We start from the raw sequence: 57450 nt of genomic DNA on the forward strand, positions 1-57450 counted from the left end.
TCCTGGCCACCGGCAGGCCTCCCGAGGGTTCACGGGTCCCGCTCGCCGTGGCCGTACTGCCCGTGACCTGTTCTCTGGATCTCAAGGCCACCGCCGCCGCCCTGGGATGCGGGAGGACCGCACTCGCCCCCGTCGACGTGACGGAGAAGACCACCGGGTACGTCGTCGGAGGAGTGTCCCCCGTCGGCCAGAAGCGGAGCCTGACGACGGTGGTGGACGCCTCGGCGCTGGGCCACCCCACGATCCTGTGCAGCGCGGGGAGGCGCGGATGGGAGATCGAGCTCGCCCCCGCCGATCTGGTCACGCTCACCCGGGCGGTGACCGCCCCCATCACGGCGGGCGGATAGAGCACGGCGAACGGATAGAGCACGGGGTCAGAAGAGCATCCCCTCCACGGGGTCGACCGGCCGCACGAGCTCCGGCCCGTCGTTGCGCACGCTGGAGACCGCCCGCGACACGGGTCTGATCTCCACCGACTCGGCCCACTCGCCCAGGTCACCGCCGGCGCCGTCCACCAGGGCACGCGGGTCGCCCATCACCGCCGGATCGAGCCAGTCCGCGAGTACCCCGGGATGCACCACCAGTGGCATCCGGTCGTGCACCCGGCGCAGCGACCCGAGCGCCTCCGTGGTGAGGATCGTGCACGACAGTTGCGTGACGGTGGCGTCGACCGGGTCACGACGGGCCTCCCACAGCCCGGCCATGAGCAGGCCGCGGTCCCCCGGCATGCTCATGAAGTACGGCTGCTTGGGACCGGCCTTCCCACCGGGGGTCGCCGGTTCGCCGGGCACCCACTCGTACCATCCGTCCATCGGAATCACGCAGTGACGACGGGCGACCGCGGACCGGAACGACGGCTTGGAGTACGCCGTCTCCACCCGGGCGTTGAACAGGTTGGGCAACCGCTGGGTGTCCCGGGCCCACGAGGGGACCAACCCCCACCGCATCCCCCGAAGGACCCGTCGAGGCCCACCCGCATGGGCCGTCTCCCCGGGTCCGGCGGGTTCGTCGAGGCTCTCGGGCCGCGGTACGTCCAGCGCCAGGACCGGGATCGTCGTGGTGGGCGCGATGTTGAACCGCGGTTCCCGGGGCACGACGGCGGGGAACAGCCCGGGGGGCGGGGAGGTCGCCTCGTCGACCGCGTCCAGTTCCACAGCGAGCTGCGCCGGGTCCGAGGAGAGCGAGAACCGTCCACACATGCCGACATCCTCGCACCCGGGTCGGCCGGACGCCGCCCCGATGGGCGACAATGGCCAGGTGAGTCATTGGAACGCACCCGTCGCCTCCGGCCCCGTGAACGCGCACGTCGCCGTCCCCGGGTCCAAGTCGCTGACCAACCGCGCCCTGGTGCTCGCGGCACTGGCCGACGGCCCCTCCCGACTCGTCGGCACCCTGCGCAGCCGGGACACCGACCTCATGATCGGCGCGCTGCAGGCGCTGGGGACACGCATCGAGGGCCCGTCCGGACCGCTCGACCCGGACGACACCGATCTCGTCATCACCGCCGGTGAGCTGCGGGGCGCCGACGTCGAGTGCGGCCTGGCGGGGACCGTGATGCGCTTCGTCCCGCCGGTTGCCGCCCTGGCCACCGGCCGGTCCACCTTCGACGGCGACCCCGCCGCCCGGGTCCGCCCGCAGGCCACCGTGCTCGACGCCCTGCGTGCGCTGGGCGCCGCCGTCACCGGGAACAGACTGCCGTTCACCGTCGACGGCTCCGGTTCGCTGCGGGGCGGCAGCGTCGAGATGGACGCCTCCGCCTCGTCCCAGTTCGTCTCCGGCCTGCTGCTGTCGGCCGCGCGGTTCGACGAGGGCGCCGAGCTGGTCCACACCGGTTCCTCCCCCGTCCCCTCGGGGCCGCACATCGAGATGACGCTGGAGATGCTCCGCGAATCCGGGGTCACCGTCGACCGGCCGACGCCGTCGTCGTGGCGGGTCGCGCCGGGCCCGATCGCGGCGGTCGACAGGGTCGTGGAGCCCGACTTGTCCAACGCCACCCCGTTCCTCGCCGCCGCCGCGGTCACCGGCGGGACCGTCCGCATCCCCCACTGGCCGGTCACCACGACCCAGCCCGGGGACGCCATCCGCGGCATCCTGCAGGACATGGGTGCGTCGGTGACCCTCGAGTCCGCCGACGGTGCGGGCCACGGCACCCTCGTCGTCGTCGGTCCCTCACACCTATCCCCCGTGGACCTGGATCTGTCCGCCATCGGCGAACTCACCCCGACCATCGCCGCGCTGTGCGCGCTCGCCGACGGCCCGTCCCGGCTCACCGGTATCGCGCACCTGCGCGGGCACGAGACCGACCGCCTCGCCGCACTGGCCGCCGAACTCGGCGCCGTGGGCTGCGGCGTCACCGAACTCGACGACGGCCTCGAGATCACCCCGGCGCCGCTGCACGGCGCCCCGTGGCGCGCCTACGCCGACCACCGCATGGCCACCGCGGGTGCCATCGTCGGCCTCGTCGTCCCGGGCGTCGAGGTCGACGACGTCGAGTCCACCGCCAAGACCCTGCCCGGCTTCACCACGATGTGGGCCGACATGCTCGCCGGACAGGGCTGACGGGCGGTCATGCCGAGCGGACGGGGTGCGGGCAGCGCACGAGGGTGGGACGAGTCCGACGTCCGGATCAGGCCCGGGAAGGGCTCACGCCCACGGACCAAACGCCGGCCCAGCCACGACGATGCCGCGGCCGCGATGGTCGTGGCCGTGGACCGCGGGCGCTGGGGCTGCGTGCTGCTCGACGACGGCCCGGACCACACCGCCGGCACCCGCGTCGTCGCCATGCGGGCCCGCGAACTCGGCCGGACCCCGGTGGTGGTGGGCGACCGGGTGGGCGTGGTCGGCGACCTCACCGGCGCGCGCGACACCCTCTCCCGGATCGTCCGCGTGGAGGAGCGCTCGACGGTGCTGCGCCGGACCGCCGACGACTCCGACCCCTACGAGCGGGTGGTGGTCGCCAACGCCGAGCAGCTGCTCATCGTGGTGGCCGTCGCCGACCCCCCGCCGCGCGCCGGGTTCGTCGCACGGGCCCTCGTCGCCGCCTACACCGGCGGCTTGGAACCGGTCCTGTGCCTGACCAAGGGCGACCTCGACGACCCCTCGGTGTTCGCCGCCGAGTTCGCCGAACTCGACGTGCCGGTCCTGCGAGTGGGGGTCGACGACGAGCTGGACGATCTCCACGACCTGATCGACGGCCGGATCTCCGCGATGATCGGACACTCGGGCGTCGGTAAATCGACACTCGTCAACCGCCTGGTCCCCGACGCCTACAGGGCGACGGGCGTGGTCTCCGGCGTCGGCAAGGGCCGGCACACCTCCACCCAGTCGGTCGCACTCGAACTGGCGACGGGCGGCTGGGTGGTGGACACCCCGGGCATCCGCAGTTTCGGGCTCGCCCACGTCTCCCCCGACGATGTCGTGGCCGCCTTCTCCGATCTCGACGAGATCGCCCGCGAGTGCCCGCGCGGATGCACCCACCAGGGCCCGCCCGCGGACCCCGAGTGCGCCTTCGACGCCGTCACCGACCCGGCTGTGCACCGTCGGGCCCTGGCGGTCCGCGAACTGCTGGGCGCGCTGCAGTCCAACGATCCCTGGGCCCTGGGGCTGGACCAGGACTGACCCCGGAGGGCCGGCGCCCCACCCTCCGGTGGGCGCCGGCCGTTCGGTCAGATCTTCAGTTCGACGTCCCCGAGCGCCACCGAGACGCAGGTCTGGATCCGCTCCCCCGGCCCGTGGTCCGTTCCGTTGCGCAGATCCCGCACGTGGCCCTCGTCCAGACCCACCACGCAGGTCTGGCAGATGCCCATGCGGCAGCCGAACGGCATCTGCACACCCACGCTCTCGCCGCCCTCGAGGATCGTGGTGGCACCGTCGAGCTCGACCGTCTTGCCGGTGGAGCCGAACGTCACCGTCCCGCCCGAGGCGCCCGCGTTGCGGTCGACGGTGAAGCGCTCCATGTGGAGGTCGTCCCGCCCGGTGGCCTCGAAGTGCTCGGTCAGCTCGTCGAGCATCGCCGAGGGGCCGCACGCCCACGTCGGACGCTCCGACCAGTCCGGGACGAGAGCCGACATCTGCTCGGAGTTGATCCGGCCGTCCTCGCTGGTCACCCGCAAGTGCAACGTGTACGCCGGCTGGGTGCGCTCGAGCGCGAGCAACTCGTCGTGGAACAGCGCGTCCTCGCGGTCCCGGATCGAGTGGACGTGGACCACGTCGGGGAACCCCTCGTTCGCCGAGCGCCGGTCCAACGACCGCAGCATGCCCATGACCGGGGTGATACCCGAGCCCGCGGTCACGAACATCAGCTTCTCAGGGGTGGGAGAGGGCAGGTGGAAATCACCGGCCGGCGCCTGCAGCCGGACGATGGTCCCCGGCTCGACCGTCCCGACGATGTGATTGCTCAGCAACCCCTCCGGCAGGGCCTTGACGGTCACCGAGTACTCGCCACGGCCACTCGTGGGCGCCGAGGTCAACGAATACGACCGCCAGGTCCACCGGCCGTTGAGCAGGACGCCGATCCCCAGGTACTGGCCGGGGCGGTACTCGGGCGTGGCGCCCCAGCCGGGCTTGATCACGAGGGTCACGGCGTCGTCGGCCTCGCGTCGGACGGAGACGATCTCACCGCGCAGCTCGCGCGAGGACCACAGCGGGTAGATGAGCGACGAGTAGTCGTCCATCCGTAGCGGGTGGGTGAGGCGGTTGAGGAACCTGCGCGCCCCCCGCGGCTCGGGGACCCGCGCGGCCGCCGCACGCAGGACGCGATTGAGTCCACTTCTCGACTCGGACACTGGTGCCTCCTTGAAACCGGATACCCGTGGCCCGTGGGTCGGGCCGACGCTTCCGGACATGAACCTACGGTAGCGTAGGTTAGCGGCCGACGGGATCTTCCGGGAAGACTTTCCGCGTCCCGCTGGCACGGTCCGCCGACGACCCGGACGGGACCGACGTCAGAGCAGCGTGAGCAGGAACGGCAGTTCCACGGCGTCGTACCACGCCAGGTCCACGTCGAGCGCGTCGCCGACGGTCAGCTCGGCGTCCTCGTCCCCCAGGTCCGCACGGTCCACCGCCTCGACAGCGTCCCGCACGAGGTCCACGGCCCCGGCCAGGTCCACGTGGACGGCGGCGATCTCGGCGGTCGACACCGTGGCACCATTCAGCCTGACCACGGCGGTGTCCAGGTCCGGCCGCGGTTGCACCCGGTCATCGGGGACGTCCGCACTCACCACGACCCGCCGGTACGGGTGGGACTCGTGCGCGGCGCCGGAATCGAGCTCCCCACCGAGCAGTCGGAGCGACGCACGGGAGGCCTCGAGGAACGCCACGTGCTCGATCTCCTCGAGGTCACCCTCCGCGTAGGACTCGATGAGCGCGGGAGTCGCGGCGAACGCGGTTCCGCTCCGCACGGGCATCTCCCCCGCCTCGAGAAGGGTCTCGAGCATCGTCAGGGTGGCGGGGACGAACAGGCGCATGGTGGTCTCTCCTCGTACGGGGTGACGGTCAGCAGGCGTGCCGCTCAGCCGGCGGTTCCGGTGAGCTCGTCCAACGCGGACGAGATGAGCTCGCCGATCTCCTCCACGTCCGGGACGGCCTGGCGATCGGAGGTGAATCCGCAGTACACGGTTCCGGCATAGCTGCTCATCGACACGGCCAGCGCCTGCTCGCCCAGCAGGGCGGGGACGGGGTAGACCTCGACGAGTTCACCGTCCCCCCAGTACACCTTGCGCTGGGGGCCGGGTGCGTTGGTCACCACGATGTCGTAGCTCTCCGACGGCAACATGATCGCCGCCCGGGATGCCAGGGCGTGCAGGGTGGGCGGGGCGAACCCGGACAGGCGTGCCAGGGACTTCGCCCCCACCGCCTCCCGCGGATGGCGCTGCGTCGCGGTCTCACGGGCGATCTGCGCCAGTCGCATGCGGGGGTTGGGCTCCCCGACCGGCATGCCGATGAGCGCCGAGGCGATCTCCGCGGAGGTGGCCTCGCTCTGGTTCTCCGACCCTTCGGCCTCGGAGGTCACGGCCATCGGCACGATCGCCCTGAGCGTGTCCGACGTCGACAGCGGGTGGCCGCATGACAGTATCCAGGACCGCAGGGCCCCGCACAGCACCGCGAGGACCACGTCGTTGACCTTGCAGGAGTGTTCGCGGGCGATCTCCCGCGCCTGGGCGAGCGAGAACGACGCCAGCCCCACCCGGCTCCCGCGGGGGCGGGTGGTGCGGAACATCTCCGCCAGGCCGCCGGCGGGGCGCAGCACCGAGAGGTTGGCCGCGCCCACCAGGCCGCGGGTGGCCCGCTCGAGCGCGTGGGCCAGGCGAGCCGAGCGGCGTACCAGCTCCAGGGGATCGGTCGCGATGGTCATGAGCGCGTCGAGCACCAGGACCCCGTCCCCCGGGGACGGCACCGGGGTCCACGTGGCGACCTCGTCGACGTCCGCGGAGGCCCGCTCGTCCGTCACCAGGACCTGGGCCAGGTCCACCGCGTGGGGACCGCCCAGCAGAGCGTGGTGTGTCTTGGTGAGAATCGCCAGGCGTCCGTCCGGCAGCCCCTCGATGAGATAGAGCTCCCACAGCGGGCGGTCCGCCTCCAGTGGCCGGTCGACGAGCCTGGCCACCAGGTCCGCCAGCTGCCGCATCCCGCCGGGGGCCGGCAGCGCCGACCGCCGGACATGGAAACTGAGGTCGAAGTCCGGGTCGTCCACCCAGACAGCCCTGGCAAGGGAGAAGGGGACGTGCCGGATCCGCTGCCGGTACCGCGGCGCGTCGGCCAGCCGGGCGTCCACGAACTCCATCACGCGGTCGATGTCCCACGGCTCGTCCCTGGCGACCAGCGCCAGCGAACACGAGTGCCTGCTTCGGGAACGCGCCGCGTCACCGAGGAGCAGGTCCGCGTCCGCTGTGGCCAGTCTGGTCGCCACGGTGTCAGACCGCCTCGTCCAACCCGAGGAGGCCCCGGATCTCGACGGCGGCCCGATCGAACACCTGATAGAACACGCCGATCATGCCGGTCTGGACGGCACCGAGGATGTTCTCGATCGCGTCGTCGACCATCACGCACTCCCTCGGCTCGAGTTCGAGTCGGCGCGCGGCCTCCAGGAACGCCTCGGGCTCCGGCTTCTCGACCCCGATCACGCCGCTGAGCACCACGTGCTCGATCCCGAGGTCCCGGGCATCCTCGCGGACGCGCTCCGCCCCCGGCCCCTCGGGCTCGTTGCTCAGTATGGCGAGACGGACGTCATTCGCCCTCGCACCGGTCAGGATCGACCGCCAGTTCTCACGGTCCTCGTCCGTGCCGTCCAGCACCCCGAAGTAGTCGACTATCAGTCCACGCATGGGGACAGCCTAGGCAACACCCGGTCACGGTGCAGTAGGCGAGGTGGAACCAGGGTCCTGTTCCGGCGCGTCATGAGGGGTAGAGAACGCCAGACCACACCGGGTCCGGCGCGGGAGGGAGCAGGCCCAGATGTCACCGACACCCGTTTCACCGCCCACGAGCGTGCGGCCTCCCCCCGCGGCCGGCACGGTTCCGGACACCGGCGACGCCGCCGGCCGGGTGCGCCCCCTGCCCTCGGTCGAACCCGTGCCGGGGGCGTCGGGCGACGCGGGTACCGCGGATCAGGGCACCGGCCCCGCCGCCCGTCCCCCGAGGCCGGTGCCCGACCCGGAGGGCGGTGTCCCGGTTCCCGCTCGGAGGGCCGCGCACGCCCTCGTCGTCATGGCGCTGGAGGTCGTCGACCGCAGGCGGGCCCCACAGCACACGAAGGGGGCGTTCCCGCCCCACCTGGTCGAGATGCTTCGCACGCTCGCGCGAGACGGGGTACCCGGCCGGCACCTGGGGCCGGCCAGGATCCATCGGCTGCACATCCACGCGGCCGACCCCGGCCGGACGGATTCCCACGAGGGGCCGGGCCCGGCGGCGGTCGACTACGAGGTGTGCGCCACGTACGCCCGCGGGCCGCGACTGTTCGCCGTCGCGGCCCGCATACAGGTGACCCCCACCGGCGCCCGCTGCGCGGCCCTCAGGCTGGCGTGAGCCGCCCTGCGGGCGTGGGGTACCGCGTCAGTCGCGGCGACCCCTCGTCGCGGCCTTGGCCGCCCTCTCGCGACGCTCGGCGCGCTGCTGGCGCTCCTGCGACCGCCGATCGGCACGATTCGCGGAGGCTCCCTCGTCGACCAGCTCCGGATCGCCGCTCTCCGACGGGCCGGAGAACTGCATCTGGTCCGCGCTCACATCCCGTCCGGTGCCCGCGGCCCGGAGGATCGGGTTCGCGCCGGCCAGGGCCGCCGCCTGCGCCGCGGAGGGACCCGCCATCGCCTTCTGCTGCTGACCGGCCTCGACCTTGACGTTGAACAGGAACGCCACCGTCTCCTCACGGACGCCGTCCATCATGGCGGCGAACATGTCATAGCCCTCACGCTGGTACTCGACGAGTGGATCGCGCTGGGCCATCGCCCGGAGACCGATGCCCTCCTTGAGGTAGTCCATCTCGTACAGGTGTTCACGCCACTTCCGGTCGAGCACCTGCAGCATGACCGACCGCTCGAGCTGACGCATCGCACCCGCGCCGCCGATGCCCTCGATCTCGGCCTCACGCTCGTCGTAGCGGGCGAAGACGTCGTCGAGGACGGCGTCCTTGAGGTTCTTCGCGGACAGGTCTCCGGACGACCCGTACTCGTCGCCGTCGATGATGTCCTGCGCCGTGATCGTCACCGGGTAGAGCTGACGCAGCGCATCCCACAGCTTGTCGAGATCCCAGTCCTCGACGTACCCCTCGGCGGTGGCGCCGTCGACGTAGGCGCTGACGACCTGGTAGATCATCGACTCGACCTGATCGGTGATGTCCTCACCCTCGAGGATCCGCTTGCGCTCGCCGTAGATCACCGTGCGCTGCTGGTTCATGACCTCGTCGTACTTGAGGACGTCCTTGCGGATCTCGAAGTTCTGCGACTCGACCTGCGTCTGCGCGTTCTTCACCGCCCGCGAGACCATGCCGGCCTCGATCGGCACGTCGTCCGGCAGGCTCAGACGGTTCATGATGGCCTCCACGGCGGCACCGTTGAAGCGCCTCATGAGTTCGTCGCCCAGCGAGAGGTAGAAGCGGGACTCGCCCGGGTCGCCCTGACGTCCCGAGCGCCCACGGAGCTGGTTGTCGATACGCCGGGAGTCGTGCCGCTCGGTGCCGAGCACGTAGAGGCCACCGGCCTCACGGACCCGCTCGGCCTCTTCCTTGGTGAGCTTGCGCATCCGATCGATCTCGGCGTCCCATGCCTGCTCGTACTCCTCCGGGGTGTCCACCGGGTTAAGGCCGCGCTCGCGCAGGTTGAGATCGGCGATGATGTCCGGGTTGCCACCGAGCACGATGTCGGTGCCGCGGCCGGCCATGTTCGTGGCGACGGTGACCGCGCCGGGCCTACCCGCCTGCGCGATGATCTGCGCCTCCGAGGCGTGGAACTTGGCGTTGAGGACGTGGTGCTTGATGCCCTTGCGCGTGAGCAGCTTGGACAGGTGCTCGCTGCGCTCCACCGAGGCGGTGCCCACGAGCACCGGCTGCTTCTTCTCGACCCGCTCGGCGATGTCCTCCACGACGGCGGCGAACTTCGCCTCCTCCGTCTTGTAGATGAGGTCGGACTGGTCCTCGCGCGCCATCGGACGGTTGGTCGGGATGGGCATGACCTCGAGCTTGTAGATCGAGTAGAGCTCCGCGGCCTCGGTCTCGGCCGTACCGGTCATGCCGGCCAGCTTCTCGTACAACCGGAAGTAGTTCTGCAGGGTGATGGTGGCGAGCGTCTGGTTCTCGGCCTTGATCTCCACCCGCTCCTTGGCCTCGATGGCCTGGTGCATGCCCTCGTTGTAGCGCCGTCCGTCGAGGACGCGGCCGGTGAACTCGTCGACGATGATCACGTCACCGTCGCGGACGATGTAGTCCTTGTCCTTGGCGAACAGCTCCTTGGCCTTGATGGAGTTGTTCAGGTAGCTGACCAGGGGCGAGTTGGCGGCCTCGTAGAGGTTGTCGATCCCCAGCTGGTCCTCGACGAACTCCACACCCTGCTCGGTCACGCCGATGGTCCGCTTCTTGCGGTCGACCTCGTAGTGGGTCCCCTCCTCGAGCAGCGGGGCGATACGCGCGAACTCGCCGTACCACTTACTGGATCCGTCCGCGGGGCCCGAGATGATGAGCGGGGTACGCGCCTCGTCGATGAGGATCGAGTCGACCTCGTCCACGATCGCGTAGTTGTGGCCGCGCTGGACCAGCTCGGCGGTGTCGTGCGCCATGTTGTCGCGCAGATAGTCGAACCCGAACTCGTTGTTCGTGCCGTAGGTGATGTCCGCGTGGTACGCCTCGCGGCGCTGCGCGGGGGTCATCCCGCCGAGGATCGCTCCCACCGACAGGCCCAGGAAGCGGTGGACACGACCCATCCACTCCGCGTCGCGCTTGGCCAGGTAGTCGTTGACCGTCACCACGTGCACACCGTTGCCGGACAGTGCGTTGAGGTACGCCGGCAACACACAGGTGAGGGTCTTGCCCTCACCCGTCTTCATCTCGGCGACCGATCCGGTGTGCAGCACGATGGCGCCGATGATCTGCACCTTGTAGGGCTTCTGCCCGAGGACGCGGTGCGCAGCTTCGCGGGCCACCGCGAACGCCTCCGGCAGGAGGTCGTCGAGCGATTCCCCCTCGGCCACGCGACGCCGGAACTCGTCGGTCTTCGCCCGGAGTTCGTCGTCGCTCAGCTTCTCCGTCTCGTCGGAGAGCGAGTCCACGTAGTCGGCGAGAGCGGTGTACTTCTTGAGCTTTCGCCCCTCGCCGGCCCGGAGCAGCTTGGAAAGAATCGACACAGTCTCGAACGTCCTCGTGGTCGGGGAAGTGGTCGTGGATACGGCTACCTGCGTGATGACACGCGGGTCCGTCCACATCCTAGGTGCTGCGGGCCGTTGTGACACGCCGAGGCGGTCCGGTCAGGGGCGACCGGACCGCCTCGTGGGTGCGGGTCGGGGCTGTCAGCCCTCGTCGCTCAGGGTGATGAGCCCGTAGTCGAACGCGTGCCGGCGGTAGACGACGGTGGCGCGTCCGGTCTCGGTGTCACGGAACAGGTAGAAGTCGTGACCCACCAGCTCCATCTTCTCGAGCGCCTCGTCGACCGACATCGGGGCGCCGTCGTGCTCCTTGCGACGCACGATCTGCCCGGGCAGCTGCTCGTCGGCCCCGCCGTACTCGGCACCGTCGACCCCGTCCAACGCCTCGGCCGGGGCGGCGTCGGCGGCCAGTTCGGCGGTCGCCTCGGCCACCGACTGCGGGCGGCGGTGGCCGGAGTGGCTGATCTTGCGCCGGGTGCGGGCCTTGCGCATCTGCCGCTCGAGCTTGGCGACCGCCGACTCGAGGGCCGCGTAGAAGGTGTCCTCTGCCGCCTCGGCGCGGGCGACGCCGGGCTTGCCCTTGAGGGTGATCTCGATCCGCTGGCTCACCTTGGACAACCGCGGGTTGTTCTCGTGCAGCAGGATCACGTCGAACCTCTGGATGGCCGGCGAGATCTTCTCGATCTTCGCGAGCTTGGCATTGATTCGGCTCGCGAAGTGCTCGGGGACCTCGACGTTGCGGCCACGGATCGTGACCTGTGCCTCCGGCGTACCGGGATCGTCGGTCGACGGACCGTCGAAGGTGGCGGGATCGAGCAGGACTGCGGGGGTCTTCGCCATCGAAGCTCCTCCTCATCGGGCCTGCGGCGGACCGCTGCGACCGATCCGGTAACCGCCCGGAATCCCGGCCGAAGGGCCACCCACATGGCTGAGTGGTTACTCTCAGGACACGGTCCACCGGAGCCGACGAACGGCGAACGTGCTGGTGAACGCGTCCGAAACCCACCCTACCCCCTCATGTCGGCGCGGACCCCGGGACCGGGAACCTCATCCCGACCAGTCGCCTGCGGACCCGCTCGGGAGGCGGCGTCCGCGGCGTCCGCCCTAGGCCGCGGTGACGGCGAGGACACCCGTGACCCGCAGCCCACCCGCCTCCAGGACCGCGACGCACTGCGCTGCCGTCGCGCCAGTGGTGACGACGTCGTCGACGAGCAGCACCGTCGACGGTGTGGCCAGGAGGGCGGGCACGGTCACCGGCGCTCCCGGCGTCGCGCGCAGCGGGGTGCCCGCCGGGCGGCGACGGATCCGCCCGGAGAGGTTGTCCGCGCGGGCCTGCGCGCCGAGCCCGGCCGCGTCCCTCACCCGACCGCGGACCTCGAGGACCGGGGCCACCACGACCGGCCCGGTCGGCACCGCGCCGGCGAGTTCGGCGGCGAGGACGTCCACCACCTGGCGGACGTGGTCGAACCCCCGCCGTCGACGGGCCCGGGCCGACGCCGGTGCGGGGACGAGCACGGTGGGACGCTCGTCGGCCTCGGCGATCTCCCCGTCCGCCCGGAGCCGGTCGACCGCCGCGGCCAGCGCGGCCCCGAGGGGTCGGGCCAGGTCGGTCCGTCCGCGGTCCTTGTAGGCGGAGACCGCCAGGGCGGCCGGGCCGGTGTGTCGGGACAACGCCCAGACCGGTATCCGCAGGTCGGCCCGGGTCCGCACGGTCAGCGGTACCGCGGACAGTGTCGAGGCGCAGTCCGGGCACCACCGCTGCCGGGGGCGACCGCACCCGGCGCACTCCAGGGGCACGACGAGGTCGGCGAACGCCGCGGCCCAGGACCCACCGCCACGCCACCGGGGTGACGCGTCCCCGTCCCCGGTGGTCACCGGCTCAGCCCGCGACCACCGGGTCGGCGCGGATCGCCGCCAGCCCGGAGATCTCCCGCCAGTACCTGTCCCCGGTCTCGGCCCCGGTGTCGAGCCGCAGCAGGGAGCGTCGGTCGACCACGTAGATCTCGCGCCCGGCCGCGGCGACCGCGGTCACCGGTCCGGAGATGTTGCGTTGCGAGAGCGGTTCGGCGATCGCCCCGTCCACCGAGACGGTCGCGACGGGGGCCTCGGTGGTCTCGCGGCCCACCACGATCGTGGACCTGTCCCGCCACGCCACGGAGGAGGCGGTCTCCCCCAGAGCTCGGCCGACCTGACGGAACGTGCCCGGTAGCGGCTGCCCGGTCTCGGCGGACAACGAGCCGATGAACACCTTGCCGTCGACGACCACGGCCATCTGGGCGCCGGACTGGTCGATGCGCAACCCGGTCACCCGCGACCCCAGGGCGAGGATCGGTCCGGCGTCCATCTCCTGGATGGACGGGGCGTTCTCACCCATCCCGATCCGGAGCAGTCGCGCGTCGTCGACCAGTACCCAGGCCCGACCGGTGACCGGGTGGAACGTCGGGCCGGCCACGGTCCTGGCGGTGAGGGCCTCGACGGGCTCGCCGTCCAGTGCCCCGACCAGGATCCGGCTCGGTCCGTCCCCGGCCTCCGCGGCCACCACCGCCAGGTTCCGCCCGTCATAGGACAGCACCGCGCTGCTACCCCCGCGGACCTCCGACCAGGGCCCCCCGGCCGGTCGCGCGCCGTCGTCCTCGAGTCGGACCAACCCGTCCGCCGCGGTGAGGGCGTTGCGCATCGGCTCCGCCGGCGGGTACGGGTCGAAGTCTCGGACATCCTCGGTGGTCCAGCCGTCCGCGTACCGCTCGTCCAGGGGCGCGCCGTCCCGCTCGAGCCGGAAAGGTCCGGGGACGTCGGCGCGGGCGAGGGTCCACACGACCTGCGCGGCGAACTCCGTCGTGGCCTGGCTGCTGAGGACGGGCAACCCGGTGAAATCGATCGTCGTGCCGGAGGATCCGCCACCCTCCCCGTCCTCTCCCGGACGCACCGAGACCGAGGCGGGGACCCGGGACAGGACCGAGTCGGTCAGCCCGGGCCGGGGGCCCGTGGCGAGGAGGTTGACCAGTGAGTACTCGAGGTCGGTGCGGTCGGCGGCCGTCCAGCGCGGGTCCGGGACGAGCGCGTCGCCGGATCCGGAGAGGAAGAACAGGTCCCGCTGGGCGTAGGTGGAGAAGAACTCCGTGCGTTCGATCACGACCCCGGGTGGCAACTCGTCGATGCGCCACTGGCCGTCCGTGCGGGTCAGGCCGATCGTCACCTCGAGCTGGCCGACGTCCTCCCGGAAGATCCCGCCGGGATCGAGCGTGCCGACCTTCTCCGCTCGCAGCGTGTACTCGGCGCGGTCGGCCGACCGGCCTCCCTCGGCGCTGAGGTCGGCGCGCAGCACGATGACGGTCTCGGCGAGGTCGTCCCAGGTCTCCGCGGCCCGCGGGGTGAGGAACTGGCGGGCGGCGGCGTGCCGCTGGTCGGCCATCGCCGCGGCCTTGAGGAAGTCCCGGACCAGGAGGTCCGGTTCCTGATCCGGGACCGGGGTGGGGACGGACAGCTCGCTGCCCTCCGGCGAGAAGGTGTCGATGACCTGGGGGGACGACGACGAGGGCAGCGTCGCGCATCCGGCGGTCGCCAGCCCGGTCGCGCAGGCCAGTGTCATCGACACGAGCAGGAACCGGGGCCGGGTCACGGCCGGCTCTCCCCGGCCCCCGGGACCCGCTCGAGGGGGGTCGGCGAGCCGGTACGCATGAGCCTGGCCTCGTCCTCGGGTGTGAGCGGGAGCGGGCTCGAGGTGAGGGTGCCGCCGCGGCGCCGCGGGATGGTGAGGCGGAAGCAGGATCCCTCCCCCGGGCTGCCCCAGCAGTCCAGCCGGCCCCCGTGGAGTTTGGCGTCCTCGAGGGCGATCGCCAGACCGAGGCCGGTGCCACCGGAGCGGCGCACGCGCGAGGGGTCGGCACGCCAGAAGCGGTTGAACACCCGTGTCTCCTCGCCGGGTTTGAGCCCCACGCCGTGGTCTCGCACCGAGACGGCGAGCGCGGTCTCCGAGCTGCGCAGGGTCACCTTCACGGGCTTGGACTCACTGTGGTCGAGTGCGTTGGCCACGAGGTTTCGCAGGATCCGCTCGACGCGCCGTGAGTCGACCTCGGCGACGACCGGCTCGTCGGGCATGTCGACCTCGACCTCCACCCCTGCCGCCTCGGCGATGTGCGCCACGGTGCCCACCGCGTCCTTGACCGCGGTGCGCACGTCCATCTCGGCCACCGCGAGTTCTGCCATGCCGGCGTCGTGCCGGGAGACCTCGAGCAGGTCGGTGAGCAGGCTCTCGAACCGGTCGAGCTCGGACTCGAGCAGCTCGACCGCCCGCTTGGTGGGGGCGTCGAGGTCGTCCGCCGAGTCGGAGATGATGTCGGCCGCCATACGGACGGTGGTCAGTGGGGTACGCAGCTCGTGGGAGACATCGGAGGTGAACCGCTTCTGCAGGTCACCGAACTCCTCGAGCTGGGTGATCTGGTCGGACAGACTCTGCGCCATGTCGTTGAACGCCATGGCCAGCCGCGCGACGTCGTCCTCGCCGCGGATGACCATCCGTTCCTTGAGGTGCCCGTTGGCGAAGCGTTGGGCTATCGACGCCGCCTGCCGCACCGGTAGGACCACCTGTCGGGCCACGATCCACGCGATCGCCGCGGACAGGACGATGATCGCGAGTCCCGCCGTGGCGACGATCCCGCGCATGATCCCGAGGGTCTGTTCCTCCGCGATGAGCGGGTAGACCAGGTACAGCTCCAGTCCGGGGATCGAGGAGTCCGTCGGGGTGCCGAGCATGAGCGCCTTGGCCTGCTCGCCGCGGAAGTCGACCGTGACGTACTGGTAGGCGATCCGGCCCCGCTGGACCAGGGACTGCAACTCCGGCGGCACCTGCGCCTCGGCGGGGCTGACCACCTGGCCGCGGCCGGTCTGGTCCGGTACGACGAGGATCGGGTCGAAGGTGCCGGCGTGGACGGAGTCCCCGCCCGAGGCGAGGCCACGGTCGCTGATCGCGCTGCGCGCCTGGTCGAGTCGGGACTGTTCGCTCGTGCCCTCGTCGGTGGCGGCGATCTGTGCCTGCACCGTGAGGCGGAGCCTGCTGGCCTGCTCCATCGCCGCGTCGAGCTTGGTCGACAGCAGCTGGGCCGCCATCTGGCTCTGCAACATGAACGCGATCGTGAGGATCACACCCATCGACAGCGCCAGCGTGGAGGTCACGACCCGCAGCTGCAGCGAGCGCCGCCACAGCCGTGCGATCCGGCCGCCGACGGCGGCGGGGTCCAGATCGGACAACCTCTCCCGGAGGGTCGGTGACGAGTCGGTCACGTCCCGGGTGTCGCGCTCGTCCCCGGTGGACGCCACCGCGCCGTCGGGACGAGCGGTGGTCACGAGACCGGGCCGGCCTTGTAGCCGACGCCGCGGACGGTGAGGACGACCTCCGGATTCTCCGGGTCCTTCTCGATCTTCGCCCTCAGGCGCTGGACGTGGACGTTGACCAACCGGGTGTCGGCCGAGTGCCGGTAGCCCCAGACGTGCTCGAGCAGGACCTCACGGGTGAACACCTGGCGGGGCTTGCGCGCCAGCTCCACGAGGAGGTCGAACTCCAGCGGGGTGAGCGGGATCGGCGTGCCGTCGCGGGTGACCGTGTGCGCGGGGACGTCGATCGAGACGTCACCGATGTGCAGGACCTCGCTGGGCTCGTCCTCACCGCGGCGCAGCCGGGCCCGGATCCGGGCCACCAGCTCCTTCGGCTTGAAGGGCTTCATGATGTAGTCGTCCGCGCCCGACTCCAGCCCGAGGACCACGTCGACGGTGTCGGTCTTGGCGGTGAGCATGACGATCGGCACGCGGGACTCGGCGCGGATCTCACGGCACACGTCGATACCGCTCTTGCCGGGGAGCATGAGGTCCAGCAGCACGAGGTCGGGCTGCACGGCGCGGAACGTCTCGATGGCCTGGACTCCGTCGCCGACGATCTCGGTCTCGAACCCCTCGCCCCGCAGGACGATGGTGAGCATCTCTGCCAGTGCGGCGTCGTCGTCGACGACGAGGATCTTCGGGGTCATGGTCACCACTTGTGTCGGCGTGTCGTGTAGGCGTCGTCAGGCGCACCCCCCGTGGGCACGCACCGCGGGTCGTGTTCCTGCACTCTCAGACCTTACCCGGCAGACCCTCCGGACCGGGGTGCGGCGCGGCGTGCGGAGCGGGGACGACGACGAGGTCGGCCAACTCGTGCACGTCGGGGTCCGCCCCGATCACGCGCCACGGCGAACGCCACGCGGTGGCGGCGAGCCGGTGGTAGGCCCGGCCGGTCGCCGCCTGCAGGTCCGCGTCGCGTTCATAGCGGTCGCGGGTCCGCCCCGGATCGGCGGCCTCCCGGGTGCCGGCGCGCGCGGCGGCCACCTCCACGGGGGTGTCGAGGAGGACCTGCAGGTCGGGGACGGGCACTCCGAACCGGTCGAACTCGAGGGTGCCGATCCACTCGACCACCTCGGCCTCACGGTCCGGTCCGAGCCGGGCTGCCGTGTACGCGGCATTGGAGGCGACGTACCGGTCGAGGAGCACCACGTCGTGCGTCTCGCCCAACTCGAGCAGTTCCTCCCGCGCGGCGTGCCGGTCCATCGCGAACAGCAGCGCCATCGCGTGGGGCGAGTCCGCCAGGCCGGCCTGGCCGCCGTGCAGGGAGTCGGCGGCCAGGTCGGCGTGCAGCGTGCCGTACCGGGGGAAGGCCAGGCGACCCACCGAGAGACCGCGGGCGGTGAGCTCGCCGACGAGCGCCGTCGTCAGTGTGTTCTTGCCCGCACCGTCGAGTCCCTCGACGACCACCAGCCGCGCGGCCATCACCGGTACTGTGATCAGTAGCGGTAGTGGTCGGGCTTGAAGGGGCCCTCGACGTCCACGCCGATGTACTCGGCCTGGTCCTTGGCCAGCGTGGTCAGGGACCCGCCGAGCGCCTCCACGTGCAGGCGGGCGACCTTCTCGTCGAGGATCTTGGGCAGCAGGTGCACCCCGATCGGGTACTGGTCGGCCTTGGTGAACAGCTCGATCTGGGCGATCACCTGGTCGGAGAAGCTGTTGGACATCACGAACGACGGGTGCCCGGTGGCGTTGCCCAGGTTGAGCAGACGCCCCTCGGACAGCACGATGATCGAGCGGCCGTCGTCGTCGAAGACGAACTCGTCGACCTGCGGCTTGATGTTGATCCGGGTGACGCCCTCGGCGGACTCGAGGCCGGCCATGTCGATCTCGTTGTCGAAGTGGCCGATGTTGCCCAGGATGGCCTTGTTCTTCATCCGCGTCATGTGCTCGAACGTGATGATGTCCTTGTTGCCCGTGGCGGTGATGATGATGTCGGCGTCCTCGATGGCCTCGTCGACGGTGACCACGTCGAAGCCGTCCATCAGCGCCTGCAGCGCGTTGATCGGGTCGATCTCGGTGACCTGCACGCGCGCGCCCTGCCCGGCCAGCGCCTCGGCGCAGCCCTTGCCCACGTCGCCGTAGCCACAGACCAGGGCCTTCTTGCCGCCGATGAGGGCATCGGTTCCGCGGTTGATGCCGTCCAGCAGCGAGTGGCGGGTGCCGTACTTGTTGTCGAACTTGCTCTTGGTGACCGCGTCGTTGACGTTCATCGCCGGGAACGGCAGCACGCCCTCGTTGTGGAAGTGGTAGAGGCGGTGCACGCCGGTGGTGGTCTCCTCGGTCACGCCCTGGACCGACTCGGCGATGGCCGTGTACTTGCCCGGGTTGGCCGGAACGGACTCACGCAGCAGCGCGTGGAAGACCTTCTCCTCGGCCGACCAGGCCGAGTCGTCCGACGGCACGGCGCCGGCCTGCTCGAACTCCTTGCCCTTGATCACGAGCATGGTGGCGTCGCCACCGTCGTCGAGGATCATGTTCGGCTCGGTGCCCGGCCAGGTCATGATCTGCTCGGTGCACCACCAGTACTCGGTGAGGGTCTCGCCCTTCCACGCGAACACCGGCACGCCCTGCGGGGCCTCCGGGGTCCCCTCCGGGCCCACCACGACCGCCGCGGCCGCCTCGTCCTGTGTGGAGAAGATGTTGCACGAGGCCCACCGGACCTCCGCGCCCAGCGCGGTCAGGGTCTCGATCAGCACCGCGGTCTGCACCGTCATGTGGATCGAGCCGGCGATCCGGGCACCGGCCAGCGGCTGCTCGGCCGCGTATTCCTCACGCAGCGCCATCAGACCCGGCATCTCGTGCTCGGCCAGACGGATCTGCTTACGGCCCGCCTCCGCCAGCGACAGATCCGCCACCTTGAACTCGACACCATTGACGGACTGAACCTGCAGATCAGCGGACATGTTCTTCGACCAGCTCCTCATTGACTCACGAAAGACTCCGCCCCACACTAGCGGGACGACCTGCCGGGGTGTCGGCCCCGTCACCCGCCGGCGACGCGGGTACGGAACACGGTGGCCCCACCTGTGCCGTGCAGGCGCACCCGGGAGGTCGAGGCGGGCACCCACACGGCCCTCCCCGGCGCGAGGGCCTCACTCGTCCCGTCGGAGTCCACGATCGCCTCGCCGGACGTGCACAGCAGCACCTCGGGCCCCTCCGGTCGCCAGGCTGCCGGGTCGCCGTCGGCTGGCACGTCGATGCGCGACAGGGCGAAGTCGGGCTCCGGCGTGGGGTAGTCGACCTCCCCGGGGATGCCACGATCGGCCTCGACCGCCCGGACCGTGGGATCGGTCAGTGGGCTGAACTCGAGCACCCGCATCAGCTCGGGGACGTCGACGTGCTTGGGGGTCAGGCCGCCGCGCAGGACGTTGTCGGAGTTGGCCATGACCTCCACGCCGACACCGCGCAGGTAGGCATGGAGCTGCCCCGGACCCAGGTAGACGGCCTCACCGGGCTGCAGGATGACCCGGTTGAGCAGCAGCGCGCCCAGGACCCCCGGGTCGGTCGGGTACCGCTCGGCGAGTTCGGTGATCGTGGCGGCCACCGGGGACCACGGGCCCTCGACGCCGTGCTCCGTGAGGTAGGCGACCGCACACGTCACCAGGTCGGGCACGACAGCGGCCAGCACGACGTGCGGCATGGTGACGAACGTGGTGAACACCGCCCGCAGGCCCTCGGCGTCGGGTTGCCCGGCGAGCATGTCCCGGTAGGGCTTCAGCGACGGCACGCCCAACGCGTCGAGCAGGGCCACCGTGCTCTCCACCGGGCGGAAGCCCACGAGGGCGTGGAACTCGGTGAGCGCGACGAGGATCTCGGGCTTGTGGTTGGCGTCCCGGTAGTTGCGGTCCGCCGCGTCGACGGCGATCCCGCGCGCGTCCTCCGCCGCGAAGCCCTCACGCGCCTTCTCCGGAGACGGATGGGCCTGGAGCGACAGAGCCTGTTCGGCGGAGAGCAGCTTGACCAGGAACGGCAGTCCCCCGCCGTGCTCGGCCAGCACCCGCGGGCCCAGCTCGCGCTCGGGGTCGGCGGCGATCCGGGCGTCGAGACCACGACCGTCGGAGCACCGCGAGGACCCGGAGTCGTGCGCGCCGAACCAGTGCTCGGCGACCGGGTGAGGCGCCGGCGAGGTGGTCCCGCACAGCTCGGGGAGCGCGGTCCGGGAGCCCCAGGCGTAGGCCTGGACCACCGGTTCGAGTGCGACCACGGACCTACAGACCTCCGACGAGGAGGTAGGCGGCGGCCAGTTCCGTGCGGGCCATGAGCGCTGCCACCTTTCCGCTCAACGGGGCCGGGGCGTCGCCGGCCGTGTCCCGACCGCGATCGGTGATCCACTCGACATCCGCGAGCGGGCCCGCGGCCAGCCGGACGATCTCCTCGTCCGCGCCCAACACCATACCGACGTACCTCACGGGCAGATCGTCGCGTGGTCCGTCCAGCTCCTCGTCGTGGAACAGGCTCGCCAGCGGATCCGTCGGGGGACGCCCCTGGGCCCGTTCGGCGTGCGCACGCACCGCGTCCGGGACCGAGGACGCCGCCGTGACCCTGCCGGCGTCGCAGAACGCGGCGACCGCACGGTCACAGTAGGCCGCGGACACCGGATCCGAGTGGATCCACACGAGCGGGTCACGGCCCGCCACCGATGTCGCGAGCAGCTTCGCCGGGTTGACCGGCGTGGCCAGTTCCGGGCCGAGCCCCTCGAGCTCGATGTCGACGGCGTCGGCGGCGGCGGCCACGTCCAGGCCCTGGGCGCCCAGCGCGGCGAGCACTGCCATCCCGGCCGCCAGGTGGCGCAGCACGCCACGGTACGGCGGCACGTACGGGAGCGGCTCGAGCCACGTGGCGCGGCCGCGGCCGGACTCGGCCACCGGTCCCTCCCGGGGTACGTCCACGACGACGGTCGCACCGCGGCCGGCGGCGGAGTCGATCGCGGTCACCAGCCGGGGGTCGCCCGCGTCGTCCCCGGAGACGAGGACCACGTCGAGAGCCCCCACCCACGCGGGAAGGGTGCGCGCGAGCACCAGCGGGGGGACGGCCGGGCCGCCGACGATCTCCGCCAGGGCGGCGACCACCCCCGCCGCGTGGCGTGCGCGGTCGGACCGTCCGGACACCCAGACCACCGCGCGCGGACGAAACCGGTCGAGGGCGTCGAGCGCCCCGCCGTCCACCGCGGTGGCCACGGTGCGCAGCTGGGCACCCGCCATCGACGCGTGGAGCAGGGCCCCCGTGGCGTCGGCCGCGCGCAGCGCCTCGGAGTCGTCGAGATCGACCCGTCCCGCCCCGGTGTCGCTGGTCAGGTCAGGCACGGACGATCGCGAGGACCTCGTCGACCACCGCGGCGACGCCCTCCCTGGTCGGCGCCTCGGCGTTGAGGCGCAGCAGCGGCTCGGTGTTCGAGGCGCGGAGGTTGAACCACGACCCGTCACCGAGGTCCACGGTCACACCGTCGAGCCGGTCGATGGACTCGGCCCGGTCCGAGAACGCCGTGAGGACCGCCTCCATGCGCTCGGTCTGCGCCTCGGCGGAATCCAGCGTGGAGTTGATCTCCCCGGAGGCGGCGTACCGGGTGTACTCGGCCATGAGCTCGGACAGGGTTCCGTCCTGCCCACCCAGGGCGGCCAGGACGTGCATCGCGGCGAGCATGCCGGAGTCGGCACCCCAGAAGTCACGGAAGTAGTAGTGCGCGGAGTGCTCGCCGCCGAAGACGGCGCCGGTCTCGGCCATCTGGGCCTTGATGAAGCTGTGGCCCACCCGGGTGCGGACGGCGACACCGCCCTTCTCCTCGACGAGCTCCGGCACGGCGCGGGAGGTGATGAGGTTGTAGATGATCGAGGCACCCGGGTCCTTGGCCAGTTCCCGCTGGGCGACGAGGGCGGTGATGGCCGACGGCGCGACGGGCTCGCCGCGCTCGTCCACGACGAAGCACCGGTCGGCGTCGCCGTCGAACGCCAGGCCGATGTCGGCCCCGCTCTCCTTGACGAGCGCCTGCAGGTCGACGATGTTGGCCGGCTCCAGGGGGTTGGCCTCGTGGTTCGGGAAGTTGCCGTCGAGTTCGAAGTAGAGGGGGACGATCTCGAGCGGGAGGCCGCCCAGGACGGCCGGCACCGTGTGGCCGCCCATCCCGTTACCGGCGTCCACCGCCACCTTGAGCGGACGGATTCCCGAGAGGTCGACCAACCCGCGCAGGTACTCGCCGTAGCCGTCGAGGACATCCTGCTCGGTGGCGGTGCCGGGCTCACCGTCGTGTGCGGGGACCCCCTCGATGACCTCGTCGGCGATGGTCCGCAGACCGGACTCCTGCCCGACCGGCTTGGCACCGGCGCGGCACAGCTTGATCCCGTTGTAGGCGGCGGGATTGTGGCTGGCGGTGAACATGGCGCCGGGGCAGTCGAGTGAACCCGAGGCGAAGTAGAGCTGGTCGGTCGAGGCCAGGCCGATCGTCACCACATCCAGTCCCTGGGCGGTGACCCCGTCCGCGAACGCGGCGGACAGTCCCGGGGAGGAGTCCCGCATGTCGTGGCCGATCACCACGGTGTTCGCACCCTCCGACCGCATGAGGCGGGCGAACGACGCTCCGACCTCGCGGACGAAGTCCTCATCGATCTGCTCACCGACGACACCACGGACGTCGTACGCCTTGATGACTGCTCGGACGGACTCGGCGCTACGTGCCACGTGTTGCTCCAGGGTGTGAGACGGGGTCGGTCGGGATCGTGCCCGACACTACCCGCGCCGCTCACGCGGCGGACCACCCTCGCGGGCCGCGGCTCAGCGGGGGGACGGGCCCGACCCGCGTCGGCCCTCGCCGGACCCACCGGCCTCGGTGTCGGATGCGGGGCCCATGTCGGGGACCACCCGCAGGTGGGGACGTCCGGTCGCACCCGACGAGCCCGCGGCGGATCCGGGTCCGGCCGCGATCCGGGTACGGGCGTCGTCGAGGACCGGACCGGGATCGGAGACACCGAGGCGGCGCAGGCGGTCGGCGTCGACCAGCGCCGCGCCGGTCCTGCGTCCACCCACGGGTCCGCCCGTGACCGCGTCGAGCAACGCGGTGAGGTCCGAGTCCTCGGCCGAGGTGTCGATGTCCGGATGTCGCACCAGGTCCCAGCCACGGGGGGCGGTGATGCGAAGCGCGTGGGCCGCGCACAGATCCCAGGCGTGTGGCTCCCGGACCGCGGGCAGCGGCCCGATGACGGCCGTGGAGTCCGCGTAGACGTAGGTGAGCGTGGCGACCGCGCGGTTGGGACATCCCGGACGGCAGCAACGACGGTTCTCACTCACGAGGCCCCAGGGTAGTCCCGCAGCCGGGACGCGTGGGCCGCGACCCGCCCACGCCGGTACGACGCGCCCGCCGCGGACGGGGCTATTCTCGCGCCATGACCCCCGCCGCCCCGGTACCCGGACGACCGCCCACCGGCACCGCGATCCCCGGCGCGGGCCAGAGTGACGTGTGCGCGGGCAGTCGGATCTCCGTGCGCGACTTCCCCGGGGACCCGGGCCGTCGCGGCCCGAGAGTGGTGACCTCCCGGCGCGCGGACAGACGCGGTCACGGTCCCCGCGGCCCGATCCTGCCCCCGGAGGTTCCGAGGTGGCGCAGCCGGTCCGCCGAGTTCGACGCCGCCGCACTGGAGGCGTTCGCGGAGATCGACCAGCACTGGCATTCGCGACTGGTGCACCTGGATCTCGCCGTGGACATGGTGCCGCGCATGCGGCTGCGTCCCGGTGAGACGTGGCCCGAGGAGGTCGTGGCCGACGGCGACGTCCCGCTCGCGCGTCTGGTGCCGGCGGGCGTCGACCGTTCGGGGCAGCCGACCCGGGCGCGGCTGGTGTTGTTCCGCAAGCCCCTGTCCCGCCGGGCGCCGGACAGCGATGACCTCCGGGATCTCATCTACTCGGTCCTGGTCGAGCTGGTCTCCCAGCACCTGGAGATATCTCCGGACGAGGTCGAGTCCGGCCCCGACGAGAGCTGACCCGCGGGCCCGGGCACGGGGACCCGCAGGCCGGGGCCGGGGCCCGTCGGCTTGCGCACCCTGAATGGTCCATACCCGCAGCGCAACCCGGGCGTCTGCGTACATTCCGCCATCACAGGTCAACGCGGCAGCGTAGCCGCGGGCGGGGCGCCGGGCGGGGCTCCGGGCCGATCGAGGACCCAGCAGACGAGAACTGACCGCCCGGTGCCGGACGGTCAGGCGTGGGAGGGGCGGCGTGTTCGACGGGAGTTCGCCGGGGGCGGTGGATACGAGGGGCGGGAAGCGGGGTGCGGGGTGCGGGCGGAGGAGGAGCCGCCCGGGGGTCACATGACGGCGTCGCGCTTGATGCGTCGCCGCTCGCGCTCGGACAGCCCGCCCCAGATGCCGAACCGTTCGTCGTTGGCCAGCGCGTACTCGAGGCACTCGGCCTTGACCTCGCAGCCGGTGCAGATCTTCTTGGCCTCGCGGGTCGAGCCGCCCTTCTCCGGGAAGAACGCCTCCGGATCGGTCTGCGCGCAGAGAGCCCGTTCCTGCCAGCTCTCCTGCTCGTCCTCGACGAACAGGCCGGAGACACCGAGGTCGACCAGGGCCAGCTCGGGTCCCGCGACGGTGCGTGACTGTCGATCCACGGTCATCCCTTCGTGTTACGTGTTCGTCCGCGATGGTCCGCGGTGGAGGGCCCGTCGCCGACGGGGCTGAGGGAGCCTCGTCGAATCGCGGCCTGTCTGATGTCTGTGCGACATTTACCGTCACCCACCAGGGAATGACACACCTGTGATTACACACATGCAAGACGCTCAGGTCAAGCGAAATCGGTGAGACCTACCATTTTCGTCGCCCGCTATGACCGGTGACACGCCGCTCCGGATGTGGCGTAGGACACGGGCACGCTCCGGTCGGCAGCCCACCGGGACGGCTCCGCACGCACCGTCACTACTCTCGACGGTGTGAAGATCTGTGTTCTGGCCGGCGGCGTCGGTGGCGCCCGTTTCCTGCTCGGCGCCCGCCGGCTACTCGGACTGGACGACGAGTCCGCCCGTGCACGCTCGGAGCATCGTATCGACGCGGTGGTCAACGTCGGCGACGACGCCTGGATGCACGGGGTCCGCATCTGCCCCGACCTCGACACCTGCATGTACACCCTCGGCGGCGGCATCGACCCCGAACGAGGCTGGGGCCACGCCGGTGAGACGTGGAACTGTCGGGACGAGCTCGCGGCCTACGGCGTGCAGCCCGACTGGTTCGGCCTGGGCGACAAGGACCTGGCCACCCACCTCGTGCGGACGCAGATGCTCGGCGCGGGGTACCGCCTCACCGACGTCACCGAGGCGCTGTCCACCCGCTGGTCCCCCGGCGTGCGCCTGCTGCCCGTGACCGACGACCGCTGCGAGACGCACGTCGTGGTGACCGGCAGCACCCCCGACGCGACGGGGAACGGCCCGGAGGCGGACGGGTCCGGCCCGCGGGCGATCCACTTCCAGGAGTGGTGGGTCAAGCACAAGGCCCAACTGCCGGCCTCGGCGTTCGTACAGATCGGGGCCGATGCCGCCGCGCCGACCCCCGAGACCCTCGAGGCCATCTCCACGGCGGACCTCGTCGTCGTCGCCCCCTCCAACCCCGTGGTCTCCGTCGGCGCGATCCTCGCGGTCCCCGGGATCCGCGCCGCGCTGCGGTCCACCCCGGCCCCCGTGGTGGGCATCAGCCCCGTGATCGGCGGGGCGGTGCTGCGCGGCATGGCGGACGCGTGCCTCACGGCGATCGGCGTGGAGACCTCCGCGACGGCCGTGGCGCGCCACTACGGCGCCCGCTCCGGCACCGGCCTGCTGGACGGCTGGCTCGTGGCTCCGGGCGACGCGCCCACCGACGGCTCGGGCGCTGCCGACGGTGTCGCGATCCGGGAGGTCCCGCTGCTCATGACCGATCCCGACGCCACCGCGGACATGGTCGCCGCCGCGATCGACCTGGCCGGCCTCGAGGTCCCCGGCCGGACCGACCGATGACCGACGGCGCGCTCCCCGAGATCCGTCGCTGGACCGTCGAGCACGCCGCGCCCGCGGACGTGGTCATGTGGGCCCCCGACGGACTGCCCGAGTTCCGGCCCGGTGACGACCTGGCGCGGATCCTCGCCGACGCGCTCACCGCCGACCCGCACGGCCTCGTCGACGGCGACGTGGTGGTGTTGACCTCCAAGGTCCTGTCCAAGACCGAGGGGCGGATCGTGCCCGCCCCCACCGACCCGGACGAGCGTGACGCCCTGCGCCGACGGCTCGTGGACGCCGAGTCGGTCCGCGTGGTGGCGCGCGTCAACCGCACGCTCATCACGGAGAACCGGCTGGGGATCGTCCAGGCCGCCGCCGGGGTCGACGGATCCAACGTCGAGGCCCGCGAGCTCGCCCTGCTGCCCGAGGACCCCGACGCCTCCGCCGCCTCCCTCGCCCGCGACCTGCGCCGCCTCACGGGCGCGCGCCTCGCCGTCGTCGTCACCGACACCATGGGACGGGCCTGGCGCACCGGCCAGATCGACATGGCCATCGGCGCCGCCGGGCTGCGGGTGTCGGTGGGCTACGACGGCGCCGTGGACCGCCAGGGCAACGAACTGCTGGTGACCGACGTGGCCGTGGCCGACGAGATCGCCTCGGCCGCGGACCTGGTCAAGGGCAAGCTCGGGGCCCGACCGGTCGCCGTGGTGCGCGGGGTGGCGCACCTGCTGCTGGACGACGATGGCGACGACGACGACGACGACGACGTGAACGTCCCCCGGCGGGCCCGCGACCTGGTCAGGGACGGCTCCGCCGATCTGTTCCGGTTGGGCACCGCCGAAGCCGTGGCGCAGGGGCGGCGGGAGGCCGTGCCCGCCCGCCGCTCGGTGCGACGGTTCTCCGACGAGTCCGTCGACGCGGACCTGCTGGCCGGAGCCGTGGCGGACGCGCTGACCGCCCCCGCGCCGCACCACAGCACGCCGATCCGCTTCGTCCGCGTCTCGGGCGACGCCCGCGCGCGGCTGCTGGACGCCCTCCGCGCGGACTGGGAGCGCGACCTGCGCGCCGACGGGCACTCCGGCGAGATCCTGGGCCGCCGACTCGGGCGCGGCGATCTGCTGCGCACCTGCCCGGAACTGATCCTGCCGTTCGTCGACGACTCCGCCGGCGCGCACGACTACCCGGACGCCCGGCGGGCCGCCTGCGAGGAGACGATGTTCACCGTGGCCGGCGGCGCGGCGGTGCAGTCGCTGCTGGTGGCGCTGGCCGCGCGCGGCCTGGGCTCCTGCTGGGTGGGGTCGACGATCTTCGCCGCCGAGACCACCCGCCGCGAGCTCGGACTGCCGGCCTCGTGGCGACCACTCGGCGCGGTCGCGGTGGGCGTTCCGGCCGACCCGGTCCCGCCGCGGGAGCCGCGGCCGGCCGGGGACGCCTATCTGACGATCGAGTGAGTCGGTAGCCGCACGCCGACCGGTCCCCCGGCCGGATTCGCGCCGCTGGCTGGAACCGTGCCGCCGGCCGGAACGGGCGTGACGCATCGAACTGCGCGCCGGGTGGCAATCGCGCCGGCCGGCATCAGCGCCACCCATCCGATGTCGCGCCACCTGCCGGATTCGATAGGCAGCGCGACATCGGATGGGCGGCGAAGGCCGGCCGGGCCTACATGTCCGTGGAGTAGCGGATCCCGCCGTCGGGGATCTCGACACCCGGCCACACGCGGGCACCACGGAGGAGTTCACAGCGGGCGCCGATGACCGCGCCGTCGCCGATCACGCCGTCCCGGATGAGCGCCCGGTGGCCGATTCTCGCGCCGAACCCGACGATCGAGCGTTCCACGGTCGCCCCCGCCTCGATGCGGGCGCCGTCGAAGACGACCGCGCCGTCCAGCCGGGCGCCGGCCCCGATCTCCGCGCCGCGTCCCACGACGGTGCCACCGACCAGGACGGCACCCGCCCCGATCCCGGCACCCTCGTGGACCAGAGATTCCCCCGCGTGGCCGTCGAGCGCCGGCGACGGGGCGATCCCCCGCACCAGGTCCGCCGAACCGCGTACGAAGTCCTCGGGCGTACCCATGTCCCGCCAGTAGGCGGAGTCCACGAACCCGTAGACCCGCCTGCCCTCGCTCAGCAGCTGGGGGAAGGTCTCACGCTCGACCGAGACCGGCTGCCCATCGGGGATCTGCTCGATGAGCTCGCGGCGGAACACGTAGCAGCCGGCGTTGATCTGGTCGGTCGGCGGATCCTGGGTCTTCTCGAGGAACTCCTGCACCCGGCCGTCGTCGTCGGTGGTGACGCAGCCGAACGCGCGCGGATCGGAGACGCGGACCAGGTGCATCGTCAGGTCGGCGTCCTTCTCACGGTGCAGTGCGAGGATCTCCCGCAGGTCGGTGCCGCCGAGGACGTCGCCGTTGAACACCATGACGGTCGAGGCGGTGAGCTCGGACAGGACGTTGCGGATGCCGCCGCCGGTCCCCAGGGGTTCGGTCTCCACGACATAGGAGATGTCCAGGTCCAGCGCCGAACCGTCCCCGAAGTACTCTTCGAACACCTCGGCCTTGAACGAGGTCCCCAGCACGACCCGACGGATGCCGGCCGCCCGGATCCGGGAGAGCAGGTGGGTCAGGAAGGGCAGGCCCGCGGTGGGCAGCATCGGCTTGGGCGCCGAGATCGTCAGGGGCCTGAGCCGGGTGCCCTTGCCGCCGACCAGAACCACCGCCTCGGTGTCCGCGATGAGGTCGTCGCCGGCGGTGGCGCTGCCGGGGGTCGTCGAGGTCACGATGAACGCTCCTGGGGGTCGTCGGGCCGCGGGCGGGGGCGCGCTCGCGCTGCTCCGGGGGCGGGTGGGATGGACTCTGTCGTGGGTGCCGGGCTCAACCCGCGGCGCGCCGGGCGGTGCGGACCGCCAGACGACACCGCAGCTCCAGGCCCACTCTCAGGGCCCAGCGTATCGGTGCCTGCCAGGCCTGCGGGTGCCTGTCCGCCTGGAACAGGTAGGCACTGCGGTGGTGCGCGCGGAGGGTGAACTCCGGCACCGTCCTCGCCGCGTGCCCCTGGTCATGGCGGATGACCGAGGTGGGGACATAGACGTTCTGCCACCCGGCCCTGCCGAGACGGTCGCCCAGGTCGATGTCCTCGAGGTACATGAAGTACCGCTCGTCGAACCCGCCCAGGGCGTCGAACGCCTCGCGGCGCAGCAGCAGACACGAGCCCGACAGCCACCCGGCCGTCCGCTCCGTCCCCATGTCCGCGTCGTCGAGGTACCCCGCCGTCCACGGGTTGCGTGGCCACACCTGGCCGAGCAGGGCGTGTCCGATGCCCGCACCCAGGCGGGGCACGGCCCGGGCGGACGGGTACACCGACCCGTCGGCCTCGGCGATCCGCGGACCGAACGCGGCGGCCCGTGGCCAGCGTTCGGCGGCGGCGAGGAGCTCGTCCACCGAGCCGGGCTCGAACGTCACATCCGGGTTGACCACCAGGACGAACTCCTGGTCGAACTCCCCCGGACGACCCGCGATCTCCGTCACGGCGCGGTTGATGGCGGTTCCGTAGCCCAGGTTCCCGCCGGTCGGGAAGAACTCGGCAAATCCGTACTCCGCCGCGACCGCCTCCGGGACCCCGTCGGTCGACCCGTTGTCCGCCATGACCAGCCCGACCGGCCGGGCCGTGGCCGCGGGGAGGGTCTCGACGAAGCTGCGGAGGTGGTCGCCCGGTGAATACGTCACCGTCACGACGGGTAGTCGGGTCGTCACGCGCAACACCCTACGACGCACCCCGTGGATTCCGACGCCCGGCGCGCGGCGCGGTACCGTTGAACATCATCGGCGGCCTCGAGCGGCCCTACTCGACGACAAGGACGGTGGATGAGCGCCGAGCTGCCAGCGACTCCCCGTCGCGCCCCCGGTCGGGCGCGGGGCAGGCGTCACGCTACTCCTGCCCGCCCGATCGCGTCCCGGATCGGACGCGTCGTGACGGCTCTGGTCTCCGCGCTGTGCCTCCTGGTCACCGGCGTCGGATGGACCCTTTTCAACGGGCTCGCCTCGGACCTGACCTCCGCGGGCGGTCTCGACGTGGGCGATGGTGGCCTCGACGGCGCCGTGGACATCCTGCTCGTGGGCACCGACAACCGGACCGACGCCCAGGGCAATCCGCTCAGCCAGGAGGAGCTCGCCACGATCCGGACCGGCGAGGAGGAGGGCGAGAACACCGATACGATCCTGCTCATCAGGATCCCCGAGGACGGCAGTTCCGCCACCGCCGTCTCCATCCCCCGCGACGTGTACGTGGAGACCAGCTCGGTCGGTGGGAGCAAGATCAACGGCGTCTACGCGGCCAACAAGGAGGCCTACCTCGAGCGCGCCGCGGCCGACGCCCCGGACGGCGGACTCACCGAGGAGGACCAACGCGCGGCGGTCAAGGCCGGACGCAACGGGCTCATCGGCGCCGTCCAGGAACTCACCGGAGTGCAGGCCGACCACTACGCGGAGATCGGGCTCCTGGGTTTCGTCCTGCTCACCGATGCGGTCGGCGGCGTCCCCGTCTGCCTCAACGAGGCCGTGGACGAGCCGCTGTCGGGCGCGAACTTCCGGGCCGGGGTCCAGACGGTTTCCGGGTCCGACGCGCTGAGCTTCGTGCGCCAGCGCCATGATCTGCCCGCGGGCGACCTCGATCGCATCGTGCGCCAGCAGGCGTTCATGTCCCAGCTCGTCAAGAAGATCCTCTCCGCCGGCACGCTGGCGGACCCCTCGAAGCTCGGTGCGCTGGTCGACGCGGCCAAGCGGTCCTTCGTGATCGACGAGAACTGGGACTTCGTCGACTTCGCCATGAAGCTCCAGGACATCAGCGGCGGCAACGTGCGGTTCGAGACCATCCCGGTCACCAGCATCGACTCGTTCACGGAGTGGGGCGAGTCCATCGTGACCGCCGACCCCGAACAGGTCACGGAGTTCGTGGCCGGTTTCGCCAGCACCGAGGGCGACGACGCCGCGGCCGACGCGCCGGAACAGACCCCCACCGGCGAACCGGTCCTCGACCCCGCAGCGGTGACGGTGTCCGTGGTCAACACCACTGCCATCGACGGCCTGGCCGCCCAGGTCTCCGGTGCCCTCACCGAGCTCGGCTACACGGCGGGCGACCTGCTCACCGACCCGGCCGCCGCGTACACCTCACACGTGGCCGCGGGTTCCGCCGACGACGAGGCCGCCTTCGCCGTGTCGGACGCCCTCGGCGGGCTGCCGGTGCAGGTCGACCCCGCGTTGCCCGCCGGCACCGTCCGCGTCGTCCTGGCCGAGGACTACAGCGGCCCCACCAGTGAGGCCGCGGGTGTCGAGTCCGCCTCCCCCGCCACCACCACCTACGCGCCGTTGCCGCCGTCCATCGCGGAACGCCCGACCTTCGACGCGGGCGGCTCGGACGTACCCTGCGTCAACTGACCGAGCACGTCGACCGACCACTCCATCGGAGGCCCAGAGTGAACACCGCAGCCGACACCGTCCTCCAGCCGCTCCTCGCGCTCGACCCGGGGTCCCCCATGGTCACCCACTACGACCAGGCCGCCCCGTCGCGTGTCGAGTTGTCGGTGACCTCGACCGCGAACTGGGCCGCGAAGATCGCCGGACTCCTGCGCGACGAACTCGGGGTGATGCCGGGGGACGTGATCGTGTGCGACCTGCCCGCCCACTGGCTCACCGCGGGCGTCCTGCTGGGCGCCTGGTGGGCGGGCGCGGAGGTGTGCACGGGGGCCGCGGACGACGCCGTCGTCGTCGTCACCGTCCCCGAACGCCTCGACCGCCACTCCACCGACGTCGAGACCCTCCTCATGACCACGGACCCGATGGGCCGCCCCCTGGCGGCCTCCGGCGTCGAGATCCCCCCGGGCGTCACCGACCTCGCCGAGGCCTGCCGCATCCACCCGGACGCCTTCGCACCCTCGGGCCGGGGCCCGCTCGCCCTGGACGGCGCACCACTGGCCGACCTGGCGGACCCGGCGTTGGCCGGCCGTGCTCTCGTGGCGGGCACCGAGCGGGACGACGTGGTGCAGGTCCTGGCCCGGGTGTTCGCCTCCGGGGGAACGGCGGTCCTCGTCACCGGGGCCGAGGCGGACGATCCCTCGGTCGCCGACGTCGCGGCCACCGAGCGCACCACGCTCACCCTCTGAGACACGAAATCCGCTACCCTCCCTCCCGATCCGCTATGCCTAATGGGATAGCGGATCCGGATTCGGAGTAGCGGATTCCGGGATCGAACGGCGAGGCCGCCTCACGGCGGGCCCGGCTCGGCCCGCCGCGGCTCAGCTCAGCTCAGCTCAGGCCAGGATCTGACGCGCCATGACCATGCGGTTGATCTGGTTGGTGCCCTCGTAGATCTGCGTGATCTTGGCGTCGCGCATCATGCGCTCGACCGGGAAGTCACGCGTGTACCCGGCGCCACCGAAGAGCTGCACCGCGTTGGTGGTGACCTCCATGGCCACGTCCGAGGCGAAGGTCTTGGACGCGGCGGCCATGAAGCCCAGCTTCTCCCCGCCGGGCGCGCTCCCGCGCTCGGCGTTGGCGGCGGCCGTGTAGACCATCAGACGCGCGGCCTGCACCTTCATGGCCATGTCGGCCAGCATGAACTGCGTGTTCTGGAAGTCGGAGATCGCGCGGCCGAACTGCTTGCGCTCCTTGGTGTAGGCGACAGCCGCGTCCAGGGCGCCCTGCGCCATCCCCACGGCCTGCGCGCCGATGGTGGGGCGGGTGTGGTCGAGGGTCTGCAGGGCCGTCTTGAACCCGGTGCCCGGCTCGCCGATGATCCGGTCGCCCGGGATGCGGACGTTCTCGAAGTACAGCTCCGCGGTGGGCGAGCCCTTGATGCCGAGCTTCTTCTCGGTCTTGGAGACACCGAAGCCCTCGTCGTCGGCGTGGACCATGAACGCGGAGATCCCGTTGGCGCCCTTCTCGGGGTCCGTCACGGCCATGACGGTGTACCAGGTGGACTTGCCGCCGTTGGTGATCCACGCCTTGCTGCCGTTGAGGATCCAGTCGTCGCCGTCAGCCTTGGCGCGGGTGCGCATGGCCGCCGCATCGGAACCGGCCTCTCGCTCGGACAGCGCGTAGGAGGCCATCTTGCCCTCGGCGATCTCGCGCAGGACCTTCTGCTTGAGCTCCTCGCCACCGGCCAGGATGAGGCCCATGGTGCCGAGCTTGTTGACGGCGGGGATCAGCGAGGACGAGCCGCAGACGCGGGCGACCTCCTCGATCACGATGCAGGCCGCCACGGAGTCCGCGCCCTGCCCGCCGTATTCCTCGGGCACGTGGACCGCGTTGAAGCCCGAGGCGTTGAGCGCGTCGAGCGCCTCCTGAGGGAACCGCTCGTCCTCGTCGACGGCCGCGGCGTGGGGCTCGATCTCCTTCTCCGACAGCGCTCGGATCGCGGCCCGGAGCTCTTCGTGCTCCTCCGCCGGGCGGTACAGGTCGAAGTCGGGGTTACCGGACATGTGCGGGCCTCCATGAGGGATTCGTCGGTGGTGATCGCGCGGCGGGCGCGGGCCAGGTTCTCGCGGAGGGGCCACTGACGCTCGTCGGCCGCCCTTATCGCCGCGGGAGACGCGAGGCCGCGTCCGGTCCTTCAAATTACCAGTCGGAGGACGGCCCCCGTCGCCGCCGTCGCCGCCGTCGGCCGCCCCCGGCCCCGTCAGCCGAGCAACTGCCGACGCAGGGCCTCGTCCTTGCGCTCTACCATCGCCTCCAGCTCGGCCTGGAACGCCTCCATCCGCTCGCGCAGGGCGGGGTCGGAGGCGGCGAGGATCCGCACTGCCAGCAGACCCGCGTTCCGCGCCCCGCCGATCGACACGGTGGCCACGGGGACGCCGGCGGGCATCTGCACGATCGACAGCAGCGAATCCATGCCGTCGAGGTGCTTGAGCGGCACGGGGACACCGATGACCGGCAGCGGCGTCGCCGAGGCGACCATCCCGGGCAGGTGGGCGGCACCCCCGGCGCCGGCGATCACCACGCGGATCCCCCGACCCGCAGCCGAGCGCGCGTAGTCGAGCATCTTCTGCGGTGTGCGGTGGGCCGAGACCACCCCGACCTCGAAGGGGATGCCGAACTCGGCGAGCGCCTCCGCGGCGGCCTCCATGGTGGGCCAGTCGGAATCGCTGCCCATGATCAGACCGACCTGAGGCCCGTCCTGTCGATCGGTCATCGGTGTCGCCTTTCGTAGAGGTTGTTCGCTCAGCGTTCGAAGTCCCCGGCGGGAGCCCCCGTGTGGGGGTCCCAGCCGTCGGCCCACTGCGCGTGGGAGAGCCAGTGGGCCGCGAGTTCGGCGACCGCGCGGACGGTGGACACCTGGTCCGCGTCGTCCGGGTCGACGCCCGGGTCGGCGAGCACGTTGACGTGTCCGATCTTGCGGCCGTGCCGTTCGGACTTGCCGTACAGGTGCACCTTGGCGTGCGGGAACCTGGCGGCGAGATGGTGGACCCGCTCGTCCATGCTCATCCCGGGCGTCTCGGGGGCTCCGAGCACGTTGGCCATGACGGTGAGGGGCGCGGTGGGGACGGTGGAGCCGAGCGGGTAGTCGAGCACGGCCCGGAGGTGCTGCTCGAACTGGCTGGTGGTGGCCCCGTCCATGGTCCAGTGGCCGGAGTTGTGGGGCCGCATCGCCAGTTCGTTGACCAGGACCCCCGGGCGGCCGTCCGAGCCGATGACCTCGAACAGCTCCACGGCCATCACGCCGGTCACGTCGAGGTGCTCGGCCAGTCGCAGCGCGGTGGCCTGTACGGCGGAGCGGAGCTCGTCCGGCAGGCCGGGGGCGGGCGCGATCGCCACGGAGCAGATCCCGTCACGCTGGACGGTCTCGACGACCGGCCACACGGCGCCCTGCCCGAACGGCGAGCGGGCCACCATCGCGGACAGCTCCCGCGTCCACGGGACGCGGGCCTCGGCCATCATCGGCACGCCGGCCGCGAGCTGGGAGTCGGCGATCCGCTCGGCCTCCTCGAGGGAGTCCGGCATCCACACCCCGCGTCCGTCGTACCCGCCGCGCGCGGCCTTGAGGACGATGTTCCCGTCCTGCTCGGCGTGGAAGCGACGGACGTCCTCGAGCGAGTCGACGCCGGTGAACGGCGGGACGGGGGCACCGATCTCCGCCAGCGCCCGACGCATGACCAGCTTGTCCTGCGCGTGGATGAGTGCGGACGCGCGGGGCCGCACCGCGACGCCGGCCGCCTCGAGGTCGAGCAGGATCTGCGGGGGCACGTGCTCGTGGTCGAAGGTCATCACGTCGGCGCCCTCCGCGGCGGCACGGACGGCCTCGGGGTCATCGTGGGCACCCATGACCACGTCCGGCGTGACCTGGGCGGCCGGGTCCTGCGGGTCGGCGGCGAGCACGCGCAGCGTCTGGCCGAGGGCGACGGCCGCCTGGTGGGTCATGCGGGCGAGTTGTCCCCCGCCGATCATCGCCACGACGGGCGTGCCGAGGGGATTGCGGCGGATGCGCGAGTCGTCGTTCACGTCGCCCATCGTCTCACGTGGGGCGAGCCGGTCACCGACGCCCCGGGAGCCCCCATCGGAACCGCGGCCCCGCGACGGCGGGAGTCGGCGGGGGCGGGGGCGGCAGTCGCATGAGCTCGTCATAGACGGCCGCGTGGACGCGGGCCACCTCCGGGACGTGGTCGATCTCCACCGGTGGCAGGTGACCGAGTTCGAGGATGAGGCAACCCGTGCCCAGGGCGCGGTCGGTGAGGGTGTGGCGGAACCTGACGGCGCTGATCCTGCGCAGCGGCACGTCCACGCACCGTCGCGAGGACCCGGCCGGTCGGTAGAGCACCCTCTCGTCGGTGACCACCAGGTCGGTCCGCGCCCACCGGATCAACGGCCACAGCCCCAACCGGAGGACGATCAGCGCGTACAGCACCGCCACCATGGCCCAGGTCGCCGTGCGGTCGGCTGCGTGGACCACCTGCACCTCGATGAAGCCGCCGGCGATACCCGCGAGGCCGGCCCCGATGACCGTCACCAGCGCGGGGCGCGCGAGGGCGCGCCAGTGCGGGTGGGTGTGGACGATGAGCGTCTCCCCCGGCGCGAGGACCGATCGGATGAAACCCACGGGTCAGCCGCCCCACCGACCGCCGGCGCCGCGGACGTGGGTGACGTCGCCGGCGGCGACGGCGAACTCACCGTCGGGGTCGACGACGACGAGACGACCGTCATGATCGACCCTGTCCGCCCGCCCGGTCCGCACGACGTCCCCGGGCAGCTCGACCCTCACCTCGGCGCCGATGGTGGAGCAGGCTTCGGTGTAGGTCGTCATGAGCAGGTCGGAGACGGTCGATCCGCTCCCGCGCTCGCACTCGCGCCACTGGCGGTGACGCAGGGCCAGCGCCTCGAGGACCGCGCGGGCCACGGCGTCCCGGTCGCCCGACCCCCCGGCGAGGGCGAGGGAGGTGGCGTGGGGAACGGGTAGCTGCTCACGGGTGAGCGAGACGTTGATCCCCACCCCCACCACGACGGCCGGCAGGCGGACCGGGAAGTCCCCGCCGCCCGGCACGGTGGTCATCTCGGCGAGGATCCCGGCGATCTTGCGCCCGTCCACCAGGACGTCGTTGGGCCACTTGAGGGTCGCGTCGACGCCACCGGCCTCGCGCAGCCCGTCCCGCACCGCGAGACCGGTGACGAGGGGCAGCCACCCGAACAGGGTCGGGGAGACGGCCCCGGGGCGGAGCAGGACGCTGACCGCGACCTGTGTGCGGGGCGGGGCGGTCCACACCCGACCGAGACGACCGCGTCCGGACGCCTGGTGTTCGGCCAGCAATACGCTGCGATCGGGCGCACCCCCGGTCGCCCGGGCGATCAACTCCGCGTTCGTCGACCCGATGTCGTCGACCACCTCGAGCGAGGAATACGGCGCGTCCGGGCCCTGGACAAGAACACGACGGAGCGCGTCGGCGTCCAACCTGGGCTGGGTCTCGGGACCGGAATCTGCGTGCACGACCCCCAGCGTATGCGGCCGGCCCGACATCGGGCGGGGTCGACGCCGGGGGATGTACGCCGGGTCACGTCGCCACGCGAGCCGGTCACTGGTTAGAGTCTTGCAACATGACGACTGCCTCAGAACCGGACGTGAACTCGGCTCTGTCTAACGACGTACCGACGGCATCCGCGACCCCCGACATCCACACGACCGCCGGGAAGCTGTCCGAGCTGCGTCGGCGCCTCGACGAGGCCCGGGCCCCGATGGGGCAGGCCGCGGTGGACAAGACCCACGAGAAGGGCCTGATGACGGCCCGCGAACGGATCGAGAACCTCCTCGACCCGGGTTCGTTCGTGGAGATCGACGCCCTGGCCCGCCACCGCGCCACCACCTTCGGCCTCGCCGAGCGTCGCCCGCTGGGCGACGGTGTCATCACCGGGTACGGGACCATCGACGGCCGCAGCGTCTGTGTCTTCTCGCAGGACGCCACCGTCTTCGGCGGATCACTGGGCGAGGTCTACGGCGAGAAGATCGTCAAGGTCATGGACCTGGCCCTGAAGACCGGCCGCCCGATGATCGGCATCAACCACGGTGCCGGCGCCCGTATCCAGGAGGGCGTCGTCTCGCTCGGCCTGTACGGCGAGATCTTCCACCGCAACGTGCTCGCCTCGGGGGTCATCCCGCAGGTCTCCCTCATCATGGGCCCCTCGGCCGGCGGGCACGTCTACTCCCCCGCCCTCACGGACTTCACCGTGATGGTCGACAAGACCTCGCAGATGTTCGTCACCGGCCCCGACGTCATCAAGACCGTCACCGGCGAGGAGGTCTCGCAGGAGGAACTGGGCGGCGCCACCACGCACATGACCAAGTCGGGCGTGTCCCACTACACCGCCAGTGACGAGCAGGACGCCCTCGACTTCGTCAAGGACCTGCTCTCCTACCTGCCGAGCAACAACCGGGCCGAGGCCCCCCGGTTCCCGTTCCCGGTCGCCGAGGGTGCGATCGAGGACAACCTCACGCTCGAGGACCAGGATCTCGACACGATCATCCCGGACTCCTCCAACGCGCCGTACGACATGCACGAGGTCATCTCGCACATCGTCGACGACGGCGAGTTCCTCGAGGTCCAGGGCCAGTACGCGATGAACATCATCGTCGGCTACGGCCGCGTCGAGGGCCGCAGCGTGGGCGTCGTGGCCAACCAGCCCACCCAGTTCGCCGGTTGCCTGGACATCAAGGCGTCGGAGAAGGCCGCCCGTTTCGTCCGCACCTGCGACGCGTTCAACATCCCCATCCTCACGCTCGTCGACGTCCCGGGCTTCCTGCCGGGGACCGGCCAGGAGTTCGACGGCATCATCCGCCGCGGTGCCAAGCTGCTCTACGCCTACGGTGAGGCCACCGTCGGCAAGGTCACCGTTATCACCCGCAAGGCCTACGGCGGCGCCTACGACGTCATGGGTTCCAAGCACATGGGTGCGGACATCAACCTGGCCTGGCCGACCGCCGAGATCGCCGTCATGGGAGCGTCCGGAGCCGTCGGGTTCGTCTACCGCAACGAGCTCAAGCAGGCCGCGGCCAACGGCGAGGACGTCGACGAACTGCGCCTCAAGCTGCAGGCCGAGTACGAGGACACTCTCGTCAACCCGTACGTCGCCGCCGAGCGCGGGTACGTCGACGCGGTCATCCCCCCGTCGCACACCCGACTCCAGGTCGCCCAGGCGCTGCGTCTGCTCGACCGGAAGGTCGTCGAGGTTCCGGCCAAGAAGCACGGGAACATCCCGCTGTGACCGGCGAGCAGCAGCAGGACCCGGCCCGGCAGCCGGAGAAGCCGTTCTTCGAGGTGGTGGGGGGCAACCCCACTCCCACGGAGGTGGGCATCCTGTCCGCGGTCTTCGCGACCGCCCAGGGGAACGCCGCCCACGCGAGCGAGCACGACACCGGTATCAAGGACGACTGGGGATCCTACGACGATCGCCTGCGCCGGCCGTTCGGGTACAGCCCGAGCTCGTTCCTCAACCGACGCCAGTACTGAGCGCCGGAAACCGAAGACACACCCCGCCGCCCCCGTCCCCGCCCTCCCGCGTGCCCCGATGCACATGCCGGAGTCCGGGCGCGGGGGCGGCGTCGTTCACCCGCCGGGACCTGTCGGCTTCCCTAGGCTGGCCGGAGCGCCGCCGGGTGGCCGGCGAGCAGTTCTCCAGGAGGTTCAGATGACCGAGGACACCACGTCCCGCGGACAGGGGGCCCCGGCGACGGGCGACGAACCCGCCCACGACCCGGCGGACGTCGACCGCGATCACGGTCGACGGGCCGGCACCGACGAGGGCACCGCGACCAATCACACCGACATCATCGGGCGGACCGATCCGGCAGCGACCCGACCCGGGGCGGCGATCGTCCACCAGGACGAGACGACGAAGATCGTCGCGTTCGAGTTCGACGAGGGCCAGGAGATGGCCGACCACGCCGCGTTCCACCCGATCCTCGTCCAGGTTCTGCGGGGGCACGTGGAGTTCGGCCTACCCGACCGCACCGTCGAGCTGAACCCCGGCGAGATCCTCCACCTCACCGCGAAGCTCCGCCACCGGGTCCGGGCACTCGAGCCCACCACGCTGACCATCACGATGCTGCTGCCGCGATCCTGACCCCGTGGCTACGCTGAGGCCCATGATCGCGTTCGTCCTCGCCTCGGCCTCCCCGTCCCGACTGCGGATCCTCGAGCAGGCGGGGGTCGACCCCCTGATCCGCCACCCGCAGGTCGACGAGGACGCGCTCCAGGCCTCGCTGCCCCCGGGGACCCCACACGTGCGGGTCGTGGAGGAGCTGGCCCGCGCCAAGGCGCAGGACGTCCTCCATCGCGAGGGGGAGACGCTCGCGGCCGAGGCGAGGTCGGCCGGGGCGGACACACTCGTGGTCGTGGGGTGCGACTCGATGCTGCTGGTCGACGGCCAACTCGAGGGCAAACCGCACACCTACGAGCGGGCCATGGAGCGGTGGCGGAGGATGCGCGGGCGTCACGGGGTCCTGCTCACCGGCCACTCGCTGATCGTGGCCGACCTCACCGGGGACGAGCCCGTCGCGGTCACCTTCTCCGAGACCGACACCTCCGACACCACGGTGCACTTCGGCGCGCCCTCCGACGCCGACCTGGACGTGTACCTGCGCACCGGGGAGCCGCTCGAGTGTGCGGGCGCGTTCACCATCGAGTCCCTCGGCGGGTGGTTCATCGACCGCATCGAGGGCGACCCGTCGAGCGTGATCGGACTCAGCCTTCCGCTGCTGCGGCGCCTCCTCGAGGGCGCCGGTCTGAACGCCCACCACGTCTGGCGACCCGAACTCCGGACGTGACTCCACCCGGTTCCTCGCGACCGCGAACGTGACCCCCACGACAACGTCGCAGGTCAGGCCTCGCCGCTTCCGAGGAGTCCGCCCCCGCGGGCCAGCCCTTGGACCCCCAACACCACACATGAGGGGGGCCTCTCATTAGACTGCGTGAGGAACTCGGTGGGCCCCACGGCCGATCGACAGTAGAGACGTTTATCACCAGGAGGCCCTGAGTGCCCAGTCATGCCAGCTCTCACATCACCAAGGTCCTCGTCGCCAACCGCGGCGAGATCGCCGTCCGTGTGATCCGTGCGGCGAAGGACGCCGGCCTGGCCAGCGTGGCCGTGTACGCCGAGCCCGACGCCGACGCACTGTTCGTCAAGCTGGCCGACGAGGCCTTCGCCCTGGGAGGCACCACCTCCGCGGAGTCGTACCTGGTCTTCGACAAGATCCTCGACGCCGCCGCCAAGTCCGGCGCCGACGCCATCCACCCCGGTTACGGCTTCCTCTCCGAGAACGCCGACTTCGCCCAGGCCGTCATCGACGCCGGCCTGATCTGGATCGGCCCCCCGCCGCAGGCCATCCGCGACCTCGGTGACAAGGTCACCGCCCGCCACATCGCCGAGCGGGCCAACGCCCCCATGGCCGCAGGGACCAAGGACCCGGTCGCGGGCGCGGACGAGGTCGTGAAGTTCGCCGAGCAGTACGGCCTGCCCATCGCCATCAAGGCCGCCTTCGGCGGCGGTGGCCGCGGAATGAAGGTCGCCCACAAGATGGAGGAGGTCGCCGAGCTCTTCGAGTCGGCCACCCGTGAGGCCGTCGCCGCGTTCGGTCGCGGAGAGTGCTTCGTCGAGCAGTACCTCGACAAGGCCCGCCACGTCGAGGCCCAGGTTCTCGCCGACCAGCACGGCAACGTCATCGTCGCCGGAACCCGCGACTGCACCCTGCAGCGCCGCTTCCAGAAGCTCGTCGAGGAGGCCCCCGCGCCGTTCCTCACCGATGAGCAGCGCCAGCGCATCCACGACTCCGCCAAGGCCATCTGCAAGGAGGCCGGTTACTACGGCGCCGGCACCGTCGAGTACATGGTCCAGGGCGACACGATCTCCTTCCTCGAGGTGAACACCCGCCTCCAGGTGGAGCACCCGGTCACCGAGGAGACCGCCGGCATCGACCTCGTGCTGCAGCAGTTCAAGATCGCCGAGGGCGAGGTGCTCGAGTTCACCGAGGACCCGGCCCCGCGTGGCCACGCCTTCGAGTTCCGCATCAACGGCGAGGACGCCGGCCGTGGCTTCCTGCCCGCCCCCGGCACCATCACCGGCTACCACGAGCCCACCGGCCCGGGCGTCCGCATGGACTCGGGCGTCGAGCAGGGTGACACCATCGGCGGTCAGTTCGACTCCATGCTCGCCAAGCTGATCGTGTGGGGCGAGGACCGCGACCAGGCGCTCGCCCGCTCGGCCCGCGCCCTGGCCGAGTACAAGATCGAGGGCATGGCCACGGTCCTGCCGTTCCACCAGCACATCGTCACCAACCCGGCGTACGTCGGCGACGGCGAGAGCTTCGACATCTACACCAAGTGGATCGAGGAGGAGTGGGACAACCCGATCGAGCCGTGGTCGCCCACCGGCGCCCCGGCCGATGACGACGAGCCCGTCGAGCGCAAGAAGGTCGTCGTCGAGGTGGACGGCCGTCGCGTCGAGGTCTCCCTGCCCGGCGATCTCGCCTTCGGAGGCTCGCACGCCGGCGGCACGGTCCGCCGCAAGGCCAAGTCCCGCACCCGTGGCGGCGCAGCCGGTGCGGCCGCGTCCGGTGATGCCGTGTCGGCCCCCATGCAGGGCACCGTCGTGAAGGTCGCCGTCGAGGAGGGCCAGGAGGTCAAGGCCGGCGAGCTGGTGGCCGTGCTCGAGGCCATGAAGATGGAGAACCCGGTCACCGCGCACAAGGACGGCGTCATCACGGACCTGTCCGTCGATGCCGGCGCCGCCGTCACCCAGGGAACGGTCCTCTGCGAGATCAAGTGACCTCGTGACGTGGTGGGCATTCTCGCGCCCACCACGCGCCGAATCCCCGGCGCATCTGCGTCGAACACGAATCCGCCCCTCGGATCTCGATCTCCGCCCCGGCCCCCGGGAGCGAATCGAGATCCGAGGGGCGGATTCGTCGTCAGGCAGTCCGGACACGGCCGAGCCACTCCGACCGCAGCCCAGCCACCCCAACCGCGGCCGAGCCACCCGGCCGGCCCGCCCGTACGGGACCGACTCAGCCGGCCGAGCTCTCGACCACCGGTTCCGCGCTGGCGGGATCGAACATCGCGTCCGCCAGGAACTCGCGGACCTCGGGCACACGCCGCAGGAATCCGTCGGCCTCGTCGTCGGACTCCGCCACCTGGCTCGCCTCCTCGGCGTCGATACGCCGCTCGAACAGCTCCACCTCCCTGGCGACCCGGTTCTCGTCCCAGCCGAGCACCTCGGCCATCAGTTCGGCCACCTCGCGGGCGCAGTCGACGCCACCGTGCTGATACTCCATCGAGATCCGCGTGCGACGCACGAGGACGTCCTCGAGGTGGAGTGCGGCCTCGGCGAGAGCGGCGTGCACGATCTCCACACGCAGGTAGCGCTCGGCTCCGCGGACGGGATCGAGGAGGTCGGGCCGGTCGGCGGCGAGCTCGAGCACGTACTCGGCGAGCGTGCCGTACCGGCCGAGCAGGTGCTGCATCTGGTCCTCGCGGATCTCGTACTGGTCGGCGATCCGGTCGGCTCGGTTGACCATCCCCGGGTAGCCGTCGGCGCCCAGCAGCGGGATCCGCTCCGTCGTCGACGGTGGCACGGTGGCGGAGCGCTCCCCCAGCTCCGCGACGGCGGCGTCCACCGCGTCCGCGGCCATCACACGGTAGGTCGTGTACTTCCCGCCCGCCACCACGACCGCGCCGGGGGCCACCGTCATCACGGCGTGTTCGCGGGAGAGCTTGGCGGTGGAGTCGGCACCACCCGACAGCAGGGGGCGCAGGCCCGCGTACACACCGCGGACGTCCTCGCGCCCGATCGGGGTGGTGAGCACCGAGTTGACGTGGCCGAGGATGTAGTCGATGTCCGCGCCGGTGGCCGCCGGGTGGGCCAGGTCCAGCTGCCAGTCGGTGTCGGTGGTGCCGATGATCCAGTACTCGCCCCACGGGATGACGAACAGCACGGACTTCTCGGTGCGCAGGATGAGCGCGGCCTCGGAGTCCACCTTGTCGCGGTCGACCACGATGTGCACGCCCTTGGAGGCCCGCACGGTGAACCCGCCCTCCTCGCCGAGCATCTTCTGGAGCTGGTCCGTCCACACCCCGGCGGCGTTGAGCACGGCCCCCGCCCGGACGTCGGTCTCCCGGCCGGTCTCGGCGTCGCGGACCCGCACGCCGGTGACCCGGTCGCCGTCGCGCAGGTAACCGATCACCTGGGTCGAGTTGGTCACGACCGCACCGTGGTGCGCCGCGGTACGGGCCAGGGTGAGGGTGTGGCGGGCATCGTCGACGAGGGTGTCCCAGTAACGGATCCCGCCCACGACGGCGTCCTCCCGCAACCCGGGGGCGACCCGGCGCGCTCCGGCGCGGCTGTAGTGCTTCTGCGGCGGGACGCTCTTGGAGCCGCCCATCACGTCGTAGAGCATGAATCCCGCGGCCATGTAGGGGCGCTCCCAGAACCGACGGGTGAGCGGGAAGAGGAACTTCAGCGGGGTGACCAGGTGTGGGGCCAGGCGCGTCATGCTGAGCTCACGCTCGTGCAGTGCCTCGGCGACCAGGCCGAAGTCGAGCTGCTCGAGGTAGCGCAGTCCGCCGTGGAACATCTTCGAGCTGCGGGACGAGGTGCCGGCGGCGAAGTCCCGGGCCTCGACGAGCGCCACGTTGAGCCCCCGGGTGGCCGCGTCCAGGGCGCTGCCGGTGCCCACCACCCCCCCGCCCACGATCACGATGTCGAAGGTGTCCTCCGACAATCTGCGCCAGGCCTCGGCGCGACGGTCGGGGCCGAGGACGGATCGGGACCTGGTCGTGGGCATGGATGCTCCCCTGAAGGGGCCGGGCGCGGGTTCCGGCCGGTCGTCGACGACTCTACGCGCGAGCGGACGTAGTCTTGGCCGTGTGACTCGCAGCACCTACATTCTGGCGATCGACCAGGGCACCACGTCGACGCGGGCGATCCTCTTCGACGACCGGGGCATGCCGGTGCCCGCGGCGACGGCCCAGGTCGAGCACCGGCAGATCCTGCCCAGGGCGGGCTGGGTGGAACACGACCCCCTGGAGATCTGGCGGAACGTGCGGGCCGCCATGGCCCAGGTCGCGAGCAGTGTGGATCTCGAGCCGGCGGCGGTGACCGCCATCGGGATCACCAACCAGCGCGAGACCACGGTGGTGTGGGACAAGGCCACCGGCGAACCGGTCCACAACGCGATCGTCTGGCAGGACACCCGCACCTCCGGCATCTGCGCGCGCCTGGCCGATGCTCACCCCGACGGCGACGACCGGTTCCGCGACGCCACCGGCCTGCCCCTGTCGACCTACTTCGCCGGTCCCAAGATCCGGTGGATCCTCGAGCATCTGGACTCCCGGGGGGAGCGCGGCACCGAGCGGGCCGAGGCCGGGGAACTGCTGGCGGGGACCATCGACTCGTGGCTGGTGTGGAACCTCACGGGTGGGCGCAGGGGTGGCGATGACGACGAGGCGGCCCTCCACGTCACGGATGTCACCAACGCGTCGCGGACCCTGCTCATGGATCTGCGGACCCTGGAGTGGAGTGACGAACTGTGCCGTGAGGTCGGCGTCCCCCGGGCGATGCTGCCGCGGATAGTCCCCTCCTCCGGGGTACTGGGGCACGTGACGACGCGGCGGATGTTCGGCGGTACGCCCATCGCCGGGATCCTCGGAGACCAGCAGGCGGCGATGTTCGGCCAGACGTGCTTCGAGCCGGGCGAGGCCAAGAACACCTACGGCACGGGTGCGTTCCTGCTGCTCAACACGGGCACCACCCCCCAGTTCAGCGAGAACGGGCTGCTCACGACCGTCTGCTACCAGCTGGGGGACGACGACCCCGTGTACGCACTCGAGGGGTCCGTGGCCGTGGCCGGGTCACTGGTGCAGTGGCTGCGCGATAATCTCGGGGTGATCTCGACCGCGGACGAGACCGAGGCCCTGGCCGAGTCCTTGGACGACAACGGTGACTGCTACCTGGTGCCGGCGTTCTCGGGGCTGCTCGCACCGCGGTGGCGGCCGGATGCCCGCGGCGCGATGGTCGGCCTGACCCGCTTCCACACCCGGGCACACCTGGCGCGGGCGGCTCTCGAGGCCACGGCGTTCCAGAGCCGTGAGATGGCCGCCGCGATGGTCGCCGACGCCGGGGAGTCCGCCGACGCCCTGCGGGTGGACGGCGGGATGGTGGTCAACGACTTCCTCATGCAGTTCCAGGCCGACATCCTCGGGGTGGACGTGATCCGTCCGGAGGTGACCGAGACCACCGCGCTGGGTGCCGCGTTCGCCGCCGGCCTCGCGGTGGGTCAGTGGGACTCCCCCGGCCGGCTCCGCGAGCTGTGGCGGGAGGACCGTAGGTGGACGCCGCAGATGCCCGAGCAGGAGCGCCAACGGCTGATCGGTCGATGGGACGACGCGGTCGAGCGGACGCTGGGCTGGGCGGACGTCGAGGGCTGAACCGGCAGCCGCGCGGGCTTGCCGGCCTGCGCGGTCCCACGGTCGGGACCCCGGCGTCCGCGTGCACGCCGTCCGACGCGGCGTCAGACGGCGTGGAAGACCGCCGGCCGCAGCGGACGGACGGCCAGTCGGGAGCCCGTCTCGACGCGCTGACCTGTGGGTACCGGCACGGCGCAGATCTGGTCGGTGCCGTCGAATCGCATCCGCACCAGGGTCCGGGCGCCCCCGAACTCCACGGCGGTGCACACGGCGTGGCCACGGATCTCCTCGTCGTCGTCTCCGGCGGTGTGCCCGTCGGCCCCGATCCCGCGCACCTCCAGGCTCTCGGGGCGCCACAGGACGGTCCCTCGTCCCCTGGCGGGCGAATCCAGCGACACGGTGCCGAGGACCGTCTCCGCCGTCACGCCGGTCGCCGTGGCCGGCAGGGCGACGGTCTCGCCGGAGAGATCGGCGACCCCGCGGCTGACCGGATGGTGGTAGAGCCTCTCGGGGGTGTCGACCTGGGCGAGCTCCCCGTCGATGAGGACCGCGACGCGATCAGCCGTCGCCATCGCCTCGGAACGGTCGTGCGTGACGAGGATGGAGGTGGCCCCGGCTTCGGCGAGCAGTGCCGCGACCTCCGCTCTCACCGCTCCGCGCAGGGCCGCGTCGAGCGCGCTGAAGGGCTCGTCGAGCAGGATCAGCCCGGCACCGGGAGCGAGTGCCCGCGCGAGTGCCACCCGCTGCTGTTGACCGCCCGACAGCTGTGATGGCCGATCACCCGCCCGGTCCGCCAGCCTGACCAGGTCGAGCACCTCGCGGACACGCTCGGCGCGTTCGGCGCGGCCGCGCCACCTCGCGAGCGGGCCGGGCGGAACCAGTCCGAACCCCACGTTGTGCGCCACGTCCAGGTGGGGGAACAGCGCGCCCTGCTGGGGAACCAGCCCGATCCCGCGCCGCTGGGCACTGAGCCGGTCGATGCGACGACCGTCCAGCAGGATCCGTCCGGACGACACCGGGTGGAGACCCGCGATCATGCGCAGCATCGTGGTCTTCCCCGATCCGGAGGCGCCCAGTACCGCCACCGATTCCCCCGCCTCCACCCGCAGGCCGACGCCGCGGACCACCGAGGTGCCGTCATAACCGCCGGAGACGGCGTCGAGTTCCAGTACCCCGCCGGGGCTGGGATTCCAGGTCATGGCTCGCTCCGCTCGGTCTCGTTCGCCGGACCCGGGGCCACTGTCGCCGCCCCCGGGGTGCGCCCGCCGCCCGCGCCCCAGCCGAACGACCGACTCAGCACGAACGCGGGGATGACGGCCACCACCACCAACATGGCGGCGTACGGGGCCGCCTGCGAATAGGCCGCCACCTCGGTGTGCGACCACATCGCGGTGGCGAGCGTCTCGGTGCCCGTGGGCCGCAGTAGTAGCGTGGCGGGCAGTTCCTTGGCCACGCTGAGGAACACGAGGCTCCCGCCCGCGAGGATCCCCGGCATCGCCAGTGGCGCGACCACCCGCGCGAACGTGCGCAACCGCCCGGAGCCCAGTCCGGCGGAGACATCCTCGAGGCTCACCGGGATGGCACTGACCGACGAGCGCACCACCCCCACCGCGAGCGGCAGGAACAGCACCACGTAGGCGAACACCAGCATCGGTGTCTGCTGGTAGAGGCCCGGCACCAGTCGGATACCCACGAACACCACCGCGAGGCCCACCGTGATGCCCGGGAGCGCGAAGCCGACCTGCGCGACGGTCTCGGTGGCCCGAGCGACGAGCCCGTCCGAGCGTGCCGCGAGGATCCCGATGGGCAGCGCCAGCACGATGGTGGCCAGCGCCGCCACCGCCGAGACCCCGGCGGTCGTGAGGGCGGCCCGGAACACCGGCGCCCACGAGACGTCCACGCTCGCTGCCGCGCGCACCCACCGGGCGAGGCCGACGAGTGGGCCGAACACCCCGCCCGCGAGGATGACGGCGACGACGACGAGGGCGGGCACCTTCAGGCGTCCCAGCGGTAGCCGGGTGGGCGCCGAGTCCACCCCGGCGCCGACCCTCGCGACCTCACCGCGCCTGGCCCGCCGCTCGCCGACCATCACGACCAGGGCCAACACGATGAGGACGCAGGCCAGGACGGCCGCCGGGACGCGGTCGAACGCCGCCCGGTAGGAGTGGTAGATGCCCAGGGTGAACGCCTCGTAGCGGAGCATCGCGACCGCCCCGAAGTCGGACAGCGTGTACAGCGCCACCAGGAGCCCGCCCGCGGCGACGGCCGGTCGGATCTGCCGGAAGGTCACCCCGAACACGGCGCGGGTGGTGCCGTGACCGAGGGTGCGCGCGACCTCCTCCAGTCCCGGGTCCACCCGCCGGAGGGCGGCGGAGGCGGGGAGGAACACGTACGGGTAGCAGGAGATGGTGAGCACCGCGACGGCCCCCGGCAACCCGAGGACCTCCGGGAAGTCGGCCACCCAGAGGTAGCCGAGGACATACGACGGGGTGGCCAGCGGAACGCACAGGAGCGCACCGATGACCGGGGCCCCCGGTAGGTCCGTGCGGACCACGAGCCACGCCATCCCCACCCCGACGATCACGCTGGCGGTGGTGACCAACACGACCAGCACGACGGTGTTGCCGAGGAGGGTCAGCGTCCGACCGGAGCCGAGCACCTCGGCGGCGGACGCCGGGCCGCGTTCGCCCGCCCGGATGACCAGGTAGACCAGCGGGATGAGCGTCGCCGAACACGCCAGCACGGCGGCGGTCCCGAGCAGGGGCCGGCCGCCGCGCAGTCGCGTTAGCAGGTCGATGTCCGGTCCGTCAGATCATGCCGACGCGGGCGAGCATGGCCTGCGTCTGCTCGAGACCGTCCAGCTGACCGAGGTCGATGTCCGGGCCTCCGAGCGTCTCCAGCGGAGGGAGACCGGCCGCATCCGTGGCGATCCCCGGGACCACGGGGTACTCGCTGGTCTCCTCGACGAAGTACGTCTGGGCCGGTTCGGCCAGGAGAGCCTCCACCACACGGCGGGCGTCGTCGGGGCGGTCCGTGGAGGCGAGGATCGCCACGCCCGCGACGTTGACGAGCGCACCCGGGTCACCCTGCGCCATGTACTTCACGCGGGCGCGCATGTTCTCCGCACCCCGCTCCGCGGCCGAGTTGTACCAGTAGTAGTGATTGGTCAGACCGAGTTCGACGGTGCCCGCGTCGACGGCCTGCAGGAGCGCGTTGTTGTTCTCGAAGGTCAGCGGGTCGTTGGCGAGGAAGTCCCGCAGCCACTGCTCGGCGGCCTCGTCTCCCCGGTCCACTCGCAGCGCCGTGACGAAGGACTGGAACGACGCGTTGGTGGGCGCGTAACCCACTCGCCCCTTCCACTCGGGGGCCAGGACCGCGTCGATGGTGTCGGGCACCTCCGCCTCGTCCAGCGTCCGGGAGTCGTAGATCAGGACGCGCGCCCGCAGACTGGTCGCGACCCACGTGTCGTCTGCCGCCCGGTACTCGGCGGGGACGACGCCGGTCACGGACTCGTCGAGCTCCTGTAGCAGGCCCGCGTTGTCGAGGGCGCCGAGGGCGCCGGCGTCCTGCGAGAAGAACACGTCCGCGGGGCTGGCCTCCCCCTCCTCCGCGATCTGCGCCGCCATCTCGGGGGTGGAGGCGTACCGCACCTCGATGTCCACGCCGGTGGAGTCCGAGATCTGCTCGATCAGCGGGGCCACGAGGCTCTCGCTGCGACCTGAGTACAGCACCAGCGGTTCCGACTCGTCGGAGTCCGAGGTGCAGGCCGCCAGCCCGAGCACGAGGGATCCGGCGGTGGCCAGGGCTGCGAGACGGCGCAGCGTCATGGTGGCTCCTTCACGGTTTTCGGCGCCGTGTCGTCGACGCCGACGGAGCTTAGCCTAACCTGAACGGCCATTCCGGGGCAGTGCGCGGGGCACGCGACATCGTCTCCATCGCACCGGATGCCGGGGTCAGTCGAGGTCGTCGTGGCGCATGAGCTGGCGAGCCGCCTCCGTGATCGTGCCCGTCATCGACGGGTAGACCGAGAACGAGCCCGCGAGATCGCCCACTGTGAGCTGGTTCCGCACCGCCACCGAGATCGGCAGGATGAGCTCGGAGGCGGTGGGGGCGACGACCACGCCGCCGATCACCACTCCCGAGGCCGGACGACAGAAGAGCTTGACGAAGCCGCGGCGCAGGCTGCGCATCTTGGCCCGCGGGTTACCGGACAGCGGCATGACCTCCACGCGCGCCGGCACCTCGCCGCTCTCGATCTGCGCGTGCGAGATACCGACGGTGGCGATCTCCGGGCGCGTGAACACCGCCGAGGCGACGGTCCGCAGCTTGATGGGGCTGACGCCCTCGCCGAGTGCGTGGTACATCGCGATGCGCCCCTGCATGGCGGCCACGGACGCGAGCGGGAACAGGTCGGTGCAGTCGCCGCCCGCGTAGATCCCCGGCGCGGAGGTCCGCGAGACGCGGTCGACCTTGATGTGGCCGCTGCGCTGCAGTTCGACGCCGGCGCTCTCCAGGCCGAGTCCCTCGGTGTTGGGAACGGAACCCACGCAGATGAGGGCGTGGGAGCCCTTGACCGTGCGGCCGTCGCCGAGCCGGACGATGATCCCGTCCTCGAAGTGCTCGACCGCGTCGGCACGTGCGTGCTTGACCAGCGACACGCCCCGCTCGCTCAGCGCCTCCTCCAGCACCAGGGCGGCGTCGGCGTCCTCGTGCGGCAGCACACGGTCGCGGCTGGACACCATGGTCACCTTGACGCCCATCTCGGTGAACGCCGAGACGAACTCCGCACCGGTGACGCCCGAGCCGATGACCACGAGGTGCTTGGGCAGCTCGGTGAGGTCGTAGAGCTGACGCCAGTTGAGGATCCGCTCGCCGTCCGGCTCGGCCCCCGACAGCACCCGGGGACTGGATCCGGTGGCGATGAGCACCACGTCGGCGTCGAAGATCTTCTCCTGGCCGCCCTCGAAGGTCACCGCGATGCGGTGCGAGGCCATACCGGGCTGGGAGTCGTGGAGACGGGCCCGTCCGGAGAGCAGCCGCACGCCCTCGCGCTGGAGCTGCGACCGGATGTCCGCGGACTGGGCGCGGGCCAGGGACTTCACCCTGCCGTTGACCTGGCCCAGCTTGTAGGCGGTGGGATCGAAGTGCGCCTGCACGCCCATCTCCTCGGCCCGCCGCATGTCCGTGCGGACGCCGGTGGTGGCGATGAACGTCTTGGACGGGACGCAGTCGCTGAGGACGCAGTTGCCACCGATGCCGTCGGAGTCGACGATCGTGACGTCCGCACCGTACTGGGCCGCGACCAGCGCGGCCTCGTATCCGGCGGGTCCGCCGCCGATGATGATGATGCGTTGCGTCACATGTCCTCCACGGCTCACAGGGGTAAGGGCCGGGCGCCGCGGCCCGCTGTGGCGGATCGCGTCACGTCCGCCGTACACGGTAGTCGAACGTCTCGATCGGGGACGCCGGGACATCTGGCCGGCACCGCCCGAGGGGCTAGGGTTGTGGGCGTGCCTCTCTACGCCGCGTACGGGACGAACATGTATCCCGATCAGATGAACACCCGCGCGCCGCACTCTCCCTTCGCCGGGACGGGGTGGCTCGAGGGTTGGCGCCTGACCTTCGCCGGGGACGACCCCACGTGGGAGGGTGCTGTCGCCACCGTCGTCGAGGACCCGGACTCCAGGGTGTTCGTGGTGCTCTACGACGTCCCCGACGAGGACGTCCGCGCCCTCGACCGCTGGGAGGGCACGGATCAGATGCCCGCGCGCAAGATCCGGGTCCGCATCACCCGCCGGCCCACCGTGCCCGACGGCCCCCCTGTCGGCGCGCAGGAGTCCGAGTTCGCGGTGGACGCCGCCCCGGCCGGCACCGACGACACCGTGCTCGCCTGGCTGTACGTGATGGACGCCTTCGAGGGCGGCCTGCCGTCGGCGCGGTACCTGGGCCTGCTCGCGGATGCCGCCGAGTGCGCGGGTGCCCCCGAGTCCTACGTGCACGAGCTGCGCACCCGCGAATCGCGCAACGTCGGTCCGGGCGCCTGACGCGGATGGCGCACCTGCTGTCCCCCACCGGCGAGGCCCGCGCGGCCGCCGCCCGGATCGCCGAGCTGAGCGACCGGGGCCACCACGATGTGGCCCTCGTCCTGGGATCGGGGTGGTCCGAGGTCGTGACCGGACTCGCGGATCCGGGCACCGCCGTGACGATCCCCGCGGCCGACCTGCCCGGGTTCGTCGTCCCCGCCGCCGCCGGTCACCGCGGGACCGTCACCAGCTGCCTGGTCGACGGGGTCCCGCTGCTGTCCGTGGCCGGGCGCACCCACCTCTATGAAGGCAGGGGAACCGGGCCGGTCGTGCACCCCGCCCACGTGGCGGCGGCGGTCGGGGCCCGCGCGCTGGTGCTCACCAACGCCGCCGGGGGCCTGCGTGACGACATGTCCGTCGGCGACCTCGTGCTCATCCGCGACCATCTCAACCTCACCGGGCGCTCGCCGTTGACCGGGCCGGTGTTCGTGGACCTGGTGGACGCCTACTCCCCCAGGCTGCGCGCCGCGGCCGCCGACGCGATCGGGTCCGCCGAGACCGCAGCAGCCGAGGGAACCGCCACCCGTCCGCCGGAGGGCGTCTACGCCGCCATGCCCGGCCCCCAGTACGAGACGCCGGCCGAGATCCGCATGCTGCGTACCCTCGGGGCCGACCTCGTGGGGATGTCGACGGTTCCCGAGACCATCGCCGCCCGCGGGCTCGGACTCGAGGTGGTCGCGGTGTCGCTCGTGACGAACCTCGCCGCCGGTGTCACCGGTCAGCCGCTGGACCACACCGAGGTGCTGGCCGCCGGCGCCGCCGGGTCCGCCCGCCTGACCGGGGCCCTGCGCGCGCTCGTCCCCGCCGTGGCCCGCGCCTGAGGGCGACCGGTGACCGCGCCCGTGCCCGATCCCGCCCCGCTGGCCTTCGGCACCGCCGGCGTCCGCGCACCCCTCGGGCCCGGGCCCGACCGGATGAACGAGCGGACCGTCGCCGCCGTCGCGACCGCCGTCGCACGGTATCTGCGGGAACGTGAACCGACCGGGTCGACGGTCATCGTGGGCGGAGACGCCCGGCACGGGTCGGCCCGATTCGTCGACGTCGCGGCTGCGGTTATCGCGGCGCACGGCCTCGTCGTCGTCGTGCCCGGCGCGCCCGTCCCCACCCCGGTCGTCGCCGCGGCGGTCCGCTCGCGCGGCGCGGTGGCCGGGCTCATGGTGACCGCCTCCCACAACCCCGCGAGCGACAACGGCGTCAAGGTCTACGGGCGCGGCGGCGCGCAGATCGTGCCGCCGACGGACGCCCGGATCGAGCGGCACCTGCACGCCGCGATGCGGGAGGGCGTCGGCGTGCCCACGGCCGTACCCGGGTCGGTTCGTGTGGACCCCACGCTCGTCGACGACTACGAGGCGGCCGTCGTCGCGGCCCTGCCCCGGCCCGGTCGGCCGCCCCGCGTGGCCCTGACCCCCGTCCACGGCGTGGGCGGCGAGCTCTGCCGTCGCGTCCTGGCCGGGATCGGGGTGCGCGACGTGACCCTGGTGGCCGAGCAGGCGGACCCGGACCCGGACTTCCCCACCGTCGCCTCCCCCAACCCGGAGCGGCCGGGGACCACCGCACGGCTGCTGGAGCTGGCCGCGCGGATCGACGCCGACGTCGCGATCGCGCTCGACCCGGACGCCGACCGGTGCGCCGTGGGATTCGCCGACGCGGACGGTCGGTGGCGGATGCTCGACGGCGACGAGACGGGCGCGGTGCTCGCCGACCACCTGCTGCGCGAACCGCTTCCGGGATCGGCCGCGGGCGAGGGGCACGGCCTGCCGGTGGTCGCGTCGACGATCGTCTCCTCGCGGTTGCCGTCGCTGCTGGTCCCGGCGCGCGGCGGACGGTACGTGTCGACACTGACCGGGTTCAAGTGGCTCATGCGGGCCGGCGAGCCGCTGCGGTACGCGTACGAGGAGGCGATCGGGCACTGCGTGCTGCCACACGTGGTCGCCGACAAGGACGGGATCGCGGCGGCAGCGGTGTGGTGTGCGATGGTCGGGTCGGGCGGGCCGTCGGTCGGCGCGCGGCTCGCCGCGCTGGACTCGGAGTTCGGGGCGCACCTCCGGCGGAACGTGGCGCTGCCCCTGGCGGCCGACTCGGACCCGGCGGCGGCGCTCCGGCGGGCTGCCGGGCTGCTCGCCTCCGTCGGTGAGGTCCGGCCACTGGAGGGCACCGCGGGCTTCCGGGTGGACTCGGGAGGTGCCCGCGCGGTGGTACGGCCCTCCGGCACGGAGCCGCTGCTCAAGACGTACGTCGAGGCGTGGACTCCGCCGGCGCCCTCGACATCGGACCGCGACGACGCCGCCCGGCGACTCGCGGAGCTCGGTGACGCGGTCGCGGGCGCGGTGGGCGGTTAGCGGCTGTCGGCTGGCGGTTGCCGACTGGCGGTTGCCTGCTAGCGGGGCCCGAAGAGTCGGTCGCCCGCGTCACCCAGGCCGGGGACGATGAAGGCGTTCTCGTCGAGGCACTCGTCGATCGTCGCGGTGACCAGGGTCGCCGCCAGCCCGGAGGTGCGCACGGCCTCGATACCCTCCGGTGCACACAGGACGCACACCACGGTGACGCCGGTCGCCCCGCGCGCCGCGAGTGTCTCCAATGTCGACACCAGCGACCCGCCCGTGGCGAGCATCGGGTCCAGGACCACTACGTGGCGACCGGCGAGGTCGTCCGGCAGCGAGCACAGGTAGGACACCGGCTCGTGACTCTCCTCGTCGCGGGCCAGGCCGATGAACCCGACCTGCGCGCCCGGCATCAGACGGGTAGCCGGATCCAGCAGGCCCAGTCCGGCCCGCAGCACCGGCACCACGAGCGGCACGCCGTCCACCGCGACCGCGGTGGTGTCCGTGATCGGCGTGGTCACGGTGACCTCGGTCGTCGGCACGGACCGGAAGGCCTCGTAGCAGAGCATGGTGCCGAGGGCGTCCATCGCGGCGCGGAACCCGGCGGTGTCGGTGGCGGAGTCGCGCAGCGTACGGAGCCGGTCCCCGACCAGTGGGTGATCCACGACGATGATGTCCATGCCCGTCAGGATTCCATACGGACGGAATTCCGGATCGGGTGGAACCGGATCGCCTTCCCAGCGCGTCGAACCCTGTGACGGGACGAGAAGAGCGACGAGGGGACGTAGGACATGACGGACGGGGCGATCGACGTCCATGTCGACGGTTTACGAGAACTGGGAACGGGATTGACGACCCTTGCCGACACGCTCGGGGGAGCACTGGAGGCTGTGGACGGGTTGCCGATCGAGGCGGTGGCGCCGGTGGTCGGGCCCGTGGGTGCCGACTTCATGTCGGCTCTGATGGCCGCGACCGCACGACACCGCGAGGTCCTCGCCGGCCTCACCCGCGTCACCGACGCCGCCGGGGAGCTCGTACTCGAGACGGCCCGGCTGTACGAGGAGTCCGACGTCGCCGGCGCGAGGGCGATCGACGGCGCCGGGAGCGGTCTGGACGAGAGGTGGGTGTGATCCGGTGATCGCCGACGCGCTGGCCTACGCCGGCCCCATCAAACAGATCCTCGATCTGCTGTCCGCGGAGGAGTTCGTCCCCGACGAGGCGCAGAACATCATGAGACCGGTCAGCGACGGGTTGGGGGCGGCCCAGCAGCTGGGCCCGCCTCTGGAGCGCCTGTTGTCCGAGTCGTGGGACTCCCTGGCCTCCCTGGGTGCCGCGCACTCGATCGCCGAGGTGGGTCGGACGATGGGGGCGCTCGGTGAGTCCGCGGCGGAGATAGCACGGGTCACCGCCGTGGCCGCGGAGATCGTGGTCCGTGGGACGGTCGAGGTGATCGGGATCGTGCAGCAGTTCCTCGCCCGCGCCGCCGCCATGGGCCCGGCTCTGCTCACCCCGCCGGGACAGGCCGCCCTGCTCGGACTGGCCGCCGAGCACCTGGCGCGGGGGATCCAGGTGGCCGAGCGGGTGCAGTCCGAGCTCAGGGTGCCGACCGCCGAGATGCGGGCCATCGCCGCCGGCATCCCCCCGGCGCCCCGCATGCCGGGTGCGATCGGTGCCGATTCCGGCACGGGGGGCGCGATCAACGCCTCGACGGTGGCCTACACCGGGTCCGGGCCGGGCGCGATCTCCACCGCCGTCGGCGGCGCGTCCGGGGGTGGGGCTTCCGGCGGTGCGGCGGGCGGTGCGTTCGACGGCGGCTCGTCGGGCGGCGCGGCGGAGAGCGCCGCGGGGCCCGGCAGGGCACCGGGATCCGCGGGATCCGGTGGTGCCGGTGGTGCCGGTGGTGCCGGCTCCGGGATGATCGGCGGCGGCACCGAGGTGACCCTGCCCGACGGCTCGGTCGCCAACGCCCCCAACGAGCAGGCCGCCGGGGCTGTCCGCAACGCGCTCAGCCAGCAGGGCGTGCCGTACGTGTGGGGCGGCACCACGCCCGGGCAGGGGCTGGACTGCAGCGGCCTGACGCAGTGGGCGTACGGGGACGCGGGTGTGGAGATCCCCCGCCTGGCCCAGGAACAGGGGGTGGGCGTCCAGGTGTCCGCCCGGGACCTCATGCCCGGTGACCTCCTCGTGTGGGACGGTCACGTCGCCATGTTCATCGGCAACGGGCAGATCGTGGAGGCCGGGGACCCCGTAGCGGTCTCCGGCCTGCGCACCGACAATATCGGCATGACCTTCCACGGGTTCTATCGCCCGACCGGCGGATGACGCCCGACACCTGCCGGCGCACCGACCCGATGACCGGGGTGGTCGCCGAGGTCGGCACCGACGGCGTGCCGGTGGGCTTGGCCCTGCCGGCCGGGCTCCTCGACCGTCCGCCCGCGGAGGTGGCGCGGGCGGTCCTGCGCACCCTCACCGCGGCGGCGGGCGACGCCCGCGACCTCCTGGAGCGCCTCGCCGCGGAGGACTGGGACGAGCAGGACTGGGACGAGCAGGGCTGGGACGACGGCGACGCCGAGATGGCCGGGGTCCCCGGGTGAGCGGTGGCGGGCTGGACGTCGAGGCGTTCCTCGATCGCCTGCGGGGGATCGCGGCGGAGTGGGAGTCGGCCCACGACCAGCTGGAGACGCTGCGGGTGACGGTGACCAGCCGGGACCACCTCGCCACCGCCACGGCCGACTCCGGCGGGACGGTGGTGGACCTCGTGCTGGCGCCCGGGTTGCGCAGGCACGGCTCCGAGGCGGTGTCGGCGTCGATCCTCGAGGCCACATCGGATGCCGTGGGGCAGGCCAACGCGCGTCGCGCGGAGCTCGTCTCGGGATCCGTCGCCCTCGCCGTGAGCGGTCGCAAGCGCGCCGCCGAGGACGCCGCCCGCGAGCACACAGACCCCGCCCCGGCGGGC

At 72.0% G+C, this 57450-nt stretch carries 53 protein-coding genes (2 of these 53 cut by a window edge); 22 read left to right on the plus strand and 31 right to left on the minus strand.

Going from position 1 to position 57450, the window contains the following annotated elements; translation table 11 throughout:
• Positions 1 to 347, plus strand: the 3' portion of a protein-coding gene (locus L8M95_RS15200; RefSeq protein WP_260486919.1) for an aminoacyl-tRNA deacylase. 187 nt of this gene lie to the left of the window's left edge; the window shows 347 of its 534 coding nt (coding positions 188-534); its start codon lies off the left edge, out of view; it ends in the stop codon at positions 345 to 347.
• Between the two features lie 27 nt (positions 348 to 374).
• Here the strand turns inward: L8M95_RS15200 and L8M95_RS15205 are convergent, their stop codons facing one another.
• Positions 375 to 1199 (minus strand): SOS response-associated peptidase, encoded by an 825-nt coding sequence (locus L8M95_RS15205; protein WP_260486920.1) that lies wholly within the window; start codon positions 1197 to 1199, stop codon positions 375 to 377.
• 40 nt (positions 1200 to 1239) lie between these two features.
• On the opposite strand from L8M95_RS15205, the gene aroA reads away from it, so the two are divergent.
• A complete protein-coding gene (gene aroA, locus L8M95_RS15210; RefSeq protein ID WP_260489279.1) occupies positions 1240 to 2559 on the plus strand; it encodes a 3-phosphoshikimate 1-carboxyvinyltransferase in 1320 nt (439 codons plus the stop codon).
• Between the two features lie 9 nt (positions 2560 to 2568).
• Positions 2569 to 3618, plus strand: coding sequence for a ribosome small subunit-dependent GTPase A (gene rsgA, locus L8M95_RS15215; RefSeq protein ID WP_260486921.1), 1050 nt, complete (start codon positions 2569 to 2571; stop codon positions 3616 to 3618).
• Positions 3619 to 3665: 47 nt separating this feature from the next.
• Here rsgA and L8M95_RS15220 read toward each other — a convergent pair whose 3' ends face one another.
• From L8M95_RS15220 to L8M95_RS15235, 4 genes are all read right to left on the minus strand, one after another.
• The gene (locus L8M95_RS15220; RefSeq protein WP_260486922.1) at positions 3666 to 4784 is read right to left on the minus strand and encodes a ferredoxin reductase; all 1119 of its coding nucleotides are present in this window, start codon (positions 4782 to 4784) and stop codon (positions 3666 to 3668) included.
• 159 nt (positions 4785 to 4943) lie between these two features.
• A complete protein-coding gene (locus L8M95_RS15225; protein ID WP_260486923.1) occupies positions 4944 to 5465 on the minus strand; it encodes a DUF6912 family protein in 522 nt (173 codons plus the stop codon).
• Positions 5466 to 5509: 44 nt separating this feature from the next.
• On the minus strand, positions 5510 to 6907 hold the full coding sequence (locus L8M95_RS15230) for a wax ester/triacylglycerol synthase family O-acyltransferase (protein ID WP_260486924.1): 1398 nt from the start codon (positions 6905 to 6907) through the stop codon (positions 5510 to 5512).
• 4 nt (positions 6908 to 6911) lie between these two features.
• Positions 6912 to 7322, minus strand: coding sequence for an HAD family hydrolase (locus L8M95_RS15235; RefSeq protein WP_260486925.1), 411 nt, complete (start codon positions 7320 to 7322; stop codon positions 6912 to 6914).
• A 163-nt stretch (positions 7323 to 7485) separates the two neighbouring features.
• Between L8M95_RS15235 and L8M95_RS15240 the strand changes: the two genes are divergently transcribed.
• Complete coding sequence (locus L8M95_RS15240) at positions 7486 to 8022, plus strand: Rv3235 family protein (protein ID WP_260486926.1); 537 nt, start codon at positions 7486 to 7488, stop codon at positions 8020 to 8022.
• Positions 8023 to 8049: 27 nt separating this feature from the next.
• Here the strand turns inward: L8M95_RS15240 and secA are convergent, their stop codons facing one another.
• From secA to L8M95_RS15300, 12 genes are all read right to left on the minus strand, one after another.
• Positions 8050 to 10827 carry a preprotein translocase subunit SecA gene (gene secA / locus L8M95_RS15245; RefSeq protein ID WP_260486927.1) on the minus strand — a complete coding sequence of 926 codons (2778 nt, stop codon included), beginning with the start codon at positions 10825 to 10827 and terminating at the stop codon, positions 8050 to 8052.
• A gap of 162 nt (positions 10828 to 10989) precedes the next feature.
• The gene (hpf, locus tag L8M95_RS15250) at positions 10990 to 11685 is read right to left on the minus strand and encodes a ribosome hibernation-promoting factor, HPF/YfiA family (protein WP_260486928.1); all 696 of its coding nucleotides are present in this window, start codon (positions 11683 to 11685) and stop codon (positions 10990 to 10992) included.
• Positions 11686 to 11949: 264 nt separating this feature from the next.
• Positions 11950 to 12720, minus strand: coding sequence for a ComF family protein (locus L8M95_RS15255; RefSeq protein WP_260486929.1), 771 nt, complete (start codon positions 12718 to 12720; stop codon positions 11950 to 11952).
• A 4-nt stretch (positions 12721 to 12724) separates the two neighbouring features.
• Complete coding sequence (locus tag L8M95_RS15260; protein ID WP_260486930.1) at positions 12725 to 14464, minus strand: LpqB family beta-propeller domain-containing protein; 1740 nt, start codon at positions 14462 to 14464, stop codon at positions 12725 to 12727.
• The gene (gene mtrB, locus L8M95_RS15265) at positions 14461 to 16188 is read right to left on the minus strand and encodes an MtrAB system histidine kinase MtrB (RefSeq protein ID WP_260486931.1); all 1728 of its coding nucleotides are present in this window, start codon (positions 16186 to 16188) and stop codon (positions 14461 to 14463) included. The genes L8M95_RS15260 and mtrB overlap by 4 nt, the downstream gene beginning before the upstream one ends.
• Complete coding sequence (gene mtrA / locus L8M95_RS15270) at positions 16185 to 16865, minus strand: MtrAB system response regulator MtrA (RefSeq protein ID WP_396119002.1); 681 nt, start codon at positions 16863 to 16865, stop codon at positions 16185 to 16187. The genes mtrB and mtrA overlap by 4 nt, the downstream gene beginning before the upstream one ends.
• Positions 16866 to 16950: 85 nt before the next feature.
• A complete protein-coding gene (locus L8M95_RS15275) occupies positions 16951 to 17640 on the minus strand; it encodes a dTMP kinase (RefSeq protein WP_260486933.1) in 690 nt (229 codons plus the stop codon).
• Between the two features lie 14 nt (positions 17641 to 17654).
• Positions 17655 to 19121 carry an adenosylhomocysteinase gene (gene ahcY, locus L8M95_RS15280; RefSeq protein ID WP_260486934.1) on the minus strand — a complete coding sequence of 489 codons (1467 nt, stop codon included), beginning with the start codon at positions 19119 to 19121 and terminating at the stop codon, positions 17655 to 17657.
• Between the two features lie 80 nt (positions 19122 to 19201).
• A complete protein-coding gene (gene manA, locus L8M95_RS15285; protein WP_260486935.1) occupies positions 19202 to 20422 on the minus strand; it encodes a mannose-6-phosphate isomerase, class I in 1221 nt (406 codons plus the stop codon).
• A 4-nt stretch (positions 20423 to 20426) separates the two neighbouring features.
• On the minus strand, positions 20427 to 21521 hold the full coding sequence (locus L8M95_RS15290) for a hypothetical protein (RefSeq protein ID WP_260486936.1): 1095 nt from the start codon (positions 21519 to 21521) through the stop codon (positions 20427 to 20429).
• Positions 21514 to 22890, minus strand: a complete 1377-nt coding sequence (locus L8M95_RS15295) for a phosphomannomutase/phosphoglucomutase (RefSeq protein ID WP_260486937.1) — start codon at positions 22888 to 22890, stop codon at positions 21514 to 21516. The genes L8M95_RS15290 and L8M95_RS15295 overlap by 8 nt, the downstream gene beginning before the upstream one ends.
• 93 nt (positions 22891 to 22983) lie before the next feature.
• The gene (locus L8M95_RS15300) at positions 22984 to 23496 is read right to left on the minus strand and encodes a DUF3499 domain-containing protein (protein WP_260486938.1); all 513 of its coding nucleotides are present in this window, start codon (positions 23494 to 23496) and stop codon (positions 22984 to 22986) included.
• A 191-nt stretch (positions 23497 to 23687) separates the two neighbouring features.
• Between L8M95_RS15300 and L8M95_RS15305 the strand changes: the two genes are divergently transcribed.
• The gene (locus tag L8M95_RS15305) at positions 23688 to 24185 is read left to right on the plus strand and encodes a metallopeptidase family protein (protein ID WP_396119810.1); all 498 of its coding nucleotides are present in this window, start codon (positions 23688 to 23690) and stop codon (positions 24183 to 24185) included.
• A gap of 323 nt (positions 24186 to 24508) precedes the next feature.
• Here L8M95_RS15305 and L8M95_RS15310 read toward each other — a convergent pair whose 3' ends face one another.
• Positions 24509 to 24820 (minus strand): WhiB family transcriptional regulator, encoded by a 312-nt coding sequence (locus tag L8M95_RS15310; RefSeq protein ID WP_067712264.1) that lies wholly within the window; start codon positions 24818 to 24820, stop codon positions 24509 to 24511.
• Positions 24821 to 25132: 312 nt separating this feature from the next.
• On the opposite strand from L8M95_RS15310, the gene cofD reads away from it, so the two are divergent.
• Both cofD and L8M95_RS15320 read left to right on the plus strand, forming a co-directional pair.
• Positions 25133 to 26185 carry a 2-phospho-L-lactate transferase gene (cofD, locus tag L8M95_RS15315; protein WP_260486939.1) on the plus strand — a complete coding sequence of 351 codons (1053 nt, stop codon included), beginning with the start codon at positions 25133 to 25135 and terminating at the stop codon, positions 26183 to 26185.
• Positions 26182 to 27615 (plus strand): coenzyme F420-0:L-glutamate ligase, encoded by a 1434-nt coding sequence (locus L8M95_RS15320; protein ID WP_260486940.1) that lies wholly within the window; start codon positions 26182 to 26184, stop codon positions 27613 to 27615. Before cofD ends, L8M95_RS15320 begins: the two co-directional genes overlap by 4 nt.
• Positions 27616 to 27823: 208 nt before the next feature.
• Here the strand turns inward: L8M95_RS15320 and L8M95_RS15325 are convergent, their stop codons facing one another.
• Both L8M95_RS15325 and L8M95_RS15330 read right to left on the minus strand, forming a co-directional pair.
• Complete coding sequence (locus L8M95_RS15325) at positions 27824 to 28939, minus strand: NDP-sugar synthase (protein WP_260486941.1); 1116 nt, start codon at positions 28937 to 28939, stop codon at positions 27824 to 27826.
• A 94-nt stretch (positions 28940 to 29033) separates the two neighbouring features.
• Positions 29034 to 29912: a glycosyltransferase family 2 protein gene (locus L8M95_RS15330; RefSeq protein ID WP_260486942.1), complete on the minus strand. Its 879-nt coding sequence runs from the start codon at positions 29910 to 29912 to the stop codon at positions 29034 to 29036.
• Between the two features lie 111 nt (positions 29913 to 30023).
• Between L8M95_RS15330 and L8M95_RS15335 the strand changes: the two genes are divergently transcribed.
• Both L8M95_RS15335 and L8M95_RS15340 read left to right on the plus strand, forming a co-directional pair.
• Positions 30024 to 31592: an LCP family protein gene (locus L8M95_RS15335; protein ID WP_396119008.1), complete on the plus strand. Its 1569-nt coding sequence runs from the start codon at positions 30024 to 30026 to the stop codon at positions 31590 to 31592.
• A gap of 38 nt (positions 31593 to 31630) precedes the next feature.
• Positions 31631 to 32317, plus strand: coding sequence for a TIGR03089 family protein (locus tag L8M95_RS15340; protein WP_260486944.1), 687 nt, complete (start codon positions 31631 to 31633; stop codon positions 32315 to 32317).
• Positions 32318 to 32464: 147 nt separating this feature from the next.
• Here the strand turns inward: L8M95_RS15340 and L8M95_RS15345 are convergent, their stop codons facing one another.
• The 5 genes from L8M95_RS15345 to L8M95_RS15365 all read right to left on the minus strand — a co-directional run bounded on the left by L8M95_RS15345 (position 32465) and on the right by L8M95_RS15365 (position 37158).
• Positions 32465 to 33634, minus strand: coding sequence for an acyl-CoA dehydrogenase family protein (locus L8M95_RS15345; RefSeq protein WP_260486945.1), 1170 nt, complete (start codon positions 33632 to 33634; stop codon positions 32465 to 32467).
• A 197-nt stretch (positions 33635 to 33831) separates the two neighbouring features.
• Positions 33832 to 34344 (minus strand): 5-(carboxyamino)imidazole ribonucleotide mutase, encoded by a 513-nt coding sequence (gene purE, locus L8M95_RS15350; RefSeq protein ID WP_260486946.1) that lies wholly within the window; start codon positions 34342 to 34344, stop codon positions 33832 to 33834.
• Positions 34345 to 34373: 29 nt separating this feature from the next.
• Positions 34374 to 35660, minus strand: coding sequence for a 5-(carboxyamino)imidazole ribonucleotide synthase (locus L8M95_RS15355; RefSeq protein ID WP_260486947.1), 1287 nt, complete (start codon positions 35658 to 35660; stop codon positions 34374 to 34376).
• A 22-nt stretch (positions 35661 to 35682) separates the two neighbouring features.
• On the minus strand, positions 35683 to 36246 hold the full coding sequence (locus L8M95_RS15360; RefSeq protein ID WP_260486948.1) for a PH domain-containing protein: 564 nt from the start codon (positions 36244 to 36246) through the stop codon (positions 35683 to 35685).
• 3 nt (positions 36247 to 36249) lie between these two features.
• Positions 36250 to 37158, minus strand: a complete 909-nt coding sequence (locus tag L8M95_RS15365; RefSeq protein WP_260486949.1) for a biotin--[acetyl-CoA-carboxylase] ligase — start codon at positions 37156 to 37158, stop codon at positions 36250 to 36252.
• Between the two features lie 77 nt (positions 37159 to 37235).
• On the opposite strand from L8M95_RS15365, the gene L8M95_RS15370 reads away from it, so the two are divergent.
• From L8M95_RS15370 to L8M95_RS15390, 5 genes are all read left to right on the plus strand, one after another.
• On the plus strand, positions 37236 to 38897 hold the full coding sequence (locus L8M95_RS15370; protein WP_260486950.1) for an acyl-CoA carboxylase subunit beta: 1662 nt from the start codon (positions 37236 to 37238) through the stop codon (positions 38895 to 38897).
• Complete coding sequence (locus L8M95_RS15375; RefSeq protein ID WP_260486951.1) at positions 38894 to 39142, plus strand: acyl-CoA carboxylase subunit epsilon; 249 nt, start codon at positions 38894 to 38896, stop codon at positions 39140 to 39142. Before L8M95_RS15370 ends, L8M95_RS15375 begins: the two co-directional genes overlap by 4 nt.
• Before the next feature lie 178 nt (positions 39143 to 39320).
• Positions 39321 to 39755 carry a cupin domain-containing protein gene (locus L8M95_RS15380; RefSeq protein WP_260486952.1) on the plus strand — a complete coding sequence of 145 codons (435 nt, stop codon included), beginning with the start codon at positions 39321 to 39323 and terminating at the stop codon, positions 39753 to 39755.
• 22 nt (positions 39756 to 39777) lie between these two features.
• Positions 39778 to 40458 carry a nucleoside triphosphate pyrophosphatase gene (locus L8M95_RS15385; RefSeq protein WP_260486953.1) on the plus strand — a complete coding sequence of 227 codons (681 nt, stop codon included), beginning with the start codon at positions 39778 to 39780 and terminating at the stop codon, positions 40456 to 40458.
• A gap of 209 nt (positions 40459 to 40667) precedes the next feature.
• A complete protein-coding gene (locus tag L8M95_RS15390) occupies positions 40668 to 42455 on the plus strand; it encodes an acetyl/propionyl/methylcrotonyl-CoA carboxylase subunit alpha (RefSeq protein WP_260486954.1) in 1788 nt (595 codons plus the stop codon).
• Positions 42456 to 42693: 238 nt separating this feature from the next.
• Here the strand turns inward: L8M95_RS15390 and L8M95_RS15395 are convergent, their stop codons facing one another.
• The gene (locus L8M95_RS15395; RefSeq protein WP_260486955.1) at positions 42694 to 44469 is read right to left on the minus strand and encodes a glycerol-3-phosphate dehydrogenase/oxidase; all 1776 of its coding nucleotides are present in this window, start codon (positions 44467 to 44469) and stop codon (positions 42694 to 42696) included.
• A gap of 82 nt (positions 44470 to 44551) precedes the next feature.
• Here L8M95_RS15395 and glpK point away from each other — a divergent pair, with 82 nt between their 5' ends.
• Positions 44552 to 46111 carry a glycerol kinase GlpK gene (glpK, locus tag L8M95_RS15400; protein WP_260486956.1) on the plus strand — a complete coding sequence of 520 codons (1560 nt, stop codon included), beginning with the start codon at positions 44552 to 44554 and terminating at the stop codon, positions 46109 to 46111.
• Between the two features lie 83 nt (positions 46112 to 46194).
• Here glpK and L8M95_RS15405 read toward each other — a convergent pair whose 3' ends face one another.
• The 4 genes from L8M95_RS15405 to L8M95_RS15420 form a co-directional block, all read right to left on the minus strand.
• Positions 46195 to 47289, minus strand: coding sequence for an ABC transporter ATP-binding protein (locus tag L8M95_RS15405; RefSeq protein ID WP_260486957.1), 1095 nt, complete (start codon positions 47287 to 47289; stop codon positions 46195 to 46197).
• Entirely contained in the window at positions 47286 to 48833 is a 1548-nt protein-coding gene (locus tag L8M95_RS15410) for an iron ABC transporter permease (RefSeq protein WP_260486958.1), read from the minus strand. Before L8M95_RS15410 ends, L8M95_RS15405 begins: the two co-directional genes overlap by 4 nt.
• 64 nt (positions 48834 to 48897) lie before the next feature.
• The gene (locus tag L8M95_RS15415) at positions 48898 to 49917 is read right to left on the minus strand and encodes an iron ABC transporter substrate-binding protein (RefSeq protein ID WP_260486959.1); all 1020 of its coding nucleotides are present in this window, start codon (positions 49915 to 49917) and stop codon (positions 48898 to 48900) included.
• 126 nt (positions 49918 to 50043) lie between these two features.
• Complete coding sequence (locus tag L8M95_RS15420; RefSeq protein WP_260486960.1) at positions 50044 to 51450, minus strand: NAD(P)H-quinone dehydrogenase; 1407 nt, start codon at positions 51448 to 51450, stop codon at positions 50044 to 50046.
• A gap of 150 nt (positions 51451 to 51600) precedes the next feature.
• On the opposite strand from L8M95_RS15420, the gene L8M95_RS15425 reads away from it, so the two are divergent.
• From L8M95_RS15425 to L8M95_RS15435, 3 genes are read left to right on the plus strand one after another with little or no spacing between them, the layout of a single operon-like run.
• Positions 51601 to 52134 carry a gamma-glutamylcyclotransferase gene (locus L8M95_RS15425; protein ID WP_260486961.1) on the plus strand — a complete coding sequence of 178 codons (534 nt, stop codon included), beginning with the start codon at positions 51601 to 51603 and terminating at the stop codon, positions 52132 to 52134.
• Between the two features lie 5 nt (positions 52135 to 52139).
• The gene (locus L8M95_RS15430; protein WP_260486962.1) at positions 52140 to 52994 is read left to right on the plus strand and encodes a purine-nucleoside phosphorylase; all 855 of its coding nucleotides are present in this window, start codon (positions 52140 to 52142) and stop codon (positions 52992 to 52994) included.
• A 9-nt stretch (positions 52995 to 53003) separates the two neighbouring features.
• The gene (locus tag L8M95_RS15435) at positions 53004 to 54512 is read left to right on the plus strand and encodes a phospho-sugar mutase (RefSeq protein WP_260486963.1); all 1509 of its coding nucleotides are present in this window, start codon (positions 53004 to 53006) and stop codon (positions 54510 to 54512) included.
• 38 nt (positions 54513 to 54550) lie between these two features.
• Here the strand turns inward: L8M95_RS15435 and upp are convergent, their stop codons facing one another.
• Positions 54551 to 55174, minus strand: a complete 624-nt coding sequence (upp, locus tag L8M95_RS15440) for a uracil phosphoribosyltransferase (RefSeq protein WP_260486964.1) — start codon at positions 55172 to 55174, stop codon at positions 54551 to 54553.
• Between the two features lie 111 nt (positions 55175 to 55285).
• On the opposite strand from upp, the gene L8M95_RS15445 reads away from it, so the two are divergent.
• The 4 genes in view from L8M95_RS15445 to L8M95_RS15460 are tightly spaced (at most 4 nt apart) and all read left to right on the plus strand, a layout consistent with a single transcriptional unit that may run on beyond the window.
• Positions 55286 to 55624 (plus strand): ESX-1 secretion-associated protein, encoded by a 339-nt coding sequence (locus tag L8M95_RS15445; RefSeq protein WP_260486965.1) that lies wholly within the window; start codon positions 55286 to 55288, stop codon positions 55622 to 55624.
• 4 nt (positions 55625 to 55628) lie between these two features.
• Entirely contained in the window at positions 55629 to 56816 is a 1188-nt protein-coding gene (locus L8M95_RS15450; RefSeq protein ID WP_260486966.1) for a C40 family peptidase, read from the plus strand.
• Positions 56813 to 57088: a hypothetical protein gene (locus tag L8M95_RS15455; RefSeq protein WP_260486967.1), complete on the plus strand. Its 276-nt coding sequence runs from the start codon at positions 56813 to 56815 to the stop codon at positions 57086 to 57088. Before L8M95_RS15450 ends, L8M95_RS15455 begins: the two co-directional genes overlap by 4 nt.
• Positions 57085 to 57450, plus strand: the 5' portion of a protein-coding gene (locus L8M95_RS15460) for a YbaB/EbfC family nucleoid-associated protein (RefSeq protein WP_260486968.1). 15 nt of this gene lie beyond the right edge of the window; 366 of the gene's 381 nt are visible here — the first part of the coding sequence; its start codon is at positions 57085 to 57087; its stop codon lies off the right edge, out of view. Before L8M95_RS15455 ends, L8M95_RS15460 begins: the two co-directional genes overlap by 4 nt.

Origin of the sequence: Dietzia sp. B32 (genome assembly GCF_024732245.1) — a bacterium.
In the GTDB taxonomy this organism is placed as follows: Bacteria; Actinomycetota; Actinomycetes; order Mycobacteriales; family Mycobacteriaceae; genus Dietzia.

Bases quoted from the DNA above. Each gene is read 5' to 3' on its own strand.
- L8M95_RS15205 (WP_260486920.1), bottom strand. From the start codon at position 1,199: ATGTGTGGACGGTTCTCGCTCTCCTCGGACCCGGCGCAGCTCGCTGTG.
- aroA (WP_260489279.1), top strand. From the start codon at position 1,240: ATGGGCGACAATGGCCAGGTGAGTCATTGGAACGCACCCGTCGCCTCC.
- rsgA (WP_260486921.1), top strand. From the start codon at position 2,569: ATGCCGAGCGGACGGGGTGCGGGCAGCGCACGAGGGTGGGACGAGTCC.
- L8M95_RS15225 (WP_260486923.1), bottom strand. From the start codon at position 5,465: ATGCGCCTGTTCGTCCCCGCCACCCTGACGATGCTCGAGACCCTTCTC.
- L8M95_RS15235 (WP_260486925.1), bottom strand. From the start codon at position 7,322: ATGCGTGGACTGATAGTCGACTACTTCGGGGTGCTGGACGGCACGGAC.
- hpf (WP_260486928.1), bottom strand. From the start codon at position 11,685: ATGGCGAAGACCCCCGCAGTCCTGCTCGATCCCGCCACCTTCGACGGT.
- mtrA (WP_396119002.1), bottom strand. From the start codon at position 16,865: ATGACCCCGAAGATCCTCGTCGTCGACGACGACGCCGCACTGGCAGAG.
- L8M95_RS15275 (WP_260486933.1), bottom strand. From the start codon at position 17,640: ATGGCCGCGCGGCTGGTGGTCGTCGAGGGACTCGACGGTGCGGGCAAG.
- ahcY (WP_260486934.1), bottom strand. From the start codon at position 19,121: ATGTCCGCTGATCTGCAGGTTCAGTCCGTCAATGGTGTCGAGTTCAAG.
- L8M95_RS15310 (WP_067712264.1), bottom strand. From the start codon at position 24,820: ATGACCGTGGATCGACAGTCACGCACCGTCGCGGGACCCGAGCTGGCC.
- L8M95_RS15320 (WP_260486940.1), top strand. From the start codon at position 26,182: ATGACCGACGGCGCGCTCCCCGAGATCCGTCGCTGGACCGTCGAGCAC.
- L8M95_RS15335 (WP_396119008.1), top strand. From the start codon at position 30,024: ATGAGCGCCGAGCTGCCAGCGACTCCCCGTCGCGCCCCCGGTCGGGCG.
- L8M95_RS15345 (WP_260486945.1), bottom strand. From the start codon at position 33,634: ATGTCCGGTAACCCCGACTTCGACCTGTACCGCCCGGCGGAGGAGCAC.
- purE (WP_260486946.1), bottom strand. From the start codon at position 34,344: ATGACCGATCGACAGGACGGGCCTCAGGTCGGTCTGATCATGGGCAGC.
- L8M95_RS15355 (WP_260486947.1), bottom strand. From the start codon at position 35,660: ATGGGCGACGTGAACGACGACTCGCGCATCCGCCGCAATCCCCTCGGC.
- L8M95_RS15365 (WP_260486949.1), bottom strand. From the start codon at position 37,158: ATGTCGGGCCGGCCGCATACGCTGGGGGTCGTGCACGCAGATTCCGGT.
- L8M95_RS15370 (WP_260486950.1), top strand. From the start codon at position 37,236: ATGACGACTGCCTCAGAACCGGACGTGAACTCGGCTCTGTCTAACGAC.
- L8M95_RS15380 (WP_260486952.1), top strand. From the start codon at position 39,321: ATGACCGAGGACACCACGTCCCGCGGACAGGGGGCCCCGGCGACGGGC.
- L8M95_RS15385 (WP_260486953.1), top strand. From the start codon at position 39,778: ATGATCGCGTTCGTCCTCGCCTCGGCCTCCCCGTCCCGACTGCGGATC.
- L8M95_RS15395 (WP_260486955.1), bottom strand. From the start codon at position 44,469: ATGCCCACGACCAGGTCCCGATCCGTCCTCGGCCCCGACCGTCGCGCC.
- L8M95_RS15405 (WP_260486957.1), bottom strand. From the start codon at position 47,289: ATGACCTGGAATCCCAGCCCCGGCGGGGTACTGGAACTCGACGCCGTC.
- L8M95_RS15415 (WP_260486959.1), bottom strand. From the start codon at position 49,917: ATGACGCTGCGCCGTCTCGCAGCCCTGGCCACCGCCGGATCCCTCGTG.
- L8M95_RS15430 (WP_260486962.1), top strand. From the start codon at position 52,140: ATGGCGCACCTGCTGTCCCCCACCGGCGAGGCCCGCGCGGCCGCCGCC.
- upp (WP_260486964.1), bottom strand. From the start codon at position 55,174: ATGGACATCATCGTCGTGGATCACCCACTGGTCGGGGACCGGCTCCGT.
- L8M95_RS15445 (WP_260486965.1), top strand. From the start codon at position 55,286: ATGACGGACGGGGCGATCGACGTCCATGTCGACGGTTTACGAGAACTG.
- L8M95_RS15455 (WP_260486967.1), top strand. From the start codon at position 56,813: ATGACGCCCGACACCTGCCGGCGCACCGACCCGATGACCGGGGTGGTC.